Annotated in this window: 53 protein-coding genes and 1 pseudogene (1 of these 54 cut by a window edge); 16 read left to right on the top strand and 38 right to left on the bottom strand. The window is 73.3% G+C overall.

All coding sequences use genetic code 11. The features are described 5' to 3' along the window. Positions 1-227: the 5' end (the start) of a MerR family transcriptional regulator gene (locus tag ACFYXS_RS29300; protein ID WP_389253520.1), read on the bottom strand. The gene continues 682 nt to the left of window position 1, outside the view; the window shows 227 of its 909 coding nt (coding positions 1-227); its start codon is at positions 225-227; its stop codon lies beyond the left edge, outside the window. A 99-nt stretch (positions 228-326) separates the two neighbouring features. Between ACFYXS_RS29300 and ACFYXS_RS29295 the strand changes: the two genes are divergently transcribed. Next, positions 327-1,883, top strand: coding sequence for an alpha/beta hydrolase (locus ACFYXS_RS29295; RefSeq protein ID WP_389253518.1), 1,557 nt, complete (start codon positions 327-329; stop codon positions 1,881-1,883). Position 1,884: 1 nt separating this feature from the next. Here the strand turns inward: ACFYXS_RS29295 and ACFYXS_RS29290 are convergent, their stop codons facing one another. Next, positions 1,885-2,874: a helix-turn-helix transcriptional regulator gene (locus tag ACFYXS_RS29290; RefSeq protein ID WP_389253516.1), complete on the bottom strand. Its 990-nt coding sequence runs from the start codon at positions 2,872-2,874 to the stop codon at positions 1,885-1,887. Positions 2,875-2,935: 61 nt separating this feature from the next. Between ACFYXS_RS29290 and ACFYXS_RS29285 the strand changes: the two genes are divergently transcribed. Then, positions 2,936-4,072 carry a winged helix DNA-binding domain-containing protein gene (locus tag ACFYXS_RS29285; RefSeq protein WP_389253514.1) on the top strand — a complete coding sequence of 379 codons (1,137 nt, stop codon included), beginning with the start codon at positions 2,936-2,938 and terminating at the stop codon, positions 4,070-4,072. A 35-nt stretch (positions 4,073-4,107) separates the two neighbouring features. Here the strand turns inward: ACFYXS_RS29285 and ACFYXS_RS29280 are convergent, their stop codons facing one another. The 4 genes from ACFYXS_RS29280 to ACFYXS_RS29265 form a co-directional block, all read right to left on the bottom strand. Then, positions 4,108-5,025: a S1 family peptidase gene (locus tag ACFYXS_RS29280; RefSeq protein WP_389253512.1), complete on the bottom strand. Its 918-nt coding sequence runs from the start codon at positions 5,023-5,025 to the stop codon at positions 4,108-4,110. A 147-nt stretch (positions 5,026-5,172) separates the two neighbouring features. Beyond that, entirely contained in the window at positions 5,173-6,234 is a 1,062-nt protein-coding gene (locus ACFYXS_RS29275; protein WP_389253510.1) for a S1 family peptidase, read from the bottom strand. A gap of 363 nt (positions 6,235-6,597) precedes the next feature. Next, on the bottom strand, positions 6,598-6,738 hold the full coding sequence (locus ACFYXS_RS29270) for a hypothetical protein (RefSeq protein ID WP_389253508.1): 141 nt from the start codon (positions 6,736-6,738) through the stop codon (positions 6,598-6,600). A 4-nt stretch (positions 6,739-6,742) separates the two neighbouring features. After that, a complete protein-coding gene (locus tag ACFYXS_RS29265; RefSeq protein ID WP_389253506.1) occupies positions 6,743-7,909 on the bottom strand; it encodes a DUF5685 family protein in 1,167 nt (388 codons plus the stop codon). Positions 7,910-8,204: 295 nt separating this feature from the next. Here ACFYXS_RS29265 and ACFYXS_RS29260 point away from each other — a divergent pair, with 295 nt between their 5' ends. Then, positions 8,205-8,654 carry a cell division protein SepF gene (locus ACFYXS_RS29260; protein ID WP_389253503.1) on the top strand — a complete coding sequence of 150 codons (450 nt, stop codon included), beginning with the start codon at positions 8,205-8,207 and terminating at the stop codon, positions 8,652-8,654. Positions 8,655-8,712: 58 nt separating this feature from the next. Here the strand turns inward: ACFYXS_RS29260 and ACFYXS_RS29255 are convergent, their stop codons facing one another. Next, positions 8,713-9,897 carry an acyl-CoA dehydrogenase family protein gene (locus ACFYXS_RS29255; protein ID WP_389253501.1) on the bottom strand — a complete coding sequence of 395 codons (1,185 nt, stop codon included), beginning with the start codon at positions 9,895-9,897 and terminating at the stop codon, positions 8,713-8,715. Positions 9,898-9,977: 80 nt separating this feature from the next. Then, positions 9,978-11,609, bottom strand: a complete 1,632-nt coding sequence (locus ACFYXS_RS29250) for an MFS transporter (RefSeq protein ID WP_389253499.1) — start codon at positions 11,607-11,609, stop codon at positions 9,978-9,980. A gap of 504 nt (positions 11,610-12,113) precedes the next feature. On the opposite strand from ACFYXS_RS29250, the gene ACFYXS_RS29245 reads away from it, so the two are divergent. Next, positions 12,114-13,118, top strand: coding sequence for a phosphatase PAP2 family protein (locus ACFYXS_RS29245; RefSeq protein ID WP_389253497.1), 1,005 nt, complete (start codon positions 12,114-12,116; stop codon positions 13,116-13,118). A gap of 113 nt (positions 13,119-13,231) precedes the next feature. Here the strand turns inward: ACFYXS_RS29245 and ACFYXS_RS29240 are convergent, their stop codons facing one another. The 3 genes from ACFYXS_RS29240 to ACFYXS_RS29230 all read right to left on the bottom strand — a co-directional run bounded on the left by ACFYXS_RS29240 (position 13,232) and on the right by ACFYXS_RS29230 (position 14,984). Next, complete coding sequence (locus ACFYXS_RS29240) at positions 13,232-13,456, bottom strand: I78 family peptidase inhibitor (RefSeq protein WP_389253495.1); 225 nt, start codon at positions 13,454-13,456, stop codon at positions 13,232-13,234. A 219-nt stretch (positions 13,457-13,675) separates the two neighbouring features. Next, on the bottom strand, positions 13,676-14,065 hold the full coding sequence (locus tag ACFYXS_RS29235) for a DUF779 domain-containing protein (RefSeq protein ID WP_389253493.1): 390 nt from the start codon (positions 14,063-14,065) through the stop codon (positions 13,676-13,678). Between the two features lie 4 nt (positions 14,066-14,069). Next, on the bottom strand, positions 14,070-14,984 hold the full coding sequence (locus ACFYXS_RS29230; RefSeq protein ID WP_389253491.1) for a bifunctional DNA primase/polymerase: 915 nt from the start codon (positions 14,982-14,984) through the stop codon (positions 14,070-14,072). A 231-nt stretch (positions 14,985-15,215) separates the two neighbouring features. Between ACFYXS_RS29230 and ctaD the strand changes: the two genes are divergently transcribed. Continuing rightward, the gene (ctaD, locus tag ACFYXS_RS29225) at positions 15,216-16,883 is read left to right on the top strand and encodes a cytochrome c oxidase subunit I (RefSeq protein ID WP_389253489.1); all 1,668 of its coding nucleotides are present in this window, start codon (positions 15,216-15,218) and stop codon (positions 16,881-16,883) included. 22 nt (positions 16,884-16,905) lie between these two features. On the opposite strand, the gene ACFYXS_RS29220 is transcribed toward ctaD, so the two are convergent. The 3 genes from ACFYXS_RS29220 to ACFYXS_RS29210 all read right to left on the bottom strand — a co-directional run bounded on the left by ACFYXS_RS29220 (position 16,906) and on the right by ACFYXS_RS29210 (position 19,668). Next, positions 16,906-18,186, bottom strand: coding sequence for a glycosyltransferase (locus ACFYXS_RS29220; RefSeq protein WP_389253487.1), 1,281 nt, complete (start codon positions 18,184-18,186; stop codon positions 16,906-16,908). Between the two features lie 195 nt (positions 18,187-18,381). Further along, positions 18,382-18,921, bottom strand: coding sequence for a transglycosylase family protein (locus ACFYXS_RS29215; protein ID WP_389253485.1), 540 nt, complete (start codon positions 18,919-18,921; stop codon positions 18,382-18,384). 114 nt (positions 18,922-19,035) lie between these two features. Continuing rightward, positions 19,036-19,668, bottom strand: coding sequence for a transglycosylase family protein (locus tag ACFYXS_RS29210; RefSeq protein ID WP_389253483.1), 633 nt, complete (start codon positions 19,666-19,668; stop codon positions 19,036-19,038). A gap of 541 nt (positions 19,669-20,209) precedes the next feature. Between ACFYXS_RS29210 and ACFYXS_RS29205 the strand changes: the two genes are divergently transcribed. Beyond that, complete coding sequence (locus tag ACFYXS_RS29205) at positions 20,210-20,992, top strand: hypothetical protein (RefSeq protein ID WP_389253481.1); 783 nt, start codon at positions 20,210-20,212, stop codon at positions 20,990-20,992. Positions 20,993-21,169: 177 nt separating this feature from the next. Then, positions 21,170-21,421, top strand: coding sequence for a hypothetical protein (locus ACFYXS_RS29200; RefSeq protein ID WP_389253479.1), 252 nt, complete (start codon positions 21,170-21,172; stop codon positions 21,419-21,421). Positions 21,422-21,443: 22 nt separating this feature from the next. Here ACFYXS_RS29200 and der read toward each other — a convergent pair whose 3' ends face one another. From der to aroH, 5 genes are all read right to left on the bottom strand, one after another. Next, complete coding sequence (der, locus tag ACFYXS_RS29195; RefSeq protein WP_389253477.1) at positions 21,444-22,901, bottom strand: ribosome biogenesis GTPase Der; 1,458 nt, start codon at positions 22,899-22,901, stop codon at positions 21,444-21,446. Between the two features lie 75 nt (positions 22,902-22,976). Beyond that, positions 22,977-23,636 carry a lysophospholipid acyltransferase family protein gene (locus tag ACFYXS_RS29190; protein ID WP_389253475.1) on the bottom strand — a complete coding sequence of 220 codons (660 nt, stop codon included), beginning with the start codon at positions 23,634-23,636 and terminating at the stop codon, positions 22,977-22,979. Next, the gene (cmk, locus tag ACFYXS_RS29185; RefSeq protein WP_389253918.1) at positions 23,633-24,310 is read right to left on the bottom strand and encodes a (d)CMP kinase; all 678 of its coding nucleotides are present in this window, start codon (positions 24,308-24,310) and stop codon (positions 23,633-23,635) included. Before cmk ends, ACFYXS_RS29190 begins: the two co-directional genes overlap by 4 nt. A 146-nt stretch (positions 24,311-24,456) precedes the next feature. Then, on the bottom strand, positions 24,457-25,542 hold the full coding sequence (locus ACFYXS_RS29180) for a prephenate dehydrogenase (RefSeq protein WP_389253473.1): 1,086 nt from the start codon (positions 25,540-25,542) through the stop codon (positions 24,457-24,459). Next, the gene (gene aroH, locus ACFYXS_RS29175) at positions 25,539-25,901 is read right to left on the bottom strand and encodes a chorismate mutase (protein WP_389253471.1); all 363 of its coding nucleotides are present in this window, start codon (positions 25,899-25,901) and stop codon (positions 25,539-25,541) included. Before aroH ends, ACFYXS_RS29180 begins: the two co-directional genes overlap by 4 nt. A gap of 110 nt (positions 25,902-26,011) precedes the next feature. On the opposite strand from aroH, the gene ACFYXS_RS29170 reads away from it, so the two are divergent. From ACFYXS_RS29170 to ACFYXS_RS29150, 5 genes are all read left to right on the top strand, one after another. Then, complete coding sequence (locus tag ACFYXS_RS29170) at positions 26,012-26,374, top strand: DUF952 domain-containing protein (protein ID WP_389253469.1); 363 nt, start codon at positions 26,012-26,014, stop codon at positions 26,372-26,374. 88 nt (positions 26,375-26,462) lie between these two features. Further along, positions 26,463-27,137, top strand: a complete 675-nt coding sequence (locus ACFYXS_RS29165) for a hypothetical protein (RefSeq protein WP_389253467.1) — start codon at positions 26,463-26,465, stop codon at positions 27,135-27,137. 173 nt (positions 27,138-27,310) lie between these two features. Next, on the top strand, positions 27,311-27,907 hold the full coding sequence (locus tag ACFYXS_RS29160) for a DUF6529 family protein (RefSeq protein WP_389253465.1): 597 nt from the start codon (positions 27,311-27,313) through the stop codon (positions 27,905-27,907). Then, on the top strand, positions 27,904-28,290 hold the full coding sequence (locus tag ACFYXS_RS29155) for a Rieske (2Fe-2S) protein (protein ID WP_389253463.1): 387 nt from the start codon (positions 27,904-27,906) through the stop codon (positions 28,288-28,290). Before ACFYXS_RS29160 ends, ACFYXS_RS29155 begins: the two co-directional genes overlap by 4 nt. A gap of 18 nt (positions 28,291-28,308) precedes the next feature. Further along, positions 28,309-29,019: a DNA polymerase beta superfamily protein gene (locus ACFYXS_RS29150; RefSeq protein ID WP_389253461.1), complete on the top strand. Its 711-nt coding sequence runs from the start codon at positions 28,309-28,311 to the stop codon at positions 29,017-29,019. Here ACFYXS_RS29150 and ACFYXS_RS29145 read toward each other — a convergent pair. From ACFYXS_RS29145 to ACFYXS_RS29095, 11 genes are all read right to left on the bottom strand, one after another. Beyond that, a complete protein-coding gene (locus ACFYXS_RS29145) occupies positions 28,978-29,967 on the bottom strand; it encodes an ADP-ribosylglycohydrolase family protein (RefSeq protein ID WP_389253916.1) in 990 nt (329 codons plus the stop codon). The genes ACFYXS_RS29150 and ACFYXS_RS29145 overlap by 42 nt on opposite strands. Before the next feature lie 20 nt (positions 29,968-29,987). Beyond that, positions 29,988-30,764 (bottom strand): DNA polymerase beta superfamily protein, encoded by a 777-nt coding sequence (locus ACFYXS_RS29140; RefSeq protein WP_389253459.1) that lies wholly within the window; start codon positions 30,762-30,764, stop codon positions 29,988-29,990. Between the two features lie 102 nt (positions 30,765-30,866). Beyond that, a complete protein-coding gene (locus ACFYXS_RS29135) occupies positions 30,867-31,928 on the bottom strand; it encodes a pseudouridine synthase (RefSeq protein WP_389253457.1) in 1,062 nt (353 codons plus the stop codon). Beyond that, the gene (gene scpB / locus ACFYXS_RS29130) at positions 31,928-32,587 is read right to left on the bottom strand and encodes an SMC-Scp complex subunit ScpB (protein WP_389253455.1); all 660 of its coding nucleotides are present in this window, start codon (positions 32,585-32,587) and stop codon (positions 31,928-31,930) included. The genes ACFYXS_RS29135 and scpB overlap by 1 nt, the downstream gene beginning before the upstream one ends. Continuing rightward, on the bottom strand, positions 32,580-33,788 hold the full coding sequence (locus tag ACFYXS_RS29125; protein WP_389253453.1) for a segregation/condensation protein A: 1,209 nt from the start codon (positions 33,786-33,788) through the stop codon (positions 32,580-32,582). Before ACFYXS_RS29125 ends, scpB begins: the two co-directional genes overlap by 8 nt. Before the next feature lie 60 nt (positions 33,789-33,848). Then, positions 33,849-34,508, bottom strand: a complete 660-nt coding sequence (locus ACFYXS_RS29120; protein ID WP_389253451.1) for a hypothetical protein — start codon at positions 34,506-34,508, stop codon at positions 33,849-33,851. Further along, a complete protein-coding gene (locus ACFYXS_RS29115) occupies positions 34,493-35,575 on the bottom strand; it encodes a ParA family protein (protein ID WP_384295963.1) in 1,083 nt (360 codons plus the stop codon). Before ACFYXS_RS29115 ends, ACFYXS_RS29120 begins: the two co-directional genes overlap by 16 nt. A 365-nt stretch (positions 35,576-35,940) precedes the next feature. Continuing rightward, entirely contained in the window at positions 35,941-37,056 is a 1,116-nt protein-coding gene (gene ald / locus ACFYXS_RS29110) for an alanine dehydrogenase (RefSeq protein ID WP_389253914.1), read from the bottom strand. A 259-nt stretch (positions 37,057-37,315) separates the two neighbouring features. Continuing rightward, complete coding sequence (locus ACFYXS_RS29105; RefSeq protein WP_389253449.1) at positions 37,316-39,592, bottom strand: NB-ARC domain-containing protein; 2,277 nt, start codon at positions 39,590-39,592, stop codon at positions 37,316-37,318. A 174-nt stretch (positions 39,593-39,766) separates the two neighbouring features. Beyond that, on the bottom strand, positions 39,767-40,390 hold the full coding sequence (locus ACFYXS_RS29100; RefSeq protein ID WP_389253447.1) for an NUDIX domain-containing protein: 624 nt from the start codon (positions 40,388-40,390) through the stop codon (positions 39,767-39,769). A gap of 66 nt (positions 40,391-40,456) precedes the next feature. Continuing rightward, the gene (locus ACFYXS_RS29095) at positions 40,457-42,103 is read right to left on the bottom strand and encodes a CTP synthase (protein WP_389253912.1); all 1,647 of its coding nucleotides are present in this window, start codon (positions 42,101-42,103) and stop codon (positions 40,457-40,459) included. A 406-nt stretch (positions 42,104-42,509) separates the two neighbouring features. Between ACFYXS_RS29095 and ACFYXS_RS29090 the strand changes: the two genes are divergently transcribed. Next, the gene (locus tag ACFYXS_RS29090; RefSeq protein WP_389253445.1) at positions 42,510-44,318 is read left to right on the top strand and encodes a glycoside hydrolase family 15 protein; all 1,809 of its coding nucleotides are present in this window, start codon (positions 42,510-42,512) and stop codon (positions 44,316-44,318) included. Positions 44,319-44,345: 27 nt separating this feature from the next. On the opposite strand, the gene ACFYXS_RS29085 is transcribed toward ACFYXS_RS29090, so the two are convergent. The 6 genes from ACFYXS_RS29085 to ACFYXS_RS29060 all read right to left on the bottom strand — a co-directional run bounded on the left by ACFYXS_RS29085 (position 44,346) and on the right by ACFYXS_RS29060 (position 51,322). Then, complete coding sequence (locus ACFYXS_RS29085) at positions 44,346-45,482, bottom strand: glycosyltransferase family 4 protein (RefSeq protein WP_389253443.1); 1,137 nt, start codon at positions 45,480-45,482, stop codon at positions 44,346-44,348. Between the two features lie 983 nt (positions 45,483-46,465). Beyond that, positions 46,466-48,208, bottom strand: coding sequence for a DNA repair protein RecN (gene recN / locus ACFYXS_RS29080; RefSeq protein ID WP_389253441.1), 1,743 nt, complete (start codon positions 48,206-48,208; stop codon positions 46,466-46,468). Between the two features lie 38 nt (positions 48,209-48,246). After that, the gene (locus tag ACFYXS_RS29075) at positions 48,247-49,167 is read right to left on the bottom strand and encodes an NAD kinase (RefSeq protein ID WP_389253439.1); all 921 of its coding nucleotides are present in this window, start codon (positions 49,165-49,167) and stop codon (positions 48,247-48,249) included. Beyond that, positions 49,164-49,970: a TlyA family RNA methyltransferase gene (locus ACFYXS_RS29070; protein WP_389253437.1), complete on the bottom strand. Its 807-nt coding sequence runs from the start codon at positions 49,968-49,970 to the stop codon at positions 49,164-49,166. Before ACFYXS_RS29070 ends, ACFYXS_RS29075 begins: the two co-directional genes overlap by 4 nt. Positions 49,971-49,977: 7 nt before the next feature. After that, positions 49,978-50,232, bottom strand: coding sequence for a hypothetical protein (locus ACFYXS_RS29065; RefSeq protein WP_389253435.1), 255 nt, complete (start codon positions 50,230-50,232; stop codon positions 49,978-49,980). Beyond that, the gene (locus ACFYXS_RS29060; RefSeq protein WP_389253433.1) at positions 50,225-51,322 is read right to left on the bottom strand and encodes a histone; all 1,098 of its coding nucleotides are present in this window, start codon (positions 51,320-51,322) and stop codon (positions 50,225-50,227) included. The genes ACFYXS_RS29065 and ACFYXS_RS29060 overlap by 8 nt, the downstream gene beginning before the upstream one ends. A 148-nt stretch (positions 51,323-51,470) precedes the next feature. On the opposite strand from ACFYXS_RS29060, the gene ACFYXS_RS29055 reads away from it, so the two are divergent. Next, positions 51,471-51,818, top strand: a complete 348-nt coding sequence (locus tag ACFYXS_RS29055) for a sterol-binding protein (protein ID WP_389253431.1) — start codon at positions 51,471-51,473, stop codon at positions 51,816-51,818. Here ACFYXS_RS29055 and ACFYXS_RS29050 read toward each other — a convergent pair. Further along, positions 51,815-52,876: an HAD-IIA family hydrolase gene (locus ACFYXS_RS29050; protein WP_389253429.1), complete on the bottom strand. Its 1,062-nt coding sequence runs from the start codon at positions 52,874-52,876 to the stop codon at positions 51,815-51,817. The genes ACFYXS_RS29055 and ACFYXS_RS29050 overlap by 4 nt on opposite strands. A 72-nt stretch (positions 52,877-52,948) precedes the next feature. Between ACFYXS_RS29050 and ACFYXS_RS29045 the strand changes: the two genes are divergently transcribed. Then, positions 52,949-54,235: a DUF1015 family protein gene (locus ACFYXS_RS29045; protein WP_389253427.1), complete on the top strand. Its 1,287-nt coding sequence runs from the start codon at positions 52,949-52,951 to the stop codon at positions 54,233-54,235. Between the two features lie 76 nt (positions 54,236-54,311). Here the strand turns inward: ACFYXS_RS29045 and ACFYXS_RS29040 are convergent, their stop codons facing one another. Further along, the gene (locus tag ACFYXS_RS29040; RefSeq protein ID WP_389253910.1) at positions 54,312-55,274 is read right to left on the bottom strand and encodes a hypothetical protein; all 963 of its coding nucleotides are present in this window, start codon (positions 55,272-55,274) and stop codon (positions 54,312-54,314) included. A gap of 117 nt (positions 55,275-55,391) precedes the next feature. On the opposite strand from ACFYXS_RS29040, the pseudogene ACFYXS_RS29035 reads away from it, so the two are divergent. Then, positions 55,392-55,917, top strand: a pseudogene (locus ACFYXS_RS29035) (hypothetical protein); the annotation flags it as partial.

Genomic DNA, 55,917 nt, shown 5'->3' with positions numbered 1-55,917 from the left:
TCGCGGTCCAGCAGCCGCCCCACGTCCGGGAGCGGCAGGTCCAGGGTGCGCAGGGAGCGGATCAGGCGGAGCCGGTCGAGCGCCTCGGGGCCGTACCGGCGGTGCCCCCCGGTGCTGCGGCCCGCCTCGGGCAGCAGGCCGCGATCGGAGTAGAAGCGGACGGTCTTGACGGTGACGCCGGCGTGCGCGGCCAGTTCCCCGATGCTCCACATGCCGTCAGGCGACACGGCTTGAACCTCCCTCAGGGGGAGCTCCTACGGTACCGGCGAGCGCGGGGACCCGGTACGCCACCGGGGCCCGCGGACCACGGCGTACGGGAGGCGTTCATGACGGTGTTCATCCTGGTGTCCGAGGCCCACACGGGCGGCTGGATCTGGCACGACGTGGCGGCGCGGCTGCGGGAGTCGGGGGCGCGGGCGCATCCGTTGACGCTCACCGGCATGGGCGGGGGCGGCGACGCGGCGGGACCGGAGACGGACCTGGAGACGCATGTCCGGGACGTGCTGCGGGTCGTCGACGAGGTGTACGGGACCGGCGGTGCCGACGGTGCCGGCGACGCGTCCGAGGTGGTGCTCGTCGGCCACGGCTATGGCATCCACCCGGTGCTCGGCGCCGCCGACCGCCGCCCGGAGCGGATCGCCCGCGTCGTCCACCTGGACGCGGGGATGCCGGGGGACGGCGACCCGGCGCTCTCGCTGGTGCCCGACCCGGCGGTCCACGAGCGGCTGCGGCACGCCCCCGGGCTGCCCGCGGACGACGGCCCCGTCGCCCCGCCCGGCCAGGACGGATGGCAGCGGTGGGGCAGCCTCGACGGTGTCCCGGAGGAGGCGCTGGCCCGGCTGACCCGGCTCGCCGCGCCGCAGCCCGCGGGCACGCTCACCCGGCCGCTGCGGCTGTCCGGGGCGGCGGCCAAGGTGCCGTCGACCGGGATCCTGTGCACGGCCAACGGGTCGGACATCGCCAGGGTCGAGGCCCTGGTCGGCTTCGGGGACCCGCGGCTGCGGGCGCTCGTCGACCCGCGGGTCACCTTCTTCGAACTCGCCACCGGGCACTGGCCGATGCTCTCCGTCCCCGGCGAACTGGCCGACACGCTCCTGCGGGCCGCGGCGGGCGAGGGGCACCGGCTCGGCGGCTCGGCGGGGGCGGCGGGCGAACTCCCGCCCCACCTGCGGCCCTTCCTGATGGACCTGCCGGAGCGGCCCCGCGAGCGCCACGGCCGGGTCGACCTCCACCTGCCGGACGCCGACGGCCCGCGGCCCGCGGTGGTCCTCGTCCACGGCGGGCCGGTACCCGCGGGCGCGCGGCCGACGCCGCGCGACTGGCCCTCCTTCGTCGGCTACGGCCGGTACCTGGCCGGGCTGGGCGCGGTCTGCGCGACCGTGGACCACCGGCTGCACGGCATGGCCGACTTCGCGCGCGCCGCGGACGACATCGCCGGGGCGGTGGACCTGGTCCGCGCCGACCCCCGTGTCGACGGCGACCGCGTCGCACTGTGGTTCTTCTCCGTCGGCGGACTGCTCGCGGCGGACTGGCTCGCCGCCCCGCCGGCCTGGCTGCGGTGCGTCGCGGCCAGCTACCCCGTGCTCGCGCCCGTGCCGAACTGGGGCGCGGTGGAGCCCCGTTTCCGGCCCGCGACCGCGCTGCGCACGGCCGGTCCCCTGCCGGTGGTGCTGACCCGCGCGGGCCGGGAGGCGCCGGACATCGCCCGCACGGTCGCGGGCTTCCTCGCCGCCGCCGAGGAGTGCGGCGCCCGCGTCGAGGTGGTCGACGTGCCCCACGGCCGCCACGGCTTCGAGACCCTCGACCCCACCCCGGAGTCCCGGGCCGCCGTCACCCGCGCCGCCGGCTCCGTCCTCCGGCACCTCGGCCTGCCCACTCCGTGATCTACGCGTCCCCGCCTGTCCCGTCCGCCCCGTCCGCCCCGCCCGCGCCCCGGGCCAGGCGGGCGGCGACGTCGCGGAGGTGGGCGGCCAGTTCGGGGGGTTCGTGGACCTCGAAGTCGACGCCGAGCGTGCCGATGTAGAGGGCGAGGACGTCCAGGTACTCCGCGCCCGTGCGCAGCAGGCAGCGGTCGGGTCCTGAGGCCTCGATGGTGGCGAAGCCCCAGGAGGCCCGTTCGGCCAGGGACTCGGCGGAGGCGTGCAGGGTCACGACCGCCTGGTGCCGGTAGGCGCGGGAGGTGACGCCCCGGGCGACGTAGGAGGCGGCGTCCATGGGCGGCCGGCGGGGGGTGAACCGCGGCCCGGTGGGCGCCTTGGGGTCCATGCGGTCGACGCGGAAGGTGCGCCAGTCCTGGCGGTCGGTGTCCCAGGCCAGCAGGTACCAGCGGCGGCCGTGGTGGACGAGGCTGTGCGGCTCGACGCTGCGGCGGCCGGCGGTGCCGTCGTGCGTGAGGTAGTCGAACCGGAGCCGTTCACGGTCGCGGCAGGCCGCGCCGATCAGGGCCAGGACGTCCGGCGCCACGGTGCCGGCCGGCGCGGGGGGACGTGAGACGGCGACCGCGCCCATGGCCTGGACCCGGTGCCGGAGCCGGGACGGCAGCACCTGCTCCAGCTTGGCCAGGGCCCGCAGGGACGTCTCCTCGATGCCCTCGACGCTGCCGCCCGCGCCCGTGCGCAGGCACAGGGCGACGGCGATCGCTTCTTCGTCGTCCAGCAGGAGCGGGGGCAGGGCGGCACCCGCGCCCAGCCGGTAGCCGCCGGCGGTGCCGGGGGTGGCGTGCACGGGGTAGCCGAGCGCGCGCAGGCGTTCCACGTCCCGGCGCACGGTCCGGGCCGTGACCTCGAGGCGCTCGGCCAGTTCGGGTCCGGTCCAGTCACGCCGTGACTGGAGCAGGGAGAGCAGCCGCAGCAAGCGGGCGGAGGTTTCCAGCACGGCCCCAGTCTGGCAGCCGATGCGGACAGGTCCTGACCGCATGGGTGGATACGGTGCAGCCATGGAGACGCAGACCGTTCCCGAGGGCACCGTCCTGGACCGCCGCACCCTCAACCGCTCGCTGCTGGCCCGCCAGTTCCTGCTGCGCCGCGCGGACGTGAGCGCGGAACACGTGGTCGGGCACCTGGTGGGGCTCCAGGCGCAGGAGCCGCAGGACCCGTACGTGGCGCTGTGGTCGCGGATCGCGGACTTCGCGCCGGACGAGCTGTCGGGGATGCTGGCGGACCGCCGCGCGGTGCGCATGTCCTTGCTGCGCTGGACCGTCCACCTGGTGACGGCCGAGGACTGCATGGTGCTGCGGCCGGTGGTCCAGGGCGTCCTCGAGCGGCGGCTGCTCGGGCAGTTCCGGCGGCAGTTGGCCGGGCTGGACCTCGCGGAGGTCGCCGAGGCGGGCCGCGCGCTCCTGGCCCCCGGCCCGCTCCCGGTGAGCCGGCTCGGTGACGGTCTGCGGGAGCGGTGGCCGGACCGCGAACGGCTCCCGCTGAGCCTGGCGGTGACCGCCCGCGTGCCGACGGTCCAGCCACCGCCGCGCGGGCTGTGGCGGACCTCGGGCACCGCCCTGCAGACCCCGGCGGAGCGGTGGCTCGGCCGCGCCTTCGACTTCGCCGGGGGCGCCGCCCCGGACCGGACCGTACTGCGGTACCTCGCCGCGTTCGGCCCCGCGACGGTCAAGGACGTCGCCGTGTGGTCCGGGCTCACGGGCGTGCGCGCGGTGGTCGACCGGCTCCGTCCCGGTCTGCGGGTCTACCGCGACGAGAACGGCGCCGAGTTGTACGACGTCCCCGGCGCGCCCTTCCCCGCTCCCGGGACACCGACGCCGCCCCGCTTCCTCCCCCAGTACGACAACATCGCGCTGTCGCACGCCGACCGCTCGCGGATCGTGCTGCCTGCCCCCCACGCCGGCGCTCCCGTCCCCGCCCTCCCGGGCAGCGGCAGCAACCGCGGTTTCTTCCTCCACGACGGCTTCGTCCACGGACTGTGGCGGATCGAGTCCTCGCGCGGCGCGGCCGTCCTCCACGTCCTGCCGCACGCGCCGCTCCCCCGCGCGGCGCGCGACGCGCTCGCCGCGGAGGGCGAGCGCCTGCTGGCGTTCGCGGCGCCGGGGACGACGGGACGGGAGGTGCGCTTCACGGCGTGAGCACCGCCGGGCGCGCGCCTCCCGTCCCCCGGCGGTCAGTAGACGGCGACCCGGTACGCCTTCAGCACCTCGGGCAGCGGCTGGTAGAAGGTCGTGCCGCCGTTCGTGCAGTCGCCGCTGCCGCCCGACGTCAGGCCGAGCGCCTTCGTGCCGTCGTACAACGGGCCCCCGGAGTCGCCGGGTTCGGCGCATATGTCGGTGCGGATGAGCCCGCGGACGATGTCGCCGCCGCCGTAGTTGACGGTGAAGCCGAGTCCGGTGACGGTGCCGCTGTGCACGCCGGTGGTGGAGCCCGCGCGCTTGACGGCTTCGCCCACGTACGCCGCGGCGGCCTTCCGGATGTCCTGCCCGCCGACCTTGCCGGGGTGGCCCTTGGCCGAGTCGTACCGCACGAGGGCGTAGTCGTCGCCCGGGTAGCGGTGGGCGACGGTGGTCCCGAGCGGGCGGGCCCGGGCGGCGTCGGCGTACCAGCGGTCCGTGGCCGCACCGCAGTGACCGGCCGTCAGGAAGTAGGAGACGCCCCCGGAGCGGACGTTGAAGCCGACCGAACAGCGGAAGCCGACGCCGTAGGCCGCCGTGCCGCCCTCTGCGGCGAAGTGACGGAAGGCACCGGGGGCCCGTTCGAAGCGGACGGCGCCGTCGAACGGGCCGGCCGCGCGGCGCAGCGTGTCGAGCCCGGCGCGGGAGACCGTCGCGTCGGTCACGACGACCAGGGTGCCGCTGCCGGGGTCGACGGACCAGGCGCTGCCGGGCACGTCGGCGGACTCCGCCGCGCGGACCGCCGCGGCGAGATGAGCGGGCGAGGCCCGGCCGCCGGGGGCCGCCTGCGCGGTGGGCAGGGCGAGCACGGTGGCCGCGAGCAGGACGAGCACACCGGCCGGCACGGCGAGGTGCCCCGCCCGTCCGGCGGTACCGCTGCGTGAAGTGGTGTTCCTGCGCCCCTTGTTCCTCATTTATTCCCCCCTACGAGGTTATGCGGTGCCTCGCGGAGTATTGCGACCATACGGCTTGCGGACAAGAGGGCCATACGGCGATGTGCCCGGCGGCCGAGGCCGCCGGGCACATCAGGGACGAGAGGGTGGGCGTGGTGCCCGGGTGGGTCAGAAGACGCTGACGCCGTAGGCGCTCAGGGCCTCGGTGACCGGCTGGAAGAACGTGGTGCCGCCGCTGGAGCAGTTGCCGCTGCCGCCCGAGGTGAGACCGAGCGCGATTCCGCCGGAGGTGTACATGGCACCGCCGGAGTCGCCGCCCTCGGCGCAGACGTTGGTGCGGATCATCTGGTAGACCACGTCGCCGTTGCCGTAGTTGACGGTGGCGTTGAGGCCGGTGACCGAACCACTGTGGATGCCGGTGGTGGAACCGTCCCGCAGGACGGCCTGGCCCACGAAGGCGTTGCCGGCGCTGGTGATGTCGGTGTTGCCGGCCGTGCCGCCCTTGGCGATCGAGGTGTTGGTGTACCGGACCAGCGCGTAGTCGTTGGTCGGGAAGCTGTAGCCGACGTTGGTGCCGAGCACCGAGGACTGGCTCGAGTTGGAGTACCAGGTCGAGGCGACCTCGCCGCAGTGGCCGGCGGTCAGGAAGTAGTTCGTGCTGCCGCTGCGGACGTTGAAGCCGAGCGAGCAGCGGTACCCGCCGCCGTAGATGGCGTCGCCGCCGGCGATCAGCCGCTTGAAGGTGCCCGCCGTGCGCTTGAAGGTGACGGCCGCGCCGTAGGGGGCGGTGGCCTGCTGCACCTTGGAGAGCTCGGCACTGCTGACCGTGCTGTCGGCCGTGATCTCCAGGCGGTTGCTCTTGGGGTCGATGACCCACGAGGTGCCCGCGACGTCCGCGGCCAGCGCGGCGTTGCCGGCCTGGTTCAGCTGCGCGGTGCTGTGCGCGACGAGCTTGGGCACGGCGCCGGCGGCACTGACGGCCTGGGCGGCCTTGCTGGTGGTGACGTTGACGACCATGGCCTTGGCCTGGGCGTCGTAGTACGAACCGGCCGTGGAGCCGGTACCCAGCGACGCGGCGAGCGCCGTGGCGGCCTCCGGCGAGGCCTTGGGGGACGGTGCGGCCTGGGCGGCGGGCAGGGTGAGCGCGGTGGCCGCGAGCAGACCGGACGCGATGGCGATCAGCCGTACGCGTCTGGGGGCGGGAGTGTGCGTCGTGCGCTTGATCCTCACGCTTGTCCTCCTGTGGGGGAACGGAAGTTGACCCGCGTAGCGCGGGCCGGTGAGGCGCAGCGGGACGCCGCCACCGTGGGGGATGGCGTGCCCCTGTCAAGCTGCGCACTCGGGAGTATTCAAGAGCCGTGCACAAGCGCACAAGGGCAGGTTTCGGCCGACCGCCCCTCGTGGGGCTCCGCGACCCCGCGGGACGGGACGACCGCGGCACGGCGGCGACCGGCCCCGTATCGCCTGGTGGGCGCGGTTCCCCTCGGCGGCACCCGCCGCGCGGGCGGGCGCCCGGCCGCGTGGCGCGAACGGGGCGGGAACGGGGCGGGAAGCCGGCGGACAGGAACCGTGTCCTGCCCGCGCGGTTCCGCCTCAGCGCCGTCCGGCCGGCCGGGGCAGGCCCAGGTGCTCGCGCAGCGTGGCGCCCGGAGGGAAGCGGCGCAGCAGCCCGGGGTCACGGCCGCGCGGGCACGCGGCGCGTCCCGGGCCGCCGCCGCGCTCTGCCTCCCTCACCGGTTCAGCAGTCGCACCCGCAGCAGTCACAACCATCGCAACCGTCACAGCAATCGCAGCAGTCCCCGCATCCCGAGCAGTCGCAGCTGGAGCACCAGCCCTCGCGCCGCTTGCCCGACCAGGGGTCCTCGTAGTGGTCCCGGCAGCAGATCTGGCACGTGCAGCACAGTGCCGACCACACCGCGCACCCGGCGAGCAACCCGCGCCCCGGGCCGGGCCGGTGCGGGGGTTCGGGGGTGAGCCAGGGCGACGCCGGCTGCCCCGGGCCGCCCGGGGACTGGTGCGCGCACGACGCGCCGAAGGCGCGCTCCACGGAGCGGCGCAGTTCGTGCGCCAGCAGTTCATGGGTGAGCCGGCCGTCGGTGAACTCCGCGTCCCGCAGCGCCAGTCGTACGCCGTGCACGGCGTCGTCGCACAGCCGGCGGGCCTCGTCCAGGCCGGTGCCGGTGGCGGCCAGCGGGTTCCAGGCGCCCGCGGCGGCGTCCGCGTCCAGGTCCTCCACCGCGTCCAGCAGATGGGCCAGCCGGCCGAAGAGACGGCCAGCCTCCTCCAGCGGCGCGCGGTTGTCCGGCCGTCCGGCCAGCACCGCGGTGTGGCCGAAGGCCGCGGCCGTCGCGGTCTCGGTGGGCTCGGTGACGGTCAGCAGCGGGGTGCCGGCACCCGCCGCGGCCTCGATGGCGGTCTGCCGGTCGACGGCGTCCACCAGCACCGCGGTGTCGAAGCCGAGCGCCGATCCGGTCGCGGCACCGGCGCGGTCCCAGCGCCGTGCCACCGTGCGCGCCGCCGCGGCCATCGGGCGCCGCGCCAGCAGTCCGTCGCCGTCGGCCACGTGGTCGCGCATCTTCGCCGAGGCCAGCACCAGGGACACCGCCGCGGCCAGTCGCGCGCCCTCCCCCTCGGCGACCGGCGCGGTCCGCATGGCCCGCAGCGGGCACGGCCCGGCGGTCCTGCGGGACACGGCGGCTCCCCGCGTGCCGCCCGCACCGTCCGCACCCGCCGTCTGCCCCTCGACCAGCACCGAGATGATCAGGGCGTCGTAATTGGTGGCGGCGCGGGCCAGTTGCCCGTGCTCGTCCCGCAGGGCGAGGCAGAGCCCGCACAGATGGGCCACCCAAGAGGTGCGCAACGTCTCCGGCAGCCGGTGCCGGCACGGCCTGACGATTCCGAACATCGCTTCCCCCACACGTCCTGTGCCGCGATGGACCACCTCATCGGCTGGTCATGTTATACGTCAGCCGATACGGCTATCCGGCCGTGCGGCGTCACCCTCCCGGGCGGCAAACTTTCCGATGATCCGTCAGATGCCCGTATCGCCTGCGTCAACCGGGTACTTCCGGGCAGATTAATGCACCAGGTATGTCACGAATCCCCTCCCTGCCGGGTATCCACTTGGCGCATCCTCCGCATCATGGACGACGATAGGGATGCGGACGGCAAACTGACCGTGTGTGAGAGAGGAGGCGTCCATGGGTTCGGTACGACGCGCGAGCGCCTGGCTGGGCCTCGTCGACGACAACGGCGGCGAGGAGTACTACGACGAGGAGTACGCCGACTACGGCGAGGGCGCCGAGGCGTCCCCGAGCGACTCCTGGGTCACCGACCCCCGTGTGCGCGTGGCCTCCGAGTCGGCGCAGGAGCAGGGGCGTCGCATCGCCACGGTCACCCCGGACGGCTTCCGGGACGCCCGCGGCATCGGCGAGCTCTTCCGGGAGGGCGTCCCGGTCATCGTCAACCTCACGGCCATGGACTCCGCCGACGCCAAGCGCGTGGTGGACTTCGCGGCCGGCCTCACCTTCGGCCTGCGCGGTTCCATCGACCGTGTGGCCAACCGGGTCTTCCTGCTGACCCCGCCCGACTACCTCGTCGTCAACGCCGACAGCAGGCGCGGCGGCGACGGCTTCTTCAACCAGAACTGAGGCCGCTCCGGGGCGCCCCCGCCCCCGGAGCCGGCCGCCCCCGGGCCCGTCAGCGCCGTCAGCGGAAGGCGTCGAGGCCCGTGAGCGCCTTGCCCAGCACGAGTTGGTGCATCTCCACCGTGCCCTCGTAGGTGAGCACCGACTCCAGGTTGGTGGCGTGCCGCATCACCGGGTACTCCAGCGAGATCCCGTTCGCACCCAGGATCGTCCGGGCCGTGCGGCAGATCTCGATCGCCTCGCGGACGTTGTTGAGCTTGCCGAAGCTGACCTGCTCGGGCCGCAGCGTGCCCGCGTCCATCCGGCGGCCCAGGTGGTGCGCGAGCAGGATGCCCTTGTGCAGTTCGACCGCCATGTCGGCGAGCTTGGCCTGGGTGAGCTGGAAGCCGCCGATCGGCCGCCCGAACTGCTCGCGCGTCCGCGCGTACTCCAGTGCCGACTCGAAGCTGCTGCGGGCGGCGCCCATCGCACCCCAGACGATGCCGTACCGGGCGTGGTTGAGGCAGCTGAGCGGCCCGCCCAGGCCGGTGGCGCCGGGGAGCACCGCGTCGGCCGGCAGGCGGACGTCGTCCATGACCAGTTCGCTGGTGACCGAGGCGCGCAGCGACCACTTGTGGGTGATCTCCGGCGCCGAGAAGCCGGGGGTGTCGGTGGGGACGGCGAAGCCGCGGATGCCCTCGTCGGTGCGGGCCCAGACGACGGCGACCCCGGCGACCGAGCCGTTGGTGATCCACATCTTGCGGCCGTTGAGGACCCAGTCGGAGCCGTCGCGCTTGGCGTACGTGCGCATGCCGGCCGGGTCGGAGCCGTGGTCGGGTTCGGTGAGGCCGAAGCAGCCGATCACCTCGCCCGCCGCCATACGCGGCAGCCATCGCTGCTTCTGCTCCTCGGAGCCGAAGCGGTGGACGGCGTACATCGCCAGCGAGCCCTGGACCGAGACCAGCGAGCGGATGCCCGAGTCGGCCGCCTCCAGTTCCAGGCAGGCCAGGCCGTACTGGACGGCGCTGGCGCCGGCACAGCCGTAGCCGGTCAGCGACATCCCGAGCGCCCCGATCGAACCGAGCTCACGGGCCAGTTCGCGGATCACCGGCAGTTCGCCGCGCTCGTACCACTGCGCCACGTGCGGCAGCACACGGTCGGCGGCCCAGGCGCGCACGGTGTCCCGCACGGCGCGCTCCTCGTCGCCGAGCAGGTCGTCGAGACCCAGCGGGTCGTACGGGTCGAACGGCGGTTTTCCAGCGGACATCGTCGTCCCTCCGGTGATCACGGTGCTTCACGCCCGAAGCTACTTGCGCGGCGGTGCCGGGTAAAGACCCCGCTCCCGGCTCAGCGGGACGCCTCCACGGTCGCCATCGCGTGCTCGCGCGGCGCGGGGACCCCGGTGGGCGCGGAGGCCGTCGTGTGCCGGGCGGCGCACTCCATGCGGCGCGGCAGCCGCAGCGCGGCCACCGCCCCCAGCAGGAGCAGCCCGGCGCTGACGGCGAGGGTGATGTGCATGCCGTGCACGAAGGCGTGCCGGGCGGCGTGCCGCAGCGAGGCGCCCGCGGTCCCACCGAGACGGTCGGAGACCTTGTACGCCTCGCCGAGCGACTTGCCGGCCGCGGCCCCCGCGTCGGCGGGCACCCCGGGGGTCCGGGCGACGCCCGGCGCGTAGGCGGCGTTCATGACACTGCCGAGCAGGGCGATGCCCAGGCCCGCCCCCAGCTGGTACGAGGTCTCACCGATCGCGGCGGCGCCGCCCGCCTGCTCGGCCGGGGCCTCGCTCAGCATCGACTCGTACGCCGCGAACAAGGTGGTCTCCAGCCCGAAGCCGAGCAGCACGAAGCAGCTCGTCAACACCCAGGGCCGGTCGTGCTGACCCATGAGGGTGAGTCCGAGCACGGCGCCCGCGGTGACCACGAAGCCGCCCGCGACCATGGCCCGCGGGCCGAAGCGGGCGAGCACCCGGGACCCGAGCAGTCCGGCGCCCATGGCGGCGAAGGTCAGCGGCAGCAGCCGCAGCCCGGTCTCCAGGGGGCTGAGGCCGAGCACGAGCTGGAGGTACTGGACGGCGATGAGCTCCAGGCCGACCAGGGCGAGCAGCGCGAGGACGATGCACCCCACGGAGGTGCCGAAGGCCGGGCGGCGGAACATCCCTATGTCGATCAGCGGGTGCTCGCGGCGGTTCTGCCGCCGTACGAAGAACACCAGCAGCAGGCAGCCGCCCAGCAGCGGCACCAGCACGGAGGGCTCGTACACGGCGGCCCCGCCGCCGAGCCGCTTCACGCCGAGGATCGCGCCGAGCACACCGAAGGCCGCCATCAGCGCGCCGACCACGTCCCACGGGCCGTCCTGCTCGCCGCGCGACTCCGGCAGCAGCCAGCGGGCGACCGGGAGGATGACCACCATCAGCGGGATGTTGATCAGGAAGACCGAGCCCCACCAGAAGTTCTCGACGAGGAAACCGCCGAGGACCGGCCCGACCGCCGCGCCGACGGCGGCGACGGCGCTCCACACGCCGATGGCCACCGCCCGCTCCCGGCGGTCCGGGAAGACCTGCCGCAGGATCGACAGCGTCGCCGGCATGATCATGGCGCCGCCGACGCCGAGCAGCGCCCGGGCCCCGATCAGGATCTCCGGCGTGGGGGCGAAGGCCGCCACGGCCGAGGCGACGGCGAAGATCGCATATCCCAGCAGCAGGATGCGGCGTCTGCCGACCCGGTCGCCGAGGGTGCCGAAGAGGATCAGCAGGGACGCGGCGACGAGCGGATAGGCGTCGACGATCCACAGCAGCCCTATCGCACTGGGCCGCAGATCCTCGCTCACGGCGGGGACGGCGACGTGCAGCACGGTCGCGTCGAGCGCGACGAGCAGCAGACTGATGCAGAGGACGATGAGGACGGTCCAGCGGCTGACCGGCCTGTGGCGCCGGGGGACGGCGGCCGGACCGGGGACGCCGGCCGAGGTCGTCCCTGTCATGTACGTACCTCCCAGCGGTGCGCTCGCGGTGCGGCCGGGCAGGACATGGGGGACGGTCCCGGGGGAACCCAGCGACGAGGGCGAGTGAAATCGCCACACTACGCGAGTCCCGGCGGCCGTTGGAGGGCGCGGGGAACGTTCGGACGTGGTCCCCGTCACGCCCGAATCCCGCACGGCGGACCTGCCGGACATGTCCCGCCATCCGCGCCGGAGCCGGCCGGTCACCGACTGTGATCATGAACGGCAGGCGAACGCCATGACAACTCATGGGGAAAGCCTCGGATAATCATCGATAAACCGGGGCCGAGAAAATCGAACGCGGGATTTTCCATGATCGGGCGAACCGCCTTCCAAACGCGAAATCCAGGAGTTCGCGCATTTGGCTCAATGCACCCCGCGGGAGTACCTCCAATGGGTGCACTGAGACGCAGTCCACATCACATCGTCATTACGAAGGGGCTCTTCAGGCCGAACTCACCCATCACACGCTGTAACGTCGATTGAGTGCGTACCGATGACAAGCTCCGCCGTCCGGCGAAGCCCGAGACAGCCCAGGCGCTCCCGCGCATGAGCCGAACACGCGGACTGCTGTTCGGTTCGACGCTGGTGGCGTATGTGGCCATCGTCGTAGCCGTGCTGACCACGTCCAAGCTCGTGACCTTGGACTGGCAGGTCATGATGTTCCGGCCGTACAAGCACTGGCCGCAGGTCCACGCCTTCCTCGACTACTTCGTCGTCCTGGGCCAGCGCGGCCCCACCGCCGTGATCGTGGCGGTCTGGCTGGGCTGGCGCGGCTGGCGCCAGCGCACCCTGCACCCGCTGCTGGTGCTGGGCACCTCGCTGCTGCTGCTGAACGTCACCGTGGGATCCGTGAAGTACGGGCTGGGCAGGCTCGGCCCCCACTACGCGACCACCGCCGGATCCGCCGAGCTCTTCGCCGGCGGCGATATATTTCCTTCCGGCCACACCGCCAACGCCGTCGTGACCTGGGGCGTCCTCGCCTACCTGGCCACCACGCCGTGGGTCCGCCGGGTGACCTCGGTCATCGCGGCGCTGCTCGCCCTGGGCGTCGGCATGACCACCATCTACCTGGGCACCCACTGGGTGAGCGACGTGCTGCTCGGCTGGGCCGCCGGCCTGCTGATCCTGCTGGCGCTGCCCTGGTTCGAGCCCCTGATGGCCTCCTCCGAGCAGTGGATCAGGACCGTCTGGGCCCGCCGGCGGGGCGCCGCCGTGCTGGCCGCCACCATCCGGCCGGCCAGCCCGGCCATGGCGGCCCCGCAGGTCGCGGACGGCTCCGAGGCGGACCGGGACAGCCTGGTGGTCAGCGGCCGCACGCCGAACGCGGCACCGGGCGCAGGGCACCACGCGGCCCGTCCGCACCCCACCCGCCACGAGCGCAGCCCGGTCACCCCGGCCGGCAGCCGCCGCCCGCCCGCCGAGCGCGCCGCACGGCCGGGCCCGCTCGGGCAGAGCGGCGCGGGGCGCGGCCGCGGCACCGCGGGCTGACCCCGGGGGCCCGCCGGTACGCACCCGGCACGCCCCCACGTCGTACGGCGACGGCCCCGGCACCCCTCCCAGGGGTGCCGGGGCCGTCGCCGTACGCAGGGGCCTGGAGCGCGTCAGCCGGACCAGCAGCGGGTCACCCGGCCGCCGTCGACGGTGAAGTTCAGCCGCCCGGCGCGGTACTCCATGGTGATGATCGCGCCCGGCGGGAGGGAGCGGACGGTGGCCCAGCCACGCTCCGTGGCACGGCGCTCGGCCTCGTCCGCCGCGAGGCCGACATAGGCGTCCGGCGGGTCCTGGGGATGCGATGCGGGGGGCGTGCCGCCCGGGTCGGTAGCCATGTGAGCCACGGTAGGCGCATACGAGCCGTGACGGAAGACACGCCGACGCGCCATCGTCACACTTCTGTCACAGGATACCGGGACGCGTTTGGCGTGCACCGTTCACGCGGTCGGCACCCGGTTTTCCAATCCCCCCTCGAATTCACGCCATCCGTCGCCGATATCACCGTGTCCGGGGATCCCGGAATTACCGAAAACGGCCCTCACACTTCCCTCACATCACATCCCCAGAGCCGCCAGCTCATCGTCGGTCAGCAACCGTGACCTAATGAGAAACCGGTTGCCGGTCGGCGCCTCGAGCGAGAAGCCGCTGCCGCGCCCCGGCACCACATCGATCGTCAGATGCGTGTGGCTCCAGTAGGCGAACTGGTCCCGCGACATCCACACCGGCACCGGGTCGATGCCGGGGACACCCAGGTCACCCAGGTGCACGTCGGAGTCCCCGGTGAGGAACTCCCCCCGCGGGTAGCACATCGGCGAACTGCCGTCGCAGCAGCCGCCGGACTGATGGAACATCAACGGGCCGTGCTCGTCCGCCAGGCGCCGCAGCAGATCCGCGGCGTCCTCGGTGATCCCGACCCGGCCGGTGCTCGATACGGTGGAGGTCATAACGTCAGCGTGCTCCCGCGACGCCCGGGCCGCCAGACCCCCGCAGGACATGTCTGCGCGCCGAGCCCACCGTGGCGGCCGCCTCGCGCTCGGACAGGCCGGTACGGACGGCGGCGCCGACCATCTCGGCCGCCACGTCCTCGCCGTGACCGTTCTCGAAGGCCCGGCAGGCGGCCCAGAACAGCCGCTCGTTGCGCTCCCCCTCCAGCGAGCCGAGGACGAAGCGGATCAGCGGGCCCGCGGTGTCCGCGCCCACGCCCCGTGCCCTCCCGGCCCTGGCGGCCCCGGCGCGCGCCGCCCACGGCTTCGGCGACGGCGTCATGAGCAGCCGCAGCAGCCGGCGCGGCACCGCGGCGGGCGGCATGGACGCGGTCGGCGGGTCCCAGCGGTAGCGGCCGGCGACGGTCACCGAGCCCGGCCCCACCAGGTAACCGCCGCTGCCGCGCACGTCGATGCCGCGGCCGAGCCGGCTCACCGAGTTGGGGACGACGACCTCCGCCGGGCCGGTGAGCCACAGGTGCCGTCCCCCGCTCGGGGTGAGCACCGTGCGCGTCCACGGCACCGCGAAGCCCTGCCGCGCCGCCAGGTCCACCAGGTCGGCGAAGCCGTCGGCACCGCCCTTGCGGTCCAGATCGAGCCCTATCAGGTAGTGCGGCGGGCGGCCGCAGGCGATCCCGTACCCCGAGGCCCAGGGCGCCGCCGCGAACAGCTCGGCGATCCGCACGGGGTCGGTGGAGGCGTCGTGCACCCCGTGCCCGAACCGTCCGCACTGGCCGCGGCACATCCCGCCGCCGGTCTCACCGCGGTGCGGCGACCGCACGGCGGGCAGCTTGGTACGGGACAGCGGGATGACCGGGAAGCCGCGCCGGGCGGCCGCGAGCGCGCAGGCGAGCGCGCGGTGGAAGTCCGGGTGCGTCACGGGGTGCCCCCCTCGCTGCGCTACGGCATGACATCTTTATCGTACTTTCGTTCGACCTCGTGCTCAACGGTGCCGGTACGCCGCCGGGAAACGGTCCGATGCGGTCACCCCCGGTCCCGGCACGCCCCGGCGGCTCCGTCCTGCGCCGTGGGCGAGGCGTGCCAGCAAGTCGCTTACCCCGGGCTACCGTGCACACACCGGCAGCAACTCCGATCACGAGGGAGCGCGCGGATGGGGACGTACGCGGCGCCGACCACCGACGAGCGGGTGCGGACGCCACGGCGGCCGGGGCGCCTGGTGGTCGACTGGCTGACCACCACCGACCACAAGAAGATCGGGCACCTCTACCTGATCACCTCGTTCTGCTTCTTCCTCGCGGCGGGCGCCATGGCCATGCTGATGCGCGCCGAACTGGCCCGCCCGGGGCTCCAGCTGATGACGAACGACCAGTTCAACCAGCTGTTCACGATGCACGGCACGATCATGCTGCTGCTCTTCGCGACCCCGACCTTCGCCGGCTTCGCGAACGAGATCATGCCGCTGCAGATCGGTTCCCCGGACGTCGCCTTCCCGCGGCTGAACATGCTGTCGTACTGGCTGTTCCTGTTCGGCGGGCTGATCGTGCTGGGCGGGCTGCTCACGCCGACCGGTGGCGCCTCGTTCGGGTGGTTCGCCTACGCGCCGCTGAACAGCCTGACCCGTTCGCCGGGGGTCGGAGCCGACATGTGGATCATGGGGCTGGCACTGGCGGGCTTCGGGACGATCCTCGGCGCCGTCAACTTCGTGGCGACCATCGTCGGGATGCGGGCGCCGGGCATGACGATGTTCCGGATGCCGGTCTTCACCTGGAACGTGCTCTTCACCTCGGTGCTGGTGCTGATGGCCTTCCCCGTGCTGGCGGCCTCGCTGCTCGTCCTGGAAGCGGACCGGCGCTTCGGCTCGCTGGTCTTCGAGCCCGCGAACGGCGGGGCGCTGCTGTGGCAGCACCTGTTCTGGTTCTTCGGGCACCCGGAGGTCTACATCATCGCGCTGCCGTTCTTCGGCATCATCACCGAGATCCTGCCGGTCTTCTCGCGCAAGCCGGTCTTCGGCTACGCCACCCTGGTCGGCGCGACGATGGCCATCACCGGCCTGTCGATGGTGGTGTGGGCGCACCACATGTTCGTCACGGGCGCGGTGCTGCTGCCGTTCTTCTCCTTCACCTCCTTCCTGATCGCGGTGCCGACCGGGGTGAAGTTCTTCAACTGGATCGGCACGATGCTCGGCGGCTCGCTCTCCTTCGAGACGCCGATGCTGTGGGCCGTGGGTTTCCTGGTGAGCTTCCTGTTCGGCGGGCTGACGGGGGTGATCCTGGCCTCGCCGCCGCTGGACTTCCAGGTCAGCGACTCGTACTTCGTCGTCGCGCACTTCCACTACGTGGTCTTCGGAACCGTGGTGTTCGCGATGTTCGCCGGCTTCTCCTTCTGGTGGCCCAAGTTCACCGGGAAGATGCTCGACGAGCGGCTGGGGCGGATCCACTTCTGGACGCTGTTCGTGGGCTTCCACACCACCTTCCTGGTCCAGCACTGGCTGGGGGTGGCGGGGATGCCCCGGCGGTACGCGGACTACCTGGCGGCGGACGGCTTCACCGCGCTCAACACGGTCTCGACGATCGGGGCGTTCCTGCTGGGCATCTCGACGCTGCCGTTCCTCTGCAACGTCTGGTACACCGCGCGGCACGGCGCGAAGGTGGAGGAGGACGACCCCTGGGGCTTCGGCCGCTCCCTGGAGTGGGCGACCTCCTGCCCGCCGCCGCGGCACAACTTCACGGCGCTCCCCCGGATCCGCTCCGACTCCCCTGCCTTCGACCTCCACCACCCGACGGTGTCGGGGCAGCCGGCACGGTCGGACGCGCGGTGACCGGGACGCCCGGCGTCCTGGGCTACTTCGCCCGCTTCACCAGCGAACGGCCCCGCCGGACCGCGCCCTTGGCGAGGTCCTTGCCCGCGTAGGCGGTGGCGAGCGCCAGTCCGCCGGCGTGCCGGCCCACGCCGCGCACCCGGCCCGCGGCCCCGGACCTGCGGTCCAGCAGCTCCTGGAAGAGGCCGGAGTACACATCGGCGATGCGGTGCGGATCGTAGTGGGCGCCCTTGAGCAGGGCGGCGCGGCCCATGCGCTTGCGGGTCTCGTCGTCGTTGATCAGCCGGAGCAGCGCCGCCGCCATGGCGTCGGTGTCGCGGGGCGGCACCAGCAGTCCGTCCATCCCGTGCTCGATGATCTCCCCCGGGCCGAGCGGGCAGTCGGTGCTGACCACGGGGACGCCGACCCGCATGGCCTCGACGATGGTCATGCCGAAGGACTCCAGCACGGAGGAGACGGCCAGGATCGAACCCTTGGCCATCTCGGGCTCGATCGGGGACACCGCTCCCATCATCGTGACGTGGTCGCCCAGCTCCAGCTCCTCGACGAGCCGGGTGAGCGAATCGCGCCGGTCACCGACGCCGTACAGGCGCAGGCCCCAGTCCGGGCGCTCCGCCCTGACCTTGTCGAAGGCCCGGATCAGGTCCTGGTACCGCTTCACCGGGGCGAGCCGGCCCGCGGCGACCACGAACTTGGCGTCCAGCGCGCCGGGCGCGACACCGGGGTCGGGCACGCTGTTCGGGATGCCCCGCACCACCACCCCCGGGAGCCGGAGTCTGCGCCGGTAGGCGTCCGCGTCGGCGTCGGTGGTGGTGATCACGGCGTCCAGGCGCGGGTAGAGGCGGCGCAACGCGAGCCGCAGCCGCACGGAGTGGGTGTCCAGGGTCAGGTGCTCCTGGGCGACCCGCACCATCCGCCGCGGCGCCTGCCGGGCGATGTGGGCGTTCAGGCCGGGCCGGGTGCCGATGACGACGTCGGCCTGCAGCCCCGCGAGATGGGCGGCGATGCGCTCGTCGGTGAGCGCGCTGTACTGCCCGTGGCGGGACTCCGCGGGCGGGAAGACGACGGCGGGCCGCTGGGCGAGCGGGTGTTCACCGTCGTACGTCCCGCTCTTCCGCCGCAGGTCGACCAAGTGGCTCAGCGGCACAGGGGGGACGGGTTCCAGCGCGGGCCGCGCCCGGTGCCGGAAGACCGAGACGATCTCCACCTCGTGCTGCTCGGCGAGCGCGGCCGCCAGGTTGAAGGTGGCGCGGATCGTCCCGCCGATGCCGTAGGCGTTGTGGATCAGGAATGAGATGCGCATGGGTCCTCGTCGTCGTCGCGGCTGCCGCGGACCGTCCGTCCGCCCAGTGCACACAAGACCGCGAACGGGCGTGCCACGTTGCCCGTCATCACAACCTCCCCGCACAGCTGTGACGAATCTGGTAGCCGGTGCGGCGCCACCCTGTGTTCACCCCATGTTGGCAGCCCGGCAAGGCACTTGTCGGCGAACGCCCGACTACGGCAGGCGGACCAGAGTCCCCGGGGCGAGCGGGGCCAGCGGGTCGGGGGCGACGGTCGCCTCGTTGAGGCGGATCAGCTCGGCGGCTCCTCCTGCGACGGAGAAGCGCTCGGCAACGCTCTGCAGGGTGTCGCCGGGCTGGACGGCGTGGGCACGGCCGTACAGTCCCAGCCGGCGCGAGCAGGTCGGCCAGGCCTGCCAGCCCTGACTGCGCAGGATCGCCTCGGCAACGGTGATCTGCTCGTCGGCGGAGGCCAGGTCGGCCCGGTCGGCGAAGTCCAGTCCGCCGAAGGAGACCCAGGTGGGCTGGTAGATCTGCAGGCCGCCGTAGAAGCCGTTGCCGCTGTTGGCTTCCCAGCGGCCGCCGGACTCGCACTGCGCCACGTCCTGCCAGACCGGGGCGTGCGCGACCGGATCCGCGAAGGCCCGTCCGCAGATCAGGGCGGGCCACAGGACGAGCAGTAAGGCCACGAGGCCGCGGGCGCCGGCTCCGGCGGCCGCGCGGTGACGGGGGGGCATGGAGGGCGTGGGGGACATGGGGGCACGCTAGGACCGGACGGCGGGGGCCGCGGTCCGCCGCGCCCGGTGGGCACGACGCCCACCCGGTCGGAGCACGACCGGGCGGGCGTGGTGCGGACGGGATCCGCGGCCTCAGACGGAGAGCCGCTGACCGGGGTAGATCAGGTTCGGATCCGCGCCGATCACCGAGGCGTTGACCGCGTACAGCTTCTTCCAGCCGGTGCCGTGGTCGGCCGCGATGCGGCTGAGCGTGTCACCGGGCCGAACACGGTAGTTGCCGTGCCCCTCGACCCGCTGGTGCCCGCGGTCGCTGTGGCGCGGCGCGGAGTGCCCGGGCGTCGTGGCGGCCTTGGGGGCCTTGCGTGCCGCCGGCGCCTTGCCTGCTGCCGGGGCCGAACCGCCGCCCGGCGCGCTGCCGTACGCCCCCGCACGGGCGGAGCAGGTCGGCCAGGCTCCCCAGCCCTGCGACCGCTGCACCTTGGAGGCGACGGCTATCTGCTGCTCCCGGCTCGCCCCTGCCGCGGTCGCCGCGTACGCGGTGCCGCCGTAGGCGCGCCAGGTACCGGCGGAGAACTGCAGTCCTCCGTAGTACCCGTTGCCGGTGTTGATGTGCCAGTTCCCGCCGCTCTCGCAGCTAGCGATGCGGTCCCAGACCCCGCTGTCGGCGGCCTTGGCGGGCCCCGCGGCGGCCAGGAGGGCCAGCGGGGTCAGCGCGGCGGCGCCGGCCAGCAGTGCGGTCTGTCGGTACTTGGCGTTTACGGCCATGGAATCCCTCTCCACGGACCCGGGCTTCCCCCATGGCGCCGTACGTCTCGTACGGGCCCTCGGCGGACAACAGCCCCGCGCATTGGACGCGGTGCCCCGTCCCCCTCGCTCGCTGAACGGCGGCTTGCTGATCCGCCGTCACCCTCCGTGCGAGCTCTCCCGGGTGGTGCTCTCTGCACACGGCGGGCAAATCTAGGCAGCGCAACCCCCCGCCGCCAAACAAATCCCCTTCGTTGCAGGCCAGTTGACGGTTACCTGGAGTAAGGACGCATTCAGGACACCCGATTGATCGGTGTTTATCAGTGCATGTCATCACAGGGAATATGCGCTGTGTGATGTCTTTCACATGCACATGGGGCCCGGGAAGGGCCATCGTTGGACATGGAGTGACCGGCTCCGCACGGCCGTTCACCCTGTGCACGCAGCAAGAGGAGTGCGAGCAAAGAAAGCCGTGACTCCCGCCACAGATCGGCCGTTGTCACTATGTGCCGGGCAAGGCCCGGCAGAGGAGCCCGTAGCCGTACATTCCAAGGAGGCTTTCGTGCCGCCCATGCTCGACGTCAGCGACGAGGTACGAGCCGAGATCGGCGATGAGGAGGCGGCTCGTCTGCTGGCCGGCGACAGCGCGCCGGGCACGTATGACTGCACCTCCTGCCGCACGCCCGGCGACACCTCGACGGAGCGCACCAGTACCGTGCTCTTCGTCGGCGAGGAGACCGCGGTGCTCGCCTTCGCGCACGCCACCTGCATCCCCTCCCAGGTCGTCCCGGTCTCGGAGGAGCAACTGCAGGGCGCCGTGCAGAGCATCTCCGGCAGCGAGGCACCCCGGCCCGCGGAGGCCGGCAGCGCGCCGCGCCAGGCGGTGCTCGGCATCACCTGCGGCCTGATCCTGGTCAAGGACCAGGTCTGCCCGGCCCTGGTCATCGAGCCCACCGGCCCGATCGCCCGGCCCGGCGAGAACAGCCCAGGCGGCCTCGGCGATGATTTCCTGCCGATCCTGATCGAGCAGGGCTTCCTGCCCGTCGGCGACCTCACCACACCGCCCGCCCCGCTGCCCGGCTGGTCCGTGCTGCTCGCCATGGGCCAGCTGCACGCGATCCTCCAGCCCGGCACGGCCGGCGCGTGGTGGCAGGCGCACCAGCCGCTCGCGGTGAGCGAGGGCTGGCGCGCGGCCGTCAACAAGTCCAACGAGGTGTACGTCTACGCCGCACCGCACGGCACCATCGGCCAGCAGCCCCGCGAGGACCTGCTGCGCGAGGCCCTGGAACGGGCGTGCGGACGCGGCGCACTCGTCGCGGCGACGATGCCCCTCTCCGGCACCTGAGCCGACCGGTCCCCGTCAAGGCGCGTACGGAAGTCCGTACGCGCCTTTGGCCTGTGCGGGTGTATATGCGTAATTCATCCGTACGAACCGCATCCCGCGACATTTCCTGATCGTTGGCACGACGTGCACACCTTTGACGCTTCCTCACGAGCCCCGTACCGCAGCCCGATCCCCCCCATGCGCACCGCGCAGGAGGCGTCCACGAGCGAGGGCACGCCGATTTACGACGCGCTCTACTCCGAGTACCGCAGGCTGTTCCGCACCCTCCCGGGTGACCGCACGGGCGAGGAGGAACTGCAGTTCAACGGCTTCGGCCCGCGTCATCTGCCGTCGTCCGCCGCCTACCGGGCAGGACGGCACCGCACCCACCACACGGGGCCGGCGGCCCTCCCCCCGGGCCTGCCCAACAACCGCCTCGGGGGCCTGTGAGGCAGGCCCCCGGGGCCGGACGTCACTTCTTGCGGCCGCGCTTCTCGCGGACCCGGACCGACACCTGGATCGGCGTCCCCTCGAAGCCGTACTCCTCGCGCAGCCGCCGCTCGACGAAGCGGCGGTAGCCGGCCTCCAGGAAGCCCGAGGCGAAGAGCACGAACCGCGGGGGCTTGGTGCCGGCCTGGGTGCCGAAGAGGATGCGCGGCTGCTTGCCGCCCCGGATCGGGTGCGGGTGGGCGGCGACCAGTTCGCCCAGGAAGGCGTTGAGACGGCCGGTGGGCACCCGGGTCTCCCAGCCCGCGAGGGCGGTCTCGATGGCGGGGACGAGCTTCTCCATGTGCCGCCCGGTCTGGGCGGAGACGTTCACCCGGGGCGCCCACTGGATCTGCACGAGATCCTTCTCGATCTCCCGCTCCAGGTAGTAGCGGCGCTCCTCGTCCATCAGGTCCCACTTGTTGTAGGCGATGACGATGGCGCGACCGGCCTCGACGGCCAGCGAGATGATCCGGGTGTCCTGCTCGGCCAGCGTCTCACTGGCGTCGATGAGGACGACCGCGACCTCGGCCTTCTCCAGGGCGGCGGCCGTGCGCAGTGAGGCGTAGTAGTCGGCGCCTTCCTGGAGGTGGACCCGGCGGCGGATACCGGCGGTGTCCACGAACTTCCAGGTCTTGCCGCCGAGCTCGATCAGCTCGTCGACCGGGTCGCGGGTGGTGCCGGCGATCTCGTTGACGACGACGCGCTCCTCGCCCGCCACCTTGTTGAGCAGGGACGACTTGCCGACATTCGGACGGCCGATGAGCGCGACCCGGCGCGGGCCGCCCACCAGGTTCCCGAAGGTCTGCATCGGCGCCTCGGGCAGCGCCTCCAGGATGGCGTCCAGCAGGTCGCCGGTGCCGCGGCCGTGCAGCGAGGAGACCGCGAACGGCTCGCCGAGGCCCAGGTTCCACAGCAGCGCGGCATCCGCCTCGCCGGAGGGGCCGTCGACCTTGTTGGCGCACAGCACCACCGGCTTGCCGGCCCGGCGCAGCAGCTTGACGACGGCCTCGTCGGTGTCGGTGGCGCCGACCGTGGAGTCCACGACGAAGACCACCGCGTCGGCGGCCTCGATGGCGAACTCGGCCTGGGCCGCGACGGACGCGTCGATGCCGAGCACGTCCTGCTCCCAGCCGCCGGTGTCGACGACCTTGAAGCGGCGGCCGTTCCAGGTGGCCTCGTAGGTCACGCGGTCGCGGGTGACGCCGGGGCGGTCCTCGACGACCGCCTCACGGCGGCCGATGATCCGGTTCACCAGGGTCGACTTGCCGACATTCGGGCGGCCGACGACGGCCAGCACCGGCAGCGGGCCGTGGCCCGCCGCCGCGAGGTCACCCGCGACGTCGTCGAGGTCGAAGCCCTCCTCGGCGGCGAGCTCCATGAACTCGGCGTACTCGGCGTCGCCGAGCGCGCCGACTTCGCCGTACTCGTTCTCGATGTCCATGAAAGCTTCTCCGTCGATCGTCAAATGTGCGGGGCCCGGCAAGGGCCGTCTGCCCCAGTGTGGATCAGGGCGGCGCTACGACACGCGTCCCGTGCTGCGCCGGGCGTGGTCCAGATGGGCGGTCAGGTGCTTCTGGATGCGCACGGTGGCCGCGTCCAGCGCGGTGCGGGTGCGGCGTCCGCTGCCGTCCCCGGCCTCGAAGGGCTCGCCGAAGACGATGTCCACCTTGCCGCGCAGCGGCGGCAGGCCGCGGATCAGCCGACCCGGCCGGGTCGTGCCGAGCACCGCGACCGGCACTATGGGCGCGCCGGAGCGCACCGCGAAGTAGGCCAGGCCCGCACGCAGCTCGGCGAAGTCGCCCTCGCCGCGGGTGCCCTCAGGGAAGATCCCGAGCACCCCGCCGCGCTCCAGCACGCCGAGGGCGGCCGTCACGGCGGTGCGGTCGGTGCTGTGCCGGTCCACCGGGAGCTGGCCGATCCCGCGCAGGAACGGGTCCAGCGGCCCGATGAAGGCCTCTTTCTTGATCAGGAAGTGCACCGGTCGCGGCGACGTGCCCATGAGCACCGGACCGTCCACGTAGTGCGCGTGGTTCACGGCGAGGATCACCGGGCCGGACGCGGGCACCTGCCAGGCGCCGAGCACCCGGGGACGCCACAGGCCGTTGATGATCCCGATGCCGAGGCGGCGGCCGACGGCCACCCCCTTCGGCCCCGGGACGCCGGACGTGCCGCTCACGAAGCGTCCCGCTTCTCCCCGATCAGGGCGACGATGCGGTCGATCACCTGGTCGAGGGTGAGGTCACTGGTGTCGACCTCGACGGCGTCCTCCGCCTTCGCCAGCGGGGAGGTCTTGCGGCCGGAGTCGGCCGCGTCCCGGCGGACGAGGGCGGCCTGGGTGGCCGCGAGGTCCACCGAGGCGTTGCCGGCGGCCGTCAGCTCGCCGCCGCGGCGGGCGGCGCGGGCCTCCGGCGACGCGGTGAGGAAAACCTTGAGCGTGGCGTCCGGCAGCACCGTGGTGCCGATGTCCCGGCCCTCGACGACGATGCCGGCCGGCGCGTCCGAGGCCGCCGAGCGCTGCAGCTCCACCAGCCGCGCCCGCACCTCCGGCACCGCGCTCACGGAGCTCACCGCGCCGGTGACCTCCTGCGTGCGGATCGGGCCCGACGCGTCCACGCCGTCCACGGTGATCGTCGGGCCGGTCGGGTCCGTCCCGGAGATGATCACCGGCTTCTCGGCGGCCGTGGCCACCGCCGCCGCGTCGCCCACGTCCACCCCGTTGCTCAGCATCCACCAGGTCATCGCCCGGTACTGGGCACCGGTGTCGAGGTAGCTCAGCCCGAGCCGGGCCGCGACCGCCTTCGAAGTGCTGGACTTGCCAGTGCCCGAGGGGCCGTCGATCGCGACGATCACCGGATTCGACACAGTCGGGGGACCTTCCTTGTACGTGGAGCCTTGTGCTGCTGGCGAACGCCATCCCCACAAGGTTACCGGGCCACCCATTCGGCTCCGTACCACGTTTGTGCCACGGCCACCCGGACCACTCACGGGAGCCGGGTTCAGGCCCGCAGGTTCCAGCCCTTCTCGCGCAGGGCGGCGGACAGCCGGGCCGCGGCCGCGGGCTCGACCATGAGCTGGACGAGGCCGGCCTGCTGGCCGGTGGAGTGCTCGATGCGGACGTCCTCGATGTTGACGCCCGCGCGCCCGGCGTCGGCGAAGAGACGGGCCAGCTCGCCCGGCTGGTCGCCGATGAGGACGGCGACGACCTCGTAGGTCTTGGGGGCGGAGCCGTGCTTGCCGGGGACCTTGGCCTGGCCCGCGTTCCCGCGGCGCAGCAGGTCCTCGATGCCGCCGGCGCCGGACCGGCGCTTGGCGTCGTCGGCGGACTGCAGGGCCCGCAGCGACTCGACGGTGTCGGTCAGGTCGGCGGCGATCTCGGCGAGGACGTCGGCGACCGGCCCGGGGTTGGCCGAGAGGATGTCGATCCACATGCCGGGCTCGGAACCGGCGATGCGCGTGACGTCGCGGATGCCCTGCCCGCACAGCCGCACCGCGCTGTCCTCGGCGTTCTGGAGGCGCGCGGCGACCATGTTGGACACCAGGTGCGGGGTGTGCGAGACGAGCGCGACGGCGCGGTCGTGCGCCTCGGCGTCCATGACCACCGGCACCGCGCGGCAGAGCGCGACCAGTTCCAGGGCCAGGTTGAGGACCTCGGTGTCGGTCCGCGGGGTCGGGGTGAGCACCCAGGGGCGGCCCTCGAAGAGGTCCGCGGTGGCGGCGAGCGGGCCGGAGCGCTCGCGGCCGGACATGGGGTGGGTGCCGATGTACGAGGTCAGGTCGCAGCCGAGGGCCTCCAGATCGCGCCGCGGCCCGGCCTTGACGCTGGCGACATCGAGGTAGCCGCGGGCCCGCCCGCGGCGCTGCGCCTCGGCGACGGTGGCGGCCACATGGGCCGGCGGCACCGCGACGATCGCCAGGTCGACCGGGCCTGCGGGCGGCTCGTCGGTGCCGGCGCCGAGGGCGGCCGCGGTCCGGGCGGCGTGCGGATCGTGGTCCTCCAGGTGCACCTCCACGCCGCGCGCGGCCAGCGCGAGCGCGGCGGAGGTGCCGATGAGGCCGGTACCGATGACGAGGGCGGTCCTCACTGGGCGATGTCCTTGCGCAGGGCGGCGGCGGCGCCGAGGTAGACGTGGGAGATCTCGCCCTTGGCGAGGTCGCTCTCGACGTGCGCGAGGATCCGCACGACGCGGGGCATCGCGCCGGTGATGTCGAGTTCCTGCGCGCAGATCAGCGGCACGTCGGTGATGCCGAGCTTGCGCGCGGCGACCGCCGGGAAGTCGCTGTGCAGGTCGGGGGTGGCCGTGAACCAGACGCTGATCAGGTCGTCCACCGCGATGTCGTTGCGCTCCAGGATCGCGGTGAGCAGTTCCGCCACCTGTCCGTGCATGTGCTCCGCGTCGTCCCGTTCCAGCTGGACGGCTCCGCGGACCGCTCGTACCGCCACGTCCCTGCTCCCTGTGTCCTCGACCCGCACGTACCTGGTCAGCGTAGTCGGGGCGGCCGGGGCGCGGTGGACACGCCCGTCCCGCGAGACGGGCGCGGTACAACTTGGGCATGATCTACCACCTCGTTCCCCTGGACGACTGGCTGCGCGACCCGGACCGGCCGTACGCCCCCTCGTCGCTCGCCGAGGACGGTTTCGTCCACTGCTCGCCCGACGAGGACGTGGCACTCGCGGTCGCCGACGCCTTCTACCGGGGCACGCCGGGCCCGCTGATGGTGCTGCTGATCGACGAGCAGGCGCTGGAGGCCCGCGTGCTGTGGGAGGAGGCCGAGCCGGTGCCGCCGCCCGGCGTCCCGCGGGAGACGCGGTTCCCGCACGTGTACGGGCGCGTCAACCGCAGCGCGGTGGTCGGGATGCTGGAGGTGCGCCGGGACGGGGACGGCCGCGCGGTGGCGCTCGCGGTGTGGTCGTAGGCTCCGTTTTGTCCGAATACGCCCTGGACGCGGGGCGTGCCGTCCGCTTGCATGGTGCCTTGACCGCACGGCCGCGGGGGAGGCGGACATGCAGCGTTCCGGACCGCTCCACACGCTTCTCGCCGGGCTGGCGCTGGCGCTGATCATGCTGTCGCTCAACGCGACGACGGGGGACGTGGCCTCCTCGGCGCCCTCCACCTCGTCGGCGCCCTCGTCCGGGCCGTCGCCCTCACCAGGGGTGTCCCGCACGCCCCCCGCGTCGGCCGCACCGACGCCGCGGTCCTCCCCCGGTCGCGGCGCCCCGCCCGACGCCGACTACGCCGGCCGCACCGCCGACGGCGCGGCGAGCGTCGCCGTCGCCCTGCGCAAGGGCAAGGCGGTCGCCTACGTCTGCGACGGCCGCACCAAGGAGGCGTGGCTGCGCGGCGACCTCGGTGACGACGGTGCCCTGCGCCTGACCGACGGCCACGGCGCCCGCCTGGACGGCACCCTGCGGGGCACCACGATCAGCGGCGACGTCGCGCTGACCGGCCTGCGGCAGCCCTTCGAGGCGCGGAAGGCGGTCAAGCCGTCCGGCCTGTACCGGGCGACGGCCTCCGTGCGCGGCGCCAAGGTCGTGGGCGGCTGGATCGTGCTCCAGAGCGGCGCGCAGGTCGGGATCGTCTCGCGGGACGGCGAGCCGTCCGCCGCCCCGTCCATCGACACCGGGTCGGGCGCGGTGACCGTCGACGGCGAGCGGCTCACCGCACGGCCCATCCCCTGACCGTCGCCCGTCCCCTCCGTCCGACGGCGAGCCGTCCGCCGCCCCGTCCATCGACACCGGGTCGGGCGCGGTGACCGTCGACGGCGAGCGGCTCACCGCACGGCCCATCCCCTGACCGTCGCCCGTCCCCTCCGTCACCGTGCTCGTCCCGCAGGCAGGAGCAGGAGCGCCCCATGAGCGTGGACCCGAACGCCGCCACCACGTCCTTCCCGGTGCCGCCGCGCCGCGGCGCCGGTCTGCGCGCCGCCGCCGTCTACCTCGTGCCCGCCCTCACCGCCGCCGCGGTGGGGGTCGGGCTCGGCGCGTACGGCAGGCTGCACGACCCCGCGGGCACCGCCTTCAACCTCGCGGGTTTTTCGAGCACGGGCGCGGTCAAGTCGTGGCTGGCCACCTCGGCCTTCGTCTTCGCCCTCGTCCAACTGGGCTCCGCCCTGGCGATGTACGGCAAGGTGCCGGGGTTGCGCGCGCCCTCCTGGACCGGGGCGCTGCACCGCTGGTCGGGGCGGATCGCGTTCCTGCTGTCGGTGCCGGTGGCGGTGCACTGCCTGTACGCGCTGGGATACCAGACCTACAGCGCCCGCGTGCTGTGGCACTCGCTGCTCGGCTGCTTCTTCTTCGGCGCCTTCAGCGCCAAGATGCTGCTGCTGCGCGCCGAACGGCTGCCGGGGTGGCTGCTGCCGGTCGTCGGCGGGCTGGTCTTCACCGTGCTGACCGTGCTGTGGCTGACCTCGGCGCTGTGGTTCTTCCGCGCCAACGGGATCACGACGTGAGGCGGCGGGCGCTCCTGCTGTCCCTGGCGGCCCTGGCGGGGTGCGCCAAGTACGGCGACGAGAACACGCCACCGGCGGCACCGCCCGGCGGCGGGGGCGAGGCGCTGGTCCGCACCTCCGCGGTGCCCGTCGGCGGCGGCACGGTCCTCACCGACCGGAAGATCGTGGTGACGCAGCCGGCAGCCGGCGAGTTCAAGGCGTTCTCCGCGGTCTGCACGCACCAGGGCTGCGTGGTGAAGGACGTCTCGGGCGGCACGATCAACTGCCCCTGCCACGGAAGCAAATTCAAGGTCGCCGACGCCTCGGTGGCCGCCGGGCCCGCGCCGCGGCCGCTGGAGCCGCGGCCGGTCACCGTGAAAGCGGGTGAGGTCCGGCTCGCCTGACGCGTACGATCGCGCCCCATGCACGACCACGACCTCGTACGCCACCACACCGTCTACGCCTGCGTCATGGGCTCCCGGGCCTTCGGCCTGGCCACCGACGGCAGCGACACCGACCGCCGCGGGGTCTTCGTCGCGCCCACCGCGCTGTTCTGGCGCTTCGCCAAGCCCCCGACGCACGTCGACGGTCCCGCGCCGGAGCAGTTCTCCTGGGAGCTGGAGCGCTTCTGCGAACTGGCCCTGCGCGCCAACCCCAACGTCCTGGAGTGCCTGCACTCCCCGCTCGTCGAGCACACCGACGCGACCGGGCGCGAACTGCTGGCACTGCGCGGCGCCTTCCTGTCCCGGCAGGTCCACGAGACCTTCACCCGCTACGCCCTGGGCCAGCGCGGGAAGTTGGAGGCGGACCTGCGCAACCACGGAGCGCCGCGCTGGAAGCACGTGATGCACCTGCTGCGTCTGCTGGTCTCCGCGCGCGACCTGCTGCGCACAGGAGAACTGCGGGTCGAGGTCGGTGACCTGCGGACACGCCTGCTGGAGGTCAAGCGCGGCGAGGTCACCTGGCCGGAGGCCGAGTCCTGGATGAACCGCCTCCACGAGGAGGCGGCCGCCGCGGCGGCACACTCCCCGCTCGCGGCCGAGCCCGACCGGGCGCGTGTCGAGGACTTCCTCGTACGCGTCCGCCGGGCGTCAGCCGCTGCCGCCGTCCCAGAGGTCGCCGAGGGCCATTAGCTCCTCGTGGTACTCGATCCGCGCCACCCATTCCTGCGGCCACGCCGCCAGGCCCAGATGGGCGCCCGCGAACGCCCCAGTGAGGCACGCGATCGAGTCCGAGTCACCGGACGTGCACGCGGCTCGGCGGACCGCCGTCAGCGGCTCCTCCGGGAAGAGCAGGAAACACAGCAGTCCGGTCGCCATGGCCTCCTCGGCGATCCAGCCCGCCCCCGTGGCCAGGCACGGGTCCGCCTCCGGGTCGGGCGCCGCGAGCGCCGCGTCCAGGCGGTCCAGGACCTCAAGGCACTCGTCCCAGCCCCGGCGGACGAAGTCGGCGGGGCTGGGGTCGTGCGCGAACCGCCACAGGTCGCCGAGCCACCACTCCTGGTACGTCCCGCGGCTCGCGCTCGCGTACCCCCGCAGCAGCGCGGGCAGTTCGCCCGGCGTCGCGCCCTGGGCGAGCACGTGCACGGCGTAGGCGGTCAGGTCGCTCGCCGCCAGCGCCGTGGGGTGCCCGTGGGTCAGCGCGGCCTGCAACTGGGCGGCGCCGGCCCGCTCGCCCTGCGTGAGTCCGGGGACGAGGCCCGCGGGCGCGACGCGCATGTTGGCCCCGCAGCCCTTGGAGCCGGTCTGGCTGGCCTCCTGCCAGCGCCGGTCCTGGTGGTCCAGCTTCTCGCAGGCGACCAGGCAGGTGCGGCCGGGGGCGCGGTTGTTGTCGGGCGAGTGGTACCAGTCGACGTACTCCTCCCGCACCGGCGGGGCGAGCCGGGACGGGCTGAGCGGGCCGCGGTCCATCGCGGTGCGCAGACCGCGCCCGAAGGCGAGCGTCATCTGCGTGTCGTCCGTGACGAAGGCCGGGCGGGGCAGCTCCATGGAGCGCCACGGCCCGCACTTGGCGAGGATCGCGGGGACGTCGTTGAACTCGGTCGGGAAGCCCATCGCGTCGCCGATGGCGAGTCCGGCCATCGCCCCCGCGGCCGGCCGCTTCACGCCGCCGCCAGCCGGGTGCGGACCACCAGGTCGTGCAGCGCGTCGTACGCGGTCGGCTCCGCGGGCAGGCGGGAGGCCTGCTCCGCGTCGTCCAGGGTGGCCTGGAGGGCCTCGACGTCGGTACGCACGCGGCGCGGGTCGAGGTCCATGGCGAGGCCGTGCTCGGCGTGCGCCTTGTCCCGGATGAGGTCGCGGACGTACTCCGGGGCGGCGAGCTGGTCCAGCAGGGTCGGCAGATGGGCCTCGACGGCGCCGGTGCGCATGAGGTGGATGCCGGTGAGCAGGACGCGGAACGTGTAGAGCAGCGGCTTGAGTTCGCCGGTCTTCTCGTACAGCTCCCACTGGGTGCGGCCGAAGCCGCGGTAGTGGTGCGCGTGCCGGGAGGTGATGACGCCGGGCGCGAGGTCGACCAGGTGCGCGTGGACCCCGCTGGTGTGCACCACCAGCGGGGACAGCAGCTGCTCCAGGACGTAGCCGTTGCGGCGCAGCATCAGGCGCGCGAACTTCAGCAGGTCGTGGGTGACCAGGTCGAGTTCGACCCCGTCCTGCTCCCACATGCGGGTCTGCGTCTCCTCCCCCTCCCGCAGCCCTATGAGATCGGCCAGCGGCAGGAGGTGGACGCCGCGCACGTCCACGTCCGAGTCGTCGGAGGGGAAGCCGTACAGATGCGCCCCGGAGACGGTGGCGAACAGCAGCGGGTGCCCCTGCCGGGCGAGCACCGGGGTGAGTTCGGGCAGCCCGGCCTCGCGCAGCCGCTCGGCGTGGATGGTCATCGCCCCATCCTTCCCGGAGGCGTGGCCCGCGGGAAAGTGTTTATGGGATGAGAAGTCGATCAGAACCGACGGCATCTCGGCAGGAGCGCCCTCGCCTCGGGATCAGAGATCGACCTCACGCATCAGCATGCCGACCTCGGTGTTGGTCAGCCGCCGCAGCCAGCCGGACTTCTGGTCGCCGAGCGCGATCGGGCCGAAGCTGGTGCGCACCAGCTTGTCCACCGGGAAGCCCGCCTCGGCCAGCATCCGGCGCACGATGTGCTTGCGGCCCTCGTGCAGGGTCACCTCGACGAGGTAGTTCTTGCCGGTCTGCTGCACGACGCGGAAGTTGTCGGCGCGGGCGTAGCCGTCCTCCAGCTCGATGCCGTTCTTCAGCTGCTTGCCGATGTCGCGCGGCAGGACCCCGCTGATCGCGGCGAGGTAGGTCTTCTGCACGCCGTACCGGGGGTGGGTGAGGCGGTGCGCCAGCTCACCGTGGTTGGTGAGCAGGATGATGCCCTCGGTCTCGGTGTCGAGACGGCCCACGTGGAACAGCCGCGTCTCGCGGTTGGTCACGTAGTCGCCGAGGCACTGGCGGCCGTCCGGGTCCTCCATCGTGGAGACGACGCCGGCGGGCTTGTTGAGCGCGAAGAACAGGTACGACTGCGTCGCCACGGTCAGCCCGTCGACGCGCACCTCGTCCTTCTCCGGGTCGACGCGCAGGCCCTGCTCGGTGACGATCGTGCCGTTGACCTCGACCCGTCGCTGCTCGATCAGCTCCTCGCACGCACGACGCGAGCCCATGCCCGCCCGGGCCAGCACCTTCTGCAGCCGCTCGCCCTCCTGCTCGGCGCCGGGGAAGGTCTTGGGCAGGTTCGGCTTGGGCTTGTCGTGCCGCGCCCGGTTCCGCTCCTCGATCTGCGCGTCGAGCTCCCGCGGGCGCGCCGGAACGGACTTGCGGGGCTTGCCGGAAGCGCCGCCGGGCCTGCCGCCCCTGCCCTTCCCGGCCTCGCCGGGGGCACCGCCGCCGACGTCGTAGCGGCGCTCCTCCGGACGGGGCCGGCCCGCGCGCTTCTGCTGGTCGTCGCGCCCACCCCCGGACCTCGACCCGGGCGTGCCACCACCGGCGCCCCGGTTGTTCCGGTTGCCACCGCTGTTCCTGCCGCTGCCGCTACTGCTTCGCATCAAGTTTCCGTCGTCGAGTCCGGGTCGAATGAGGGGACGCCCTCCAGGGAGTCCGCCTCGACGGCGTCCGCCTCCGGGAGGAAGGGCGCGAGCTCGGGCAACTCGTCCAGGCCGCGCAGGCCCATTCGCTCCAGGAAGTAGTTCGTCGTCCTGTACAGGATCGCACCTGTCTCGGGTTCCGTCCCACACTCTTCGACCAGACCCCGCTGCAGCAGGGTGCGCATCACGCCGTCGCAGTTGACGCCGCGCACCGCCGAGACCCGCGAACGGGACACCGGCTGGCGGTAGGCGACGACCGCCAGGGTCTCCAGCGCGGCCTGCGTCAGCCGGGCCTGCTGGCCGTCGAGGACGAATTTCTCCACGGCCGGCGCGAAGGCGGGACGGGTGTAGAAACGCCAGCCGCCGGCGACGAGCCGCAGGTCGAAGCCGCGGTTCTGCTCCGTGTACTCCTCGGCCAGCGCGCGCAGCGCCGCGGCGACCTCGCGGCGCGGGCGGTCCAGCACCTTGGCGAGGGTCTCCTCGGTGGCCGGCTCGTCCACGACCATCAGGACCGCCTCCAGCGCGGGGCGCAGCTCCAGCTCGGCCGGCGATAGCTGCCCGGCGGGCGCCTCCCCGGTCCGCTCCCCGGGGACGGCCGCCTCCGCGGATTCGTCAGTCATCCTTCCCGTCCTTCCTCGCCGCGGGGTCCTGGTCGAATTCATCGGTGACGAGCGGCTGCTCCGGTTCGCCCTCGCCGCCCGTCCAGCGGACGAGGAGGTCCCCCAGGGCCTCCTCCTGGTCCAGTGCGACCGCTTTCTCGCGGTACAGCTCCAGCAGCGCCAGGAAGCGGGCGACCACCGTCAGCGTGTCCGGGGCGTCGAGGGTCAGCTCGCGGAAGCTGGCCTCCCCGCGCTCGCGCAGCACGGCGATCATGTGCTCGGCCTGCTCCCGGACACTCACCAGCGGCGCGTGGATGTGGTCCACGTACACCTGCGGCTTCGGCTTGGGCTGCATCGCCTTGACGGCGAGCTGCGCGAAGCGCTCCAGGCCGATGCTCAGCACCACCTCGGGCAGCAGTTCCGCGTGGTGCGGCTCCAGCCCCACGGTCCGGGGATGGTGGAGCGACTCCGCCTCCAGGCGGTCCGCGAAGATCGCCGCGATCCGCTTGTACGCGCGGTACTGCAGCAGCCGCGCGAACAGCAGGTCCCGCGCCTCCAGCAGCGCCAGGTCCTCCTCGTCCTCCACCTCCGCGGCGGGCAGCAGGCGCGCCGCCTTCAGGTCCAGCAGCGTCGCGGCCACGACCAGGAACTCGGTCATCTGGTCCAGGTCCCAGTCCGTTCCCATGGCGCGGATGTGCACCATGAACTCGTCGGTGACCTTCGACAACGCGACCTCGGTCACGTCCAGCTTGTGCTTCGAGATCAGTTGCAGCAGCAGGTCGAAGGGCCCCTCGAAGTTCGCCAGCCGCACGGTGAACTTCCCGTCCGCCTCCCCTGCAGGCGCCTCGGGGCTGCTCTCCGCCCCGTCCTCGGGGGCCGCGGGCTCCGGCGAGCCGCTCAGCGCCCCCTGAGGGGCCTCGGGGGTATCGACGGGCTCGGGCTGCGCCGGCGCGGCGGATGGGGCCTCAGTGGCGCCGTCAGGGGCCTCGGCGGGTGCCGGGAGGACCGCGGCGGGCTCCGCGCGGTCCACGGGCTCCACCGGCGGCTCGGCCGCCGGCACGACAGGGGCGGCGCCCGCGACGCCGGTCGGGACGGCCGTGGCGGCGGCCGCCGGGGTCACGGGAGCCGGCGGCTCCGCATCCGGAGGCGGCGGCGCGGCACCGGGACCGCGGCCCAGGAGGCGGCGGGAGCGGGAGGAGCTGGCGGAGTCGTCGGAGGGCATTCAGGTCCAGGTCGTGCTGCGGGGCCGTGCGGAGGACGGCACCGTATCGCGCCGGAGGTCTCAGCGGCCTCGGAGGCGGCGGACGAGGATGCTCGCGTCGCCGCGGGACTCCAGGTCGGCGAGGACGACCGCGACGGCCTCGCGGACGATGCGGCCCCGGTCCACGGCGAGGCCGTGCTCGCCCCGCAGGACCAGGCGGGCGTGTTCGAGGTCCATCAGCTCCTCGGCGGAGACGTAGACCGTGATCTTCTCGTCGTGGCGCTCGCGGCCGCTGGGCCGCCGCGGCGCGCGCCCGGACTTGCGGCGCGGCTGCTGCTGGGCCGGCTGCGCGGGCTGCGGGACGGTCGGGCCGGAGGGGGAGGAGGCAGCCGCCCCGGGGGACCCCGCGGGCGGCTGGAGGGTGCGGCGGCCCGGCTGGTCGGCCGGGGATGCCTGTTCCGGGACGGGACGCGCGGCCGGCGCGGTCCCGCTCTCCCGGCCGGTGTGCTCGGCGTCCTCGGCGGGGGCCGCGGATTCCTGTACCGGCGCCTCCTCGGCGCCCTCCGGTTCCTCGGCCGCGGACGGGCCCGCGGGGGCCGGGACCGGCCTCAGGGGGCGGTCCGCGCTGTCGCCGGGAGTCTCACCGTTGGCGTGCTGCCGCGGCGACGAGGGCTGGAGCCCCCGCCCCCCGGTGGTCCGGAACAGTTCGTCGGCCCCCGGGAGACTCACTCGGCGTGACACCGGGCGAGCACCTCCCTGGCGAGCTGGCGATAGGCGGCCGCGCCCACCGAGTTGGATGCGTACGTGGTGATCGGCTCACCGGCGACCGTGGTCTCCGGGAAGCGCACGGTCCGCCCGATGACGGTGTGGTACACGTGGTCGTCGAACGCCTCGACGACGCGTGCCAGGACCTCACGGCTGTGCACGGTCCGCGAGTCGTACATCGTGGCGAGGATGCCGTCCAGCTCCAGCTCGGGGTTGAGCCGCTCCCTGACCTTCTCGATGGTCTCGGTGAGCAGCGCGACACCGCGCAGAGCGAAGAACTCGCACTCCAGCGGCACGATCACCTGGTGCGCGGCGGTCAGCGCGTTGACGGTCAGCAGACCCAGCGACGGCTGGCAGTCGATGATGACGTAGTCGTAGTCCGGCAGCAGCGGCTTGAGGGCGCGCTGCAGCGAGGACTCGCGGGCCACCTCGCTGACCAACTGCACCTCGGCGGCGGACAGGTCGATGTTGCTGGGCAGCAGGTCCATGCCGGGCACCGCGGTCTTCAGCAGCACCTCGTCGGCCGAGAGCCCGCGCTCCATCAGCAGGTTGTAGACCGTGACGTCCAGTTCCATCGGGTTGACGCCGAGTCCGACGGAGAGCGCGCCCTGCGGGTCGAAGTCGACCAGCAGCACACGGCGGCCGTATTCGGCCAGTGCGGCACCGAGGTTGATGGTCGACGTGGTCTTGCCGACGCCGCCCTTCTGGTTGCACATGGCGATGATCTTCGCCGGGCCGTGGTCGGTCAGCGGGCCGGGGATCGGGAAGTACGGCAGCGGACGGCCGGTGGGGCCGACGCGCTCGCGCCGCTGGCGGGCCGCGTCGGGCGCGAGGGTGGCCGCGTACTCCGGGTCGGGCTCGTACTCGGCGTCGGGGTCGTAGAACTGACCGTCCTGCAGCTCTTCTTCGTAGTGCGCCATGGGATTCGGGGTGTGTGCCTCGTTGCCTTGGTTGCCTTGTCCGGGCCTGCGCGCCTCGAAGGTGCGGACGGCCACGGAGCCCACCGCCTCGAGCCTCGAGGAGCCCTCGGCCTGAACGGTCATTCCTGGCTGACCACCCCCGGGAGCAAATGTCGACTCATTCACAAGTCGTCTTACCTCCTTGGTGACCAGGAAACTTCTCAATAGGTCAGCGTTGCAGCATGCCGACGGTTGGCGACTCTATGGCGTGTCGGTGGTTCACAGCAACACAATCCACCGGACACGGCACGATGTGTCGGCAACCGAACGCGCCGCTGTCAAGGGTGTAACGGGCTCGTCGCGGATGTTTCGCCGAGGGACGAATCGGCAAAACAGTACGGTTCCACGCGAACGGCCGGGCCCTGAACTCCCAAGGCCCGGCCGTGAGTACCGGAGGGGCGGCGCGTTGACGCCGGCCCAAAAAGTCGATCAGTCGACTGAGCCGACGATCACGCGAGCAGCGACGTCAGGTCCACCGACTCCATGCCGTGCGCCTCGGCGACCGGGCCGTAAACGACCTGCCCCTCATGGGTGTTGAGGCCCTTGGCGAGCGCGGCGTCCCGGCGCAGCGCCTCACGCCAGCCGCGGTTGGCCAGCTCCACGATGTACGGGAGCGTCGCGTTGGTGAGCGCGTACGTCGAGGTGTTGGGGACCGCGCCGGGCATGTTGGCGACGCAGTAGAAGACCGAGTTGTGCACCGTGAAGGTCGGCTCCGCGTGCGTGGTGGGACGCGAGTCCTCGAAGCAGCCGCCCTGGTCGATGGCGATGTCGACGAGCACGGAGCCCGGCTTCATCCGGGAGACCAGCTCGTTGGTGACCAGCTTGGGGGCCTTGGCACCCGGGATGAGGACGGCGCCGACGACGAGGTCCGCGTCCAGGACCGCCTTCTCCAGCTCGAAGGTGTTGGAGACGATGGTCTGCACCTTGGTGCCGAACACCTTGTCCGCCTCGCGCAGCTTGTTGATGTCGCGGTCGAGCAGCGTGACGTGGAAGCCCATGCCGATGGCGATCTGCGCGGCGTTCCAGCCGGAGACTCCGCCGCCGATGACGACGGCCTTCGCCGGGGCCACGCCCGGGACGCCGCCGGGCAGCACGCCGCGGCCGCCGGCCGAGCGCATCAGGTGGTACGCGCCGACCTGCGGGGCGAGCCGGCCGGCCACCTCGGACATCGGGGCGAGCAGCGGCAGCTGGCGGTTGGCCAGTTCGACGGTCTCGTACGCGATCGCGGTGGTGCCGGACTCCAGGAGGGCGTCGGTGCACTCGCGGGAGGCGGCCAGGTGCAGGTAGGTGAAGAGCGTCTGGTCCTTGCGGAGCCGGTGGTACTCCTCCGCGATCGGCTCCTTGACCTTCAGCAGCAGGTCGGCGGTCGCCCACACCTCGTCGGCGGTGGGGAGGATCGTGGCACCGGCGGCCACGTACTCCTCGTTCGGGATGGACGAGCCGAGGCCGGCGTCCAGCTCGACGAAGACCTGGTGGCCGCCTCGGACGAGCTCGTGCACGCCGGCGGGGGTGATGGCCACGCGGAATTCGTTGTTCTTGACCTCGCGGGGGATGCCGACCTTCACGTCGATCACGGTCCTTGGGTGGGGAGCGTCGGGTTTGCCAGTGCACAGGTCTCCGACAACTCGGCATGCCGGTCGATACCGTCTGAAACAAACCGATACCGTCCGATGTCAGGGTACGTCGGACCTGGCCGCGATGTTCGCGGCGTGACCAAGTGTAGTGAAGGAAGACTCGCTGTCCAGCCTTACAAAGTGACTACTTTCTTCGAAGGCATTGGCAGTTTCGTAGGTAGCGGCCGGTCAGGCCTTGCCCCCCTTGGCGTCAGACCTCCTCGGCGTCCGGTGTCCGGGGGATCTCGGAGGCCGGGAGCAGCCGCCGGGCGGCCGCCCGCTGCAGCCGCGCGCCCGCCGGATCGCCCAGCCGGTCGAGGGTGTCGGCCATCCGCAGCAGCACCGCGCCCTCCAGCCGCTGCTCCCCCGCCTGCCGCGCCCAGTACAGGGCGTCCCGGCAGGTCCGCAGCGCGTCCTCCGGATGGCCCGCGTACTCCTGGACCCGGGCCACCTCGGTCAGCGCGCGGGCCTGGGCCGGCAGGTCCTTCAGCCGCCGGTACGCGGTCACCGCGGCCCGCCACTCGCGCAGCGCGGGCCCGTACCGGCCGGCGTACGTCTGCAGCGCGCCGAGCCGGCCGTGCAGCCGGGCAGCGTGGGCGAGCTCACCACGTGCCTGGCGCAGGGCGAGCGCCCTGCCGTACCAGTCGGACGCGCGCTGCGGGTCGTCCAGCTCCAGGTAGGTGCCGGCGATCGCCTCCAGGGCACGGCCCTCGGCGTCCCCGTCGAAGCCCTCGCGGGCGGCGACGAGCGCGGCGCGGTAGCGGTCGAGGGCGTCGAGCGGGCGGGCGCCCTCCACGTCGAGGTCGCCGATGTTGAGCAGCGCCGCGGCCTTCTCGCGGTGCAGTCCGCGCCGCTGGGCGACGTCCAGGACGAGGTGGTGCAACTGGTAGCGCTCCGCGGCGTTCTCCCCGCCGCCCGGGTCCGCGGCCAGCGCGCGCACGAGCGCGGCCATCAGCCGACGGGCCAGGGTGTCGAGTTCGCCGTCGGCGACGGCCAGCCGTGCGGCGGCCAGCAGGACCGGCAGCCGGTCGCGCAGCCACGCGGCCGCGGCCGGGCGGTCCGCGAAGCGCAGCGACTTCGGCAGACCGTCCGGTTCGGTGTCGGCGCCCTCCAGGCCCAGCCGGCAGGCGTGCAGCAGCCGTACGGTGCGCTCCAGCATCCGGGCGCGGGCGAGCTGTGTCTCGGCCGGCTTGTCGGTGCCGCGCAGCAGCTCGTGCAGGGACGGGGTCAGCCAGCCCGGCACCCGGTACTGCCGGGGCAGCGGGTCCACGGCCGGCTCCGCGTGCAGCAGCCCGCAGCCGGCCAGGTTCTCCAGGGTCCCCTCGGCGTCGCCCACGGAGCAGCCCGCGAGCGCCGAGGCGGTCTGGGCGTCCACCAGGCCCGTGGGGGCCAGCGCCAGCAGCCGCAGCATCCGGGCGACGGCGGGGGCGAGCGCCCCGTACACGAAACGGAAGGCGCGCAGCAGCTCCGGCGGGGCGGTGGCGCGCGGTGCGGCGGCGGCCGAGGCCGCGGGGGTCGTCGCGGGGGCCGGTGTGCTGCGCGGCACCACCCGGGACCGCTTGTCGACCGGCAGGGCGTCCGCGGTCCCGCGGCGACCGACGTCCTCGCGCAGTACCCCGTCGCCGGTGGTCGGTACGGCCGGCGCCGCGTCGCGGGCCGCGGCCGGAGCGGGCGCCTGGGCCGGCGCATCCGCCCGGATGTCGTGCAGGCGGCGGGTCGCGTCGGCGACGGAGGTACGCGGCTGGGTGGCGAGCCAGGCACCGATCAGACGGAGCGCCGCGGGATGTCCGCCGCACTCGTGGGCCAGCGCCTCGGCGGCCTTGGGGTCGTTGGTGACCCGGACCCGTCCGACGGCCTGGGCGAGCAGGTCCACGCAAGCGGCCGGGTCGAGCCCGCCCAGGGTGCACGGCCGTACGTCGGGCACACCGGGCAGCGGCCCCTCCGAGGTGGCCACGAACAGGTTGCCGGAGCCCTTGGGGAGCAGGTCGAGCAGCTGCCGGGGGTCGACCACGTCGTCCAGCACCAGCACCGCCCGGCGTCCGCCCAGCGCGGTGCGCAGCGCCGCGGACAGTTCCCCGCCCTCCGCTCCCGGCTCCGCGCCGACCCCCAGCGCCCGCAGCAGGGCCCGCGCGGACTGGCCGGGGGGTACGGGTTCGCCCTCGTTGTCGCTGAGCCGGACGAAGAACTGCCCGTCGGGGTAGCGGTCGGCGACGTCGTGGGCGAGACGCAGCGCAAGGGAGGTGCGGCCGGAGCCGGGCCGGCCGGCCACCAGCAGCACCCGGCTCCCGTCGGGGCTGCGTCCGCGCAGCGTCGCGAGGCCCGGCCGGTCGATGTCGGCCCGCAGCTCCTCGAGCTCACGGCGGCGGCCGACGAAATGGGGCACATCGGGCGGGAGCGTGCCGGGGGCGGGGGTCTGTACCGACGGCTCCCGGAGGCCGTCGTCAGAAGCCGCCACCGATGCGTCGGCGTCCAGCACGTGATCCGCCACGGGCCCACTCCCGTTCTGAATGAGAACGGGATGAGCCTAGTTCACCGGGCGGGTCCGCCCCCTGGGCGCGACGCGGCCGAAGGCACCAATGATCACCCTCCCGGACGATCCGATGGTCCTACCGGACCGCGCGGCTGTACGGCGCCGGGCGGGGGCGGATCACCTCGGACGGAGTCAGACCGCGTACGGTCGCGCGGGCCACTCCGCGTCCGCGGGCCGCAGCGCGTCCAGACCGTCACCGGCGCGTGCCGCCTGCACCGCCAGCGCGCCCGTCACCAGGCTGTTGTTGTGCAGACGGCCGGAGAGGGCGCCTCGCACGAGGTCGGCCAGCGCGACCCGGGCCAGCTCCATGTCGGCCTCTTCCTCCGACACCTCGTAGCGCTCGCCCTCCACCTCGGACAGACCGCGGGCGAGGAAGACCCGGATCGCCTCGTCGGAGCCGCCGGCCGAGGGATAGACATCGACCAGCACCCGCCAGTCCTCGGCCTTGGCGTGCGCCTCCTCGTACAGCTCGCGCTGTGCGGCGTGCAGCGGGTTCTCGCCGGGGATGTCCAGCAGTCCGGCGGGGATCTCCCACAGTTTCATCCGCACGGGGTGCCGGTACTGCTTCAGGACCAGCACCCGGTCCTCGTCGTCCAGGGCCAGCACGGCCACCGAGCCCGGGTGGACCTGGTAGTCGCGCTTGGCGACGCCGCCGTCGGGCATGACGACCTCGTCGGTGCGGACACCGGTCTTGTTCCCGGTGAAGGGGGTGGTGGTGGCCGTGGTCCGCCACTCCTCAGGGGTGTCCTGCAGCATGCTGTGCCCTTCGTACGTGGTGCCGGGGCGGGCCGGGCTGCCGGCCCACCACGGCCACCGTATCGATCAGCCCTGGCGGCGCTTGACGGCGGCCGCGATCAGACCCGCGAACAGGGGGTGCGGACGGGTCGGCCGGGACTTCAGTTCGGGGTGCGCCTGGGTGGCGACGAGGTAGGGGTGCACCTCGCGCGGGTACTCCACGTACTCGACCAGCTTGTTGTCCGGCGAGGTGCCGGAGAACTGCAGACCGGCCTTCTTCTCGAGCTCGCCCCGGTAGGCGTTGTTGACCTCGTAGCGGTGGCGGTGGCGCTCCTCGACGTAGGGCTCGCCGCCGTACACCTCGCGGACGATGGAGCCCTCGGCGAGCTTGGCCGGGTACAGGCCGAGCCGCATGGTGCCGCCGAGGTCGCCCTGGCCGGCGACGATGTCGAGCTGCTCGGCCATGGTGGAGATCACCGGGTGGGCGGTGGCCGGGTCGAACTCGGTGGAGTTGGCGTCCTTGATGCCGGCGAGGCTGCGGGCCGCCTCGATGACCACGCACTGCAGGCCCAGGCACAGGCCCAGCAGCGGGATGCCGTTCTCCCGGGCGTAGGTGATCGCCGAGACCTTGCCCTCCACGCCGCGGTCGCCGAAGCCGCCGGGCACGCAGATCGCGTCGACGTCGCCGAGCTGGCGCGCGGCGCCGGCCGCGGTCTTGCAGTCGTCGGAGGTGACCCACTTGATGTTGACCTTGGCGTTGTTGGCGAAGCCGCCGGCGCGCAGCGCCTCGGTCACCGACAGGTACGCGTCGGGCAGGTCGATGTACTTGCCGACCAGCGCGACCTTCAGGTCGTGCTCGGGCTCGTGGACCCGCTTGAGCAGGTCGTCCCACTGCGTCCAGTCCACATCGCGGAACGGCAGGTTCAGCCTGCGGACGACGTAGGCGTCCAGGCCCTCGGTGTGCAGCACCTTGGGGATGTCGTAGATCGACGGGGCGTCGATGGCGGCGACCACCGCCTCCTCGTCCACGTCGCACATCAGCGAGATCTTGCGCTTGATGGAGGTCGGCACGTCGCGGTCGGCGCGCAGCACGATCGCGTCGGGCTGGATGCCGATGCTGCGCAGCGCGGCCACCGAGTGCTGCGTCGGCTTGGTCTTCAGCTCGCCGGAGGGGCCGATGTACGGCAGCAGCGAGATGTGCATCACGAAGACGTTGTCCCGGCCCACCTCGTGCCGGACCTGGCGGACGGACTCCAGGAAGGGCAGCGACTCGATGTCGCCGACGGTGCCGCCGACCTCGGTGATGACCACGTCCACGTCCTCGGTCGCCATGCGCCGGATACGGGACTTGATCTCGTTGGTGATGTGCGGGATGACCTGCACGGTGTCGCCGAGGTACTCGCCGCGGCGCTCCTTGGCGATCACCGAGGAGTAGACCTGGCCGGTGGTGACGTTGGCCGAGCCCGCGAGGTTCACGTCCAGGAAGCGCTCGTAGTGACCGATGTCCAGGTCGGTCTCGGCGCCGTCGTCCGTGACGAACACCTCACCGTGCTGGAAGGGGTTCATCGTGCCCGGGTCCACGTTGAGGTACGGGTCGAGCTTCTGCATGGTGACCCGCAGGCCCCGGGCCTTGAGCAACGCTCCCAGGCTGGAGGCCGTCAGGCCCTTGCCGAGCGAGGAGGCGACACCCCCGGTGACGAAGAGGTGCTTGGTCGTCGTGGATTTGGGCGGCAGTGCCAAGAGGGGGCTCCCGTGGTCGCGAGGTGGTGGTCGGGACGGCACCATGGCGGTGAAGAGGGGTGGTGTCGTCGCGGCGGTTCAGTGGTTCAGGCCACCGGCCCACGGGCTACCAGGGTATCAGTGACGCGCACCAGCCGCGGGGGGCGGCTCTCTGATGAAAAGGGAGGTCGCCGGGACATTGGTACGACAAAATGCACCCGACCGGCCCAGCAGGCTCGGTCGGGGCTTCCGCACCGCCCGGGTTGTCGTCGTATCCTGCTCGGACACATCGATTCGATGCGAGTGAACCGGCACGGCACCACCCCGCCTGCTCCCGGGAAAGAGCTCGTCGAAAGATCCACAGACCGCAATCACCGCCCCGGTCCCTAGGGGCGCCGCCGTCGTTCGACTGGAGACCTACGTGGCCGGGCGTATCGAGGATTACGCACTCATCGGCGATATGCAGACCGCCGCCCTGGTGTGCCGGGACGGCACGGTCGACTGGCTGTGTCTGCCCCGCTTCGACTCCCCTGCGGTCTTCGCGGGCCTGCTCGGCACCGAGGAGCACGGCTACTGGCGCCTCGGCCCCGCCTTCCCGCACGGTACGCAGCCGCCGGCCGCCACCCGGCGCCACTACCGGGGCGACTCCCTGGTGCTGGAATCGGAGTGGGACACCCCGCGCGGAACGGTCCGTGTGATCGATTTCATGCCGCCGCGTGACGGCGCCCCCCAGTTGATCCGGATCGTCGAGGGCGTGAGCGGCCGCGTGCCGATGCGCTCGGCGCTGCGCATGCGCTTCAGCTACGGCTGGGTCACGCCGTGGGTGCACAAGGTCGGGGACCGCACCGTCGGCGTCGCCGGCCCGGACTCGGTCTGGATCGACACCGATGTCGAGACCTACGGCGAGCACCTCACCACGTACGCCGACTTCACCGTGGCCCCCGGCGACCGCGTCGCCTTCACGATCAGCTGGCAGCCCTCGCACAAGGAGCCGCCCCCGCTCGCCGACCCCGAGTCCTCGCTGGAGGCCACCGAGGACTTCTGGCGCGAGTGGGTCGCCCAGTGCACCTACCACGGCCCCTACCGGGACGCCGTGGTCCGCTCCCTGATCACGCTCAAGGCGCTCACGTACGGGCCCACCGGCGGCATCGTGGCCGCGCCGACCACCTCACTGCCCGAGGACATCGGCGGCGTCCGCAACTGGGACTACCGCTTCACCTGGCTGCGCGACGCGGCGATCACCCTGTCGTCCCTGCTGCGCACCGGCTACCGGGACGAGGCCCGCGCCTGGCGCGAGTGGCTGCTGCGCGCGGTCGCGGGCGACCCGGAGAACCTGCAGATCATGTACGGCATCGCCGGCGAGCGCGAGCTCGGCGAGACCGAGCTGGACTGGCTGCCCGGATACGAGGGCTCCACCCCGGTCCGGGTCGGCAACGGCGCCGCCCACCAGCTGCAGCTCGACGTCTACGGCGAGGTCACCGAGGCGCTCCACCTGGCCCACATGACCGGCCTGGCCCGCAACGACTACGCCTCGCTGCTCCAGCTCCGGCTCATCCACTACCTCGAGGACCACTGGGACGAGCCCGACGAGGGCATCTGGGAGGTCCGCGGCCCGCGCCGGCACTTCGTCCACTCCAAGGTCATGGCCTGGGTCGCCGTCGACCGCACCGTCAAGCTCATCGAGTCCGGCGAGGTCGACGGCCCGCTGGAGCGCTGGCGCGACCTGCGCGACGAGATCCACCGCGACGTGTGCGAGAAGGGTTACGACAAGGAGCGCAACACCTTCACGCAGTCCTACGGCTCGCGCGAGCTCGACGCGTCGCTGCTGCTCATCCCGCAGGTCGGCTTCCTGCCGCCGGACGACAAGCGCGTCATCGGCACCATCGAGGCGATCCAGCGGGAGCTGTCCACCGAGGACGGCTTCGTGCTGCGCTACCCGACCGACGCCCCGCCCGGCGGCGAGAACCTCGACGGCCTCCCCGGCGACGAGGGCGCCTTCCTCGCCTGCTCGTTCTGGCTCGCCGACGACCTCGCCATGATCGGCCGGGTCGACGAGGCGCGCCGGCTGTTCGAGCGGCTGCTGGCCCTGCGCAACGACCTCGGCCTGCTGGCGGAGGAGTGGGACCCGCGCCTGCAGCGTCAGGTCGGCAACTTCCCGCAGGCGTTCAGCCACGTCCCGCTGATCGACACCGCGCTTCGCCTGACCGCGAGCGGCGCGTACGGCGGCTGAACGGCCGCCAGGACCCTCGGGCGGCGATCAGCGCGAGGACAACTCGTCGTAGATGCTGAGCACTTGGGCGACCGTGTCATCCTCGGTCGGCCAAGTGCCCGCCTGCGCGGGGCCGGCGGCGGCCAGCGCGGACCGCCGCTCCGCATCGCCGAGCAGGCGCACCACGGTGTCGGCGAGCCGCTTCGGGTCGCCGTACGGGACCAACTCGGCGGCGTCGCCCACGAGTTCGGGGGTGCCGCCGACGTTCGTCGCGATCAGCGGGACCCCCGCGTGCAGGGCCTCCTGGGCGATGACCGAGCGGGCCTCCCAGCGGGAGGGGAGTACCACCGCGTCGGCGGCGGCCAGCAGTTCGGGCACGTCGTCCCGCAGGCCCAGCAGCAGCACCGGCAGCCGCTCGGTGTCGATCCGTTCCTGCAGCTCCGGGCGCAGCGATCCCTCACCCGCGACCACCAGCAGCGGCTGCGGGTCCAGCCGCGTCCAGCCGTGGACCGCGTCGAGCAACTGGTCGTACCCCTTGTGCGGCTCCAGGCGGCCGACCGCGAGCAGCAACGGCCGTTCCCCGGCGCCGAATTCGTCCCGCGCCTTCTGGCGGCGCCGCTCCGACTCGGCGACCGCCTCGGGCGTCACGGCGGTCCTGGGCGGCAGCGGCACACCGATCGGCGCCAGCCGGGCGTCGCGGGCGCCGACGGCGCGGGCCCGGTCCACCAGGTCCGAGGACGCGCCCAGCACCACGGACGCGGCCCGCGCCACGCGCCGTTCCAGCAACCGCAGCAGCGGTTTGCGGGCGCCCTCCGCGAAGACCGCGCCGTGCCAGGTGACCACCAGCGGGGTACGCCGCCCGCCCAGCGCCACGGTGGCCAGCAGCCCGGCCCGCAGGCCGTGCGCGTGCACGACGTCCGCCCCGGCGCAGGCCGCCCGCAGAGCCGTCACCACCGCGGCGTCCGCGCGCGGCACGGACCGGCGGGTGATCTCCACCGGCGCGAACCGCGCCCCTGCCGCGGCGAATCCGTACCGCTCCTCCGCCACCCCCGGCCCGCAGACCGTCACCTGCACCCCGCGCGCCACCAACCCGCCCGCGACCGAGGCCACATGGGCCCTCCCCGTCTCACCCAGCACATGGACGGCGTGCAGCTGCCCGTGCAGGGGGCTCGGAGTACTGCTCACGCGCGGTCGGACTCCTGACTCGGCATCGGGCGAAGGGGATTGCAGTGTGCTGCCCTCCAGGATGCCAGGCCAATACGCCATCCAGGGAGCGCTGCGCGGCGCGCGCCCGGTCGCACGTACGCGGGACCACCCTTACGAGTGCCTCAGTATGCTCCAAGCCGCTCCCGCCCGGCCCGCCCCCCAGCGCGTGCGCAGCGCCGCGGACCCGCCCCACACGGCAGGCCCGGCCTGCCTTGCCGTCAGAACCATGTCGGCCCGACGCGGTCCGCACGATCGGCCCCAGGGCCCGACACCGGGGCATCGCCGTCCAGTCCGCCCGTTTTCCACGTCAGCGGCCGCGAGGCGACGTAACGACCGACGCCCGATCCGGAACGAGCGCGCATCCGCAACCCCGCAGACTCCGGGCGCCCCAGCCCCGCAGCCGTCGGGCGCCGCGCCTGCCGGCTCACACACATCAACCCCAGGGCCCGACACCGGGGCATCGCCGTCCAGTCCGCTCGCCTTCGTCGTCGGCGGGCCTCAAGGCGACGCACCGCCCGGCGCCGGTCCGAAAACGAAGACGCACATTCGCAACCCCGCAGACTCCGGCGCCCCAGCCCGCCGCCGTGGGCCACCGGCCACGCAAAGCGCTCACCCGCAGCCGCCGGGCGCCGCGCCTGCCGACTCACACACATCAACCCCAGGGCCCGCCAACGGACACTGCCGTCCAGTCCGCCAGCCCTCCGCGTCGCCGGCCGCAAGGCGACGCACCGCCCGGCGCCCGGTCCGAAACGAAGGCGCACATTCGCAACCCCGCAGACTCCGGCGCCCCAGCCCTGACCCCACCGCGACCGGGCACCGGGCCACCGCGGCCGACTCGGCCCGGCATCGGGCCCGGAGGTCACGCCCCGCGAAACACCCCGCGCAGGCGGAACAGGCACCCGGCCACCGGCTCCCGGCAGGCAGCGCGCCCCCGCCCCGGTCGCGCCGCGAACGCGGCGGACTCAGCGGGCCTCGCGGGCCGCCGCGAGCAGTTCCTCGGCGTGGGCGCGTCCCAGCTCGGAGTCCTCCAGGCCGGCGAGCATGCGCGACAGTTCGCGCACCCGCTCCTCGCCCTCCAGCACGCGGACACCGCTGCGGGTCACGGAGCCGTCGTTGGTCTTCTCGACCAGCAGTTGGCGGTCGGCGAACGCCGCCACCTGCGGCAGGTGAGTGACCACCACGACCTGTGCGGTCCGCGCCAGCTTGGCCAGGCGCCGGCCGACCTCGACGGCCGCCTTGCCGCCGACACCGGCGTCGACCTCGTCGAAGAGGTACGTGGGCACGGGGTCGGACCCCGCGAAGACCACCTCGACCGCGAGCATCACGCGGGAGAGCTCACCGCCGGAGGCGCCCTTGGAGATCGGCCGGGGCGGTGCGCCGGGGTGCGGGGCGAGCTGGAGTTCCACCTCGTCCGCGCCGGTCGCGCCGAAGGCGACCGGGCGGCCGCCCACCACGACGCCCTCGGGGTCCTCGGTCTGCCGCAGGGCGACCGAGACCCGGGCGTGCGGCATGGCGAGCTGTGCGAGCTCCGCGGTCACGGCCCCGGCGAAACGGTCCGCCGCCTCCGCGCGGGCGTCGCTGAGCGCCTGCGCGAGGTCGCCGAGCTCGGCCCGCAGGGCGTCGCGCTCGACGGTCAGCTCCGTGATCCGGTCGTCGTCGCCCTCCAGCTCGCCCAGGCGCGCGCCGCCGGTGGCCGCCCAGGCCAGAACGGCGTCGATGTTCGCGCCGTACTTGCGTGTCAGGTGGGCGAGGACGGCACGCCGGTCCTCGACCGCGGCCAGTCGCCGCGGATCGGCGTCCAGGTTGTCGGCATACCCGGCCAGATCGCCGGCGACGTCGCCGAGGAGGATGCCGATCTCGCCGATCCGGTCGGCCAGCGCGGCGAGCTCCGGGTCGTGCGAGCGCACGGCGTCCAGGGCGCGCTGGGCGCCCGCGACGAGCATTCCCGCGTCGACGCCCTCGGGGTCCTCGGGGTTGCCCGCCAGGGCGGCGTGGGCCTGGGTGGCGGCCGAGGCGAGCGCCTCGGCGTGCCCCAGCCGCTCCGCCTCGGCGGCCAGCTCGTTGTCCTCACCCGGCAGCGGCTCCGCGTCGGCGACCTCGTCCAGGCCGAAACGCAGCAGGTCGGCCTCCTGGGCCCGTTCCCGGGCCCGGGTGGTCAGCTCGTCCAGTTCGCCCGCGACCTCGCGCAGCCGCCGGTAGGCCGCGCCGTACTTGGCCAGCGGCACGGCGACGGCGTCGCCCGCGTACCGGTCCAGGGCCTCGCGCTGGCGCGCGGGCCGCAGCAGCCCCTGCTGGTCGGTCTGGCCGTGCACGGCCACCAGCTCGTCCGCCAGCTCGCCCAGCAGCCCCACGGGCACCGAGCGACCGCCCACGTACGCCCTGGAGCGGCCCTCCGCCGAGACGGTACGGCTGATGAGCAGCGCGCCGTCGTCCAGCTCGGCACCGGCCTCCTCGGCCCGTACGGCGGCGGGCGCGTCGGCGCTCAGCGTGATCCGCCCCTCGACGGACGCCGATTTCGTGCCGATCCGGACCAAACCCGGGTCGGCGCGGCCGCCCAGGAGCAGCCCGAGGCTCGTGACGACCATGGTCTTGCCCGCGCCGGTCTCGCCGGTCACCGCCGTGAAGCCGGGTGACAGCTCCACCACGGCGTCCTCGATGACTCCCAGCGACCTGATCCGCATTTCCTCCAACACGGATACGACCATACGAGGTTTGCGGCCCGCCGCGCGACGGGCCTCACTCCTCAGTGCGCCGCGCCCCGCCAGCCCGCCACCGGAAGGGCGAACTTCGCGACCAGCCGGTCGGTGAACGAGGCGTGGTGCAGCCGCGCCAGCCGCACCGGCACGGCACCCCGCCGCACCTCGACGCGCGCCCCCGCGGGCAGGTCGACCGACCGCCGTCCGTCGCACCACAGGACCCCGTGCGGCGTCTTGGGCTGCACCTCGACCGCGAGCACCGACCTCGGCGAGGTGACCAGCGGCTTGGCGAACAGCGCGTGCGCGCTGATCGGCACCATGAGCAGCGCCTCGACCTCCGGCCAGACCACCGGACCGCCCGCGGAGAACGCGTACGCCGTCGATCCGGTCGGGGTCGCCATGACCACCCCGTCGCCGCCGAAGCGGGACACCGGACGGCCGTCCACCTCCGTGACGACCTCCAGCAGCCGCTCGCGCGCCTGCTTCTCCACCGATGCCTCGTTGAGCGCCCAGTCGGTGTGCACGACCCGGCCGTCGTTGCGGACCAGGACGTCGATCGTCATGCGCTCCTCGACCTCGTAGTCGCGCGTGACGACCCGGTCGACGACCTTGTCCAGGTCGTCCCGCTCCGCCTCCGCGAGGAAGCCGACGCGGCCCAGGTTGACGCCCAGCATCGGCACGCCCGAGGCGCGGGCGAACTCCGCGCCGCGCAGCAGGGTGCCGTCACCGCCGAGCACGATGATCAACTCGCAGTCCTCGACGGTCTCCGGGCCGATCTCCTGCACCCGCTGCACCGCGCCGCTGTCCGGCAGGGTGAGGTCCTCGGCCTCCTCGGCCAGCACCCGCACGCCGATGCCGCAGCGCCGCAGTCCCTGGACGACCCGCTCCGCGCTGCGAATGGCGGCGGGCCGGCCGGTGTGGGCCAGCAGGAAGATCGTGCGCTCCTGCGCCTGAAGTGTCTCGCTCAACGGGGCCCCTCCGCCACGGCGCGGTCGACGTCGGCCGGGTCGAGCTCGGGTGCCCCGGCGCGCAGCCACAGAAAGTACTCCACATTCCCCGACGGTCCCGGCAACGGGCTCGCGGTCACGCCCAGCACCCCCAGTCCCAGTCCGGCCGCCTGTCCGGCGACCTGGCGTACGGCTTCGGCGCGCAGCTGAGAGCTGCGCACGACACCGCCGCTGCCCAGCCGTTCCCTCCCGACCTCGAACTGCGGCTTGACCATGAGGACAAGGTCCGCGTCGGGCGCGGAGCAGCGGACGAGTGCGGGAAGGACGAGCCCGAGCGGAATGAAGGACAGGTCGCCGACGACGATGTCGGCCGGCCGTCCGTCGATCTGCTCGAGCGTCAACTCGCGCACATTGGTACGGTCCTTGACGGTGACGCGTTCATCGCTCTGCAGCGACCACGCGAGTTGGCCGTAGCCGACGTCCACCGCCACGACGTGCGCGGCGCCGTTGCGGAGCAGTACGTCCGTGAAGCCGCCGGTCGACGCCCCGGCGTCCAGCGCCCGGCGGCCCTCCACGGCCAGCCCCAGCGGCACGAAGGCCGCCAGCGCCCCGGCGAGCTTGTGCCCGCCGCGGGAGACGTAGTCCGGGTCCGAGCCGTCCTCGGCCACGACCACCGCCGCGCTGGTCTCCACCTGCGTGGCGGACTTGGTCGCGGTCGTCCCGCCCACGGTCACCCGGCCGGCGGCGATCAGCTGCCCGGCGTGCTCCCGCGAGCGGGCGAGGTTCCGGCGCACCAGCTCGGCGTCGAGTCGGCGTCGTGCCACGTGAGGTTCAGCTCCTGTTGTCGTCGAGTCTCGTGAGGGCGTCACGCAGCCCACGGTGTACATCCTCGTACACCTCGATGTGGTCCTCGGTGGGCAGCACATCGGCGTCCTCCAGGCGGACAAGCACGCCGTCCACCTCGGTATTCCCCGTCGCCTCCACCACGACCCCCATCGGCTGGGGCCCCTCCGGCCCGGACGCCGCCTCCGGCGCCGCCTGGGCGATCACCTCAGGCGTCACCTGCACCGCTCCGGCCTCAGTCACGGCCCGCCTCCCGGGTCCCGGTGGTCTTCTTCGCCGCGGTCTTCCTGGCGGCGGTCTTCTTGGCCGCCGGGTTCGCGGTGGTGGTCTTCTTGGCCGCGCTCCTGGCGGGGGTGGCCTTCGCCGTGGTGGCGGCCTTCTTGGCCGTCGCCTTGGCCGCGGAGGCGGTCTTGGCGGCGGGCGCGGTCTTCTTGGCGGCGGTCTTCTTCACCGGGGTCGCCGGAGCCGTCGGGGCCGCGGGGGCGGCCTTCCGGGCCGCGGTGGTCTTCCCGGCAGCAGCCGTCTTCGCCGGTGTCGCCTTGGTGGCAGCCGTGGCCTTGGTGGCGGCAGCGGTCTTCTTGGCGGGAGCCGCCTTCTTGGCCGGGGACTTCTTCGCCTCCGGAGCCGCCTTCTTCGCGGCAGCCGTCTTCTTGGCGGGAGCCGCGGCCGCTGCCGGGGTCGTGGGTTTCGGCGCGGCGGGCACCGCCCCGGGGGCGGCGTTCTTGCGCGCGGTGGGCGCGGCGACGGGGGTGGTGGACGGCGCGGCCGCCTCCTTGGGGGAGGCAGGAGCCGTCGCGGGGGCCGCGTTCTTGCGCGCGGTGGGGGTGACGCCGCTGGCCGGCGTTTCCTCGCCCTCGACCGGCACGTGCTCGACGGGCGGCTGCGGCGGGACGTACAGCCCCGGTTCGGCCTCCACGCCGTCCATGTCGTCCACGTCGACCAGGTCGGCCGTGCCGGCCGTGTCCGAGGCGCCTGCGGCCGTCTTGGCCCGCCCGTCGCCCTCCAGGTTGCGGATGCGCCGCTCCAGCGCCTCCAACACCACCCCGACCCGCGTGACGTCGTCGGCGAGACGGCTGACCCGGGTCATCGCCTTGTCGATCTCCTCGCGGATGAGCCCGACGAGCAGGTCCCGGTTGGCGCGCCCAGCCGTCATCAGCTCATCGGCGAGCGTCTGGACCTCCGTCGGGATGCGCCGGCCGATCGAACGCTGGACTTCCTCGACGTCTATCCCCGCCTGGTCCAGCAGCTCTCTCGCCGCCCCGACCGCCCGTCGCCGGGTGGCCTCGGTCAGGCCGCCCGCAATCTGCAGGCAGGTCCGCAGCGCGTCCCGCATCGCCCTCACTCCTCACCTTGGGGTTCACCGGTCTCCGTGCTTCTCGTTGGTCATGACGCTACCCCGTAGCGGCCCGCACCTTGCCAAGGGTCCGCTGCGGTACCGTCGATCAGCACACGTCAGCATCCGAACGGGAGACGCACAACCGATGGCGACCATCGAGGAGTGCCGCAGCGCACTCGACCGGCTGTCGGAGAACCTCGCCAGGGCGGAGGGCGACGTGCGCAGCGCGGCCGCCCTCGACCGCTCGCTGAGCTGCCGCATCACCGACCTCGACATCACCTTCGTCGGCCGGCTCTCCGGCGGCCGCATCCATGATGTCGTCACCGTGCCCGGCACGCCGGACGAGCGCGCGCAGATACGGCTCACCATGGCCGGTGACGACCTGGTCGCGCTCGTCGACGGCAGGCTGCACTTCGCGAAGGCGTGGGGCAGCGGCCGGGTGAAGCTGGAGGCGGCCCTGCGCGACCTCCTGCGGCTGCGCAAGCTCCTCTAGCCGCCGACCCGGCCGCCGGGGCCCGGCTGGCTCAGGCCCAGCCGGGCGAGGGCCTTCTCCGCGTCCAGGGTGCAGGTCCCGCTGCCCGCCGCCGTCCAGGCCGCCGCGCACAGCGCGCGCAGCCCGTCCATGGGCTCGCCCTGCCCGTCCAGCAGCAGCGCGCCGTCGCCCGCCAGCGCCGTCCAGCCACCGCAGCGGTACGCCCCCTCGCCGCCGGCCGCCACCACCTCGGGCTGCGGCGTGAGCAGCCCGCGCAGGTCCGCGTCCACGTACGTCGGCCGGTGCTGCGGCGGCGCGGCGAGCAGCTGCGCCGCGGAGGCGACCCCGGTGAGGACCAGCAGGGAGTCGACGCCGCCCGCGTGCGCGCCCTCGATGTCGGTGTCGAGCCGGTCCCCCACCACCAGGGGCCGCTCGGCGCCCGTCCGGATGACGGTCTCGCGGTGCATCGGGGGCAGCGGCTTGCCGGCGATCTGCGGCGTCGCGCCGGTCGCGATCCGCACGACCTCCACGAGCGCGCCGTTGCCGGGCGCCTTGCCGCGCGCGGTCGGAATCGTCAGGTCGGTGTTGGACGCGAACCAGGGCACGCCCCGGTTGACCGCGTACGCGGCCTCGGCGAGCTGTTCCCAGCCGACCTTGGGCGAGTAGCCCTGGACGACCGCCGCGGGGTCGTCGTCGGCGGAGTCCACCGGCCGCAGTCCGCGCTCCCGCAGCGCCTCCACCAGCCCCTCCCCGCCTACCGTCAGCACCCGCGCCCCGCTGGGCACCTGGTCGGCGATCAGCCGGGCCACCGCCTGCGCCGAGGTGATGACCTCCGACGCCTCCGCGGGCACGCCGAGCCGGGTCAGGTGCTCCGCGACGGCCTGCGGGGTGCGGGCCGCGTTGTTGGTGACGTACGCCAGGTGCATTCCGTGCCCGCGCGCCGCGCCGAGCGAGTCGACCGCGTGCGCGATGGCGTCGCCGCCGGCGTACACGACCCCGTCGAGGTCGAGCAGCGCCGTGTCGTACGCCTGGTCCAAAGGCTGTTCGCTGCCGTCCGGCACGGTCCGGTGGGTCGTCATCGGGCTGTCGCTCCTCGTATGTTGTCGATCACTCGGCACTCCCCGCGGGCATGACCCGCGTAGCATTCCCGGATGAGCATTTCCGGACCCGCTGCACCGGGTGGTTTGCGGCTCGCGCCGTTCCGCGCGCTCCGCTACGTCCCCGAGCGGGTCGGCAGCCTGGCCGCGGTCACCTCGCCACCGTACGACGTCGTCGTCCGGCCCGAGGGACAGCGGCACCTGGAGACAGCCGACCCGCACAATGTCGTGCGGCTCATCCTCCCCAGCGCCGAGCCCCCGGACGGCCGGCACCTCAAGGCGGCCTCCACGCTGTCCCAGTGGCAGAAGGACGGCGTCCTCGCCCTGGACCCCGCGCCCGCGCTGTACGTCTACGAGCAGCACGACGGCGACCACCTGCAACGGGGACTCATCGGCGCCCTGCGGCTGACCCCGCCCGAGGAGCGCGTCGTCCTCCCCCACGAGGACGTCATGCCCGGACCGGTCGCCGACCGCGCCGCCCTCATGCGCGCCACGGCCGCCAACCTCGAGCCGCTGCTGCTGTCGTACCGCGGCGAGGACGGGCCTGCCGGCCGAATCGTCGAACGCGCCGTCCAGGACGCCCCGCTGCTCGCCACGACCACCGAGGACGGCATCCGGCACCGCCTGTGGGCGATCACCGACGCCGACGCCATCGCGGCCGTCGCCGCCGACCTGTCGCACCACCAGGCGCTCATCGCCGACGGCCACCACCGGTGGGCCACCTACCTGCGGCTGCAGGCCGAACACGACGGCCCGAGCCCCTGGGACTACGGCCTCGTGCTGCTCGTCGACAGCGCCCGCTACCCGCTGCGGGTCCGCGCGATCCACCGCGTACTGCCCCAACTGCCCGTCGCCCTGGCCCTGGAAGCCGCCCGCAAGGTCTTCCGGGTCCGTGAACTGCCGGGCCCGCTCCCCCAGGCCCTGGCCGCCCTGGAGGACGCCACGGCCGAGGGGAACGCCTTCGTCCTGAGCGGCGACAGCCGCTTCCACCTGCTGGACCGGCCCGATCCGGACCTGACCGCGCTGACCGTCCCGCACGACCGCCCCGAGGCATGGCGGCGGCTCGACGCGACCGTGCTGCACAGCCTGCTGCTGGACCGCGTCTGGGAGGTCCCCGACGCCCCCGAGCACATCCAGTACATCCACGACACGGAAGCGGCCGTGGCGCACGCCCAGCGGCTGGGCGGCACCGCCGTGCTCATCCACCCGGTGCGGGAGAGCGTCGTCCACGAACTCGCCCGCCAGGGCGTCACGATGCCGCGCAAGTCGACCTCGTTCGGCCCCAAGCCGGCTTCCGGCCTGGTCCTGCGCAGCCTGGAGCCGGACGCCACACCGGCCTGACGGAGAACGGCGAAGGGCGGCACCCGCGTGACGCGGGTGCCGCCCTTTTCGTTCGCTGTCCGCGGTGCGTCGCGGATCAGTCCTCGGTGTCGCGCGAGGGCTCCTTGAACGGATTCTCGAGGAAGGCCGACGGATCGGCCTCGTCGGTCAGGTCGACCTCGGGCTCCTCCACCGGGGCGGCGGGCCGCTCGTCCGTCGTGGCCTTCGCCTCCGGCTCGTCCTCGTCCTCGTCCTCGTCACCCACTTCCTCGTCGTCGTCCTCGTCGTCCTCGTCGTCGTGGTCCGCGTCATCGTGGTCCGCGTCGGCAGCGGACGGCGCGACCGCGTCGCCCCCGGGGACGACCGCCTCGTCGTCCTCGTCGTCCAGCACGTCCACGAAGTCCACGCCGTCCAGCTGCGCCAGACGGTCTGAGGCGTCCGTGCTGCCGGTGTGGTCGGCCTCCACCGCCTTGGCGAACCACTCGCGCGCCTCGTCCTCACGGTCGACGGCGAGCAGCGCGTCGGCGTACGCGTAACGCAGCCGGGCGGTCCACGGGTGAACGGCGTTCGACGCCAGCTCGGAACTCTGCAGCGTGACGACCGCGGCCTCGTTCTGGCCCATGTCGCGCCGGGCCCCGGCCGCCACCAGGCGCATCTCCACCTGGCCGGCACGGTCCAGCTTGTGCACCTCGGGGGCGCCCGCCATCTCCAGCGCGCGCTCCGGACGGCCCATGCCCCGCTCGCAGTCCGCCATGACCGGCCACAGGTCGACCGTGCCCGTCATGCGGCGGCAGGTCCGGAACTCGGCCAGCGCCTCGGAGTACCGCTCCGTCGCGTACGACGCGAAACCGGCCGCCTCACGGACGGCGGCGACGCGCGACGCGAGCCGCAGCGCGACACGGGAGTACCCGTAGGCCGCGTCCGGGTCCTCGTCCAGCAGCCGGGCCACCATCACGAGGTTCCGCGCCACATCTTCCGCCAGCGTCTTCGGCAGGCTCATGAGCTCCTGCCGCACGCTCGGGTCGATCTCCTGACCCGTCACCTCCTCCGGGATCGGCAGCCGCTTGATCGGCTCCCGCTCCTCACGGCGGTCGTCACGGCCCCGCGTGTCCGCGAAACGGCCGCGCCCCTGCACGTTCGGACGCCGGCCACCGCGGTCGTCATCCCTGCGCGGACCATGCGGGCGGTCGTCACGCCGGTCGTCCCTGCGGAAGCCACCGCGATCGCCACTGGGACGGTCGTCACGGGGACGGTCGTAGCGGGGCCGCTCGTCGCGCCGGTCGTCACGACGGAACCCACCACGGTCGTCACGGGGACGATCCTCGCGCGGACGGTCGTCACGCGGCCTGTCGTAGCGGGGCCGCTCATCACGACGGTCATCGCGACGGAACCCACCACGGTCACCACCGGGACGGTCCTCACGCGGACGGTCCTCACGGGGGCGATCGCCAGCGGGACGGTCGTAGCGCGGACGCTCATCACGACGGTCGTCACGGCGGAACCCACCGGGACGGTCCTCACGCGGACGGTCCTCACGGGGACGGTCGTAGCGCGGACGCTCATCACGACGGTCGTCACGGCGGAACCCACCGGGACGGTCCTCACGGGGACGGTCGTAGCGCGGACGCTCATCACGACGGTCGTCACGGCGGAACCCACCGGGACGGTCCTCACGCGGACGGTCCTCACGGGGACGGTCGTAG

Source organism: Streptomyces sp. NPDC002574 (assembly GCF_042889545.1).
GTDB lineage: Bacteria > Actinomycetota > Actinomycetes > Streptomycetales > Streptomycetaceae > Actinacidiphila.
Note: the sequence above shows the minus strand (reverse complement) of the source record. Positions and strands in the feature narration are given on the sequence as shown.

What these genes read in the sequence shown, in the direction of transcription:
- ACFYXS_RS29295 (WP_389253518.1), top strand. Translation starts at nt 327, where the DNA reads ATGACGGTGTTCATCCTGGTGTCCGAGGCCCACACGGGCGGCTGGATC.
- ACFYXS_RS29045 (WP_389253427.1), top strand. Translation starts at nt 52,949, where the DNA reads ATGAGCATTTCCGGACCCGCTGCACCGGGTGGTTTGCGGCTCGCGCCG.
- ACFYXS_RS29240 (WP_389253495.1), bottom strand. Translation starts at nt 13,456, where the DNA reads ATGGCTACCGACCCGGGCGGCACGCCCCCCGCATCGCATCCCCAGGAC.
- ACFYXS_RS29200 (WP_389253479.1), top strand. Translation starts at nt 21,170, where the DNA reads ATGCGCACCGCGCAGGAGGCGTCCACGAGCGAGGGCACGCCGATTTAC.
- ACFYXS_RS29150 (WP_389253461.1), top strand. Translation starts at nt 28,309, where the DNA reads ATGCACGACCACGACCTCGTACGCCACCACACCGTCTACGCCTGCGTC.
- ACFYXS_RS29285 (WP_389253514.1), top strand. Translation starts at nt 2,936, where the DNA reads ATGGAGACGCAGACCGTTCCCGAGGGCACCGTCCTGGACCGCCGCACC.
- ACFYXS_RS29260 (WP_389253503.1), top strand. Translation starts at nt 8,205, where the DNA reads ATGGGTTCGGTACGACGCGCGAGCGCCTGGCTGGGCCTCGTCGACGAC.
- ACFYXS_RS29050 (WP_389253429.1), bottom strand. Translation starts at nt 52,876, where the DNA reads ATGACGACCCACCGGACCGTGCCGGACGGCAGCGAACAGCCTTTGGAC.
- ACFYXS_RS29265 (WP_389253506.1), bottom strand. Translation starts at nt 7,909, where the DNA reads ATGTTCGGAATCGTCAGGCCGTGCCGGCACCGGCTGCCGGAGACGTTG.
- ACFYXS_RS29160 (WP_389253465.1), top strand. Translation starts at nt 27,311, where the DNA reads ATGAGCGTGGACCCGAACGCCGCCACCACGTCCTTCCCGGTGCCGCCG.
- ACFYXS_RS29115 (WP_384295963.1), bottom strand. Translation starts at nt 35,575, where the DNA reads ATGACCGTTCAGGCCGAGGGCTCCTCGAGGCTCGAGGCGGTGGGCTCC.
- ACFYXS_RS29165 (WP_389253467.1), top strand. Translation starts at nt 26,463, where the DNA reads ATGCAGCGTTCCGGACCGCTCCACACGCTTCTCGCCGGGCTGGCGCTG.
- scpB (WP_389253455.1), bottom strand. Translation starts at nt 32,587, where the DNA reads ATGACTGACGAATCCGCGGAGGCGGCCGTCCCCGGGGAGCGGACCGGG.
- ACFYXS_RS29220 (WP_389253487.1), bottom strand. Translation starts at nt 18,186, where the DNA reads ATGCGCATCTCATTCCTGATCCACAACGCCTACGGCATCGGCGGGACG.
- ACFYXS_RS29060 (WP_389253433.1), bottom strand. Translation starts at nt 51,322, where the DNA reads ATGCGGGACGCGCTGCGGACCTGCCTGCAGATTGCGGGCGGCCTGACC.
- ACFYXS_RS29250 (WP_389253499.1), bottom strand. Translation starts at nt 11,609, where the DNA reads ATGACAGGGACGACCTCGGCCGGCGTCCCCGGTCCGGCCGCCGTCCCC.
- ACFYXS_RS29125 (WP_389253453.1), bottom strand. Translation starts at nt 33,788, where the DNA reads ATGCCCTCCGACGACTCCGCCAGCTCCTCCCGCTCCCGCCGCCTCCTG.
- ACFYXS_RS29280 (WP_389253512.1), bottom strand. Translation starts at nt 5,025, where the DNA reads ATGAGGAACAAGGGGCGCAGGAACACCACTTCACGCAGCGGTACCGCC.
- ACFYXS_RS29055 (WP_389253431.1), top strand. Translation starts at nt 51,471, where the DNA reads ATGGCGACCATCGAGGAGTGCCGCAGCGCACTCGACCGGCTGTCGGAG.
- ACFYXS_RS29135 (WP_389253457.1), bottom strand. Translation starts at nt 31,928, where the DNA reads ATGCGAAGCAGTAGCGGCAGCGGCAGGAACAGCGGTGGCAACCGGAAC.
- ACFYXS_RS29210 (WP_389253483.1), bottom strand. Translation starts at nt 19,668, where the DNA reads ATGGCCGTAAACGCCAAGTACCGACAGACCGCACTGCTGGCCGGCGCC.
- ACFYXS_RS29235 (WP_389253493.1), bottom strand. Translation starts at nt 14,065, where the DNA reads ATGACCTCCACCGTATCGAGCACCGGCCGGGTCGGGATCACCGAGGAC.
- recN (WP_389253441.1), bottom strand. Translation starts at nt 48,208, where the DNA reads ATGGTCGTATCCGTGTTGGAGGAAATGCGGATCAGGTCGCTGGGAGTC.
- ctaD (WP_389253489.1), top strand. Translation starts at nt 15,216, where the DNA reads ATGGGGACGTACGCGGCGCCGACCACCGACGAGCGGGTGCGGACGCCA.
- ACFYXS_RS29140 (WP_389253459.1), bottom strand. Translation starts at nt 30,764, where the DNA reads ATGACCATCCACGCCGAGCGGCTGCGCGAGGCCGGGCTGCCCGAACTC.
- ACFYXS_RS29145 (WP_389253916.1), bottom strand. Translation starts at nt 29,967, where the DNA reads ATGGCCGGACTCGCCATCGGCGACGCGATGGGCTTCCCGACCGAGTTC.
- ACFYXS_RS29215 (WP_389253485.1), bottom strand. Translation starts at nt 18,921, where the DNA reads ATGTCCCCCACGCCCTCCATGCCCCCCCGTCACCGCGCGGCCGCCGGA.
- der (WP_389253477.1), bottom strand. Translation starts at nt 22,901, where the DNA reads ATGGACATCGAGAACGAGTACGGCGAAGTCGGCGCGCTCGGCGACGCC.
- ACFYXS_RS29255 (WP_389253501.1), bottom strand. Translation starts at nt 9,897, where the DNA reads ATGTCCGCTGGAAAACCGCCGTTCGACCCGTACGACCCGCTGGGTCTC.
- ACFYXS_RS29100 (WP_389253447.1), bottom strand. Translation starts at nt 40,390, where the DNA reads ATGCTGCAGGACACCCCTGAGGAGTGGCGGACCACGGCCACCACCACC.
- ACFYXS_RS29170 (WP_389253469.1), top strand. Translation starts at nt 26,012, where the DNA reads ATGATCTACCACCTCGTTCCCCTGGACGACTGGCTGCGCGACCCGGAC.